Source organism: Streptomyces sp. NPDC050549, from assembly GCF_040655035.1.
Taxonomy (GTDB): domain Bacteria; phylum Actinomycetota; class Actinomycetes; order Streptomycetales; family Streptomycetaceae; genus Streptomyces.
On the sequence record NZ_JBFAJD010000015.1, the window covers coordinates 113845 to 170724 of the forward strand.

The window sequence follows — 56880 nt, forward strand, 5'->3', positions numbered from 1 at the left end:
GAGCTGATGACGTGCTCGCGCATCAACGCGTCGGCGCGGTCGGCGTCGTGGGCGGCCAACGCCTCGATCACGGCCTCGTGTTCACGGGTGTTCAACTGCCGGTGGCGTTCGTCGCCGGCGAGGGCGAGCGAGGACACGTTGCGCGGGAAGCTCTCGTTGATCCGGTCGATCATCCGGGTCAGCCAGGGGTTGTCGGCCGCTTCGCAGATGACGGTGTGGAAGCAGTCGTTCGCCGCTGTGGTAGCGGTGCTCCCGGCCCCCGTCCCCTCACCGGTGGCCCGCGCCACCGCCTCACACAGAACGGCGTTGTGCTCGCGCAGTGCGGCGAGCCCGCGTTCCGTGATGCGGGAGGCCGCGCGCCGGGCCGCCATGCCCTCCAGTTCGGCGCGCACCTCGTACGCCTGGCGCACCTCCCAGGGCGCGGGCACCCGGACCACCGCGCCACGGTTCGGCTGCATCTCGATCAGCCCGCCGTTCTGGAGCTGACGCAGCGCCTCGCGCACCGGTGTGCGGCTGACCCCGAACTCGGTGGCCAGCGCCGCCTGGCGCAGCGGTTTTCCGATCGCCAGCTCGCCGTTCATGATCCGCGCGCGGATGCGGGCCGCGATGTCGTCGACGAGGGGTTCGTCGTCAGTCTGGGGGGTCATGGGAGTCGGTCAAACCCTTCTCGGGGGCGGTCGGGGGGTGCGCGGTGGTGGAGCAGTTTCCCACGCGGCCCGGGGCGTCCACAGCCACGCACTTTTGGATCCACTTCCATGATATCCGCATCCAATAGGAGGGCCGCATGAATCTTGACTTCGCCAAGGCGATCGACGTGTCCGTTCCCATCCACCCCGGCATGCTGCACTGGGGCCGCCGCCCCGAGGTGGAGATCGTGGAGTCCCGCACCGCCGGCGATCCCTCCAACGTCAGTCGCTGGCGCATCGGCGCCCACACCGGCACCCACATCGACGCTCCGGCCCACTTCGTCGACGGCGGCAAGACCGTCGACCGGCTCGATCTGTCCGCCCTCAACGGCACCGCCCGCGTCCTCGACCTGACCCACGTCGAGGAGCAGATCACCGCCGCCGATCTCGACGCGGCCGGCCTCGGCACCGAGGAACGCGTGCTGCTGCGCACCAGCAACTCGGAGGGCGTACTGCGCAGCCCGTGGAAGGCCCGGCAGTGGGTCGGCCTGGCCCCGGACGGCGCCGAGCGGCTCATAGAGGCCGGCGTACGCACCGCGGGAATCGACTACCTGAGCATCGAGGCGGTCGCCTACACCACCCACTGGGAGACCCATCAACTCCTCTGCGCGGCCGAGGTGTTGATCCTGGAGGTGGTGGATCTCCTGCACACAACGGCAGGGGTCTACGACATGATCTCCCTCCCCCTGCCCCTGCAGGGCGCCGAGGCAGCTCCCTCCCGCACTGTGCTGTTCCCCAGGGACGAGGCATGACAGCCGCCTCCCCGCTGATCCTCGCCGCACCGCACCCGGCGGCGCTGACGGCTGCACGGCGGGCGGCCGAGCGGGGCGGCAACGCCGTGGACGCGGCCCTGGCGGCAGCCGCCGCTCTCACCGTCGTCTACCCCCACCAGTGTTCCCTGGGCGGCGACCTGATCGCCCTCGTCCACGCCCCCGGCGGCTCGGTGCGCGCGGTGATCTCGGCGGGAGCCGTCGCACAGGCCGTAGACGTGGACGCGTTGCGCGCTGCCGACGAGCGGATGCCCGCGCAGGGCCCGGAGACAGTGACCGTGCCCGGTGTGGTCGCGGGCTGGGCCGCGCTCGCCCAGGCCCACGGCACGCCCGGCGCCCTGACCTCCGCACTGCGGGACGCCGCCGAACTGGCCGAGGACGGGGCCACCGTCTCGGCGGGTCTGGCGCGCGCCATCCGTGAGCGGGCCCCGCAGATCGCCGCGGACCCCGGGCTCACCGCGCTGCTGACCGGCCCCGAGGGTGCACCCCTCGCCGAGAGCGACCCGCTCCCCCAGCCCCGGCTGGCCGCGGTACTGCGCACGCTCGCCGACGACCCGTCGTCCTTCTACCGGGGCGCGGTCGCCGAGGCATTGGTGAACGGCCTGCGCCGGGCCGGGAGTTCACTCACCGCGAGCGACTTCGCGGCGCATCAGGCGGCGAGCGTCGAGCCGTTGACGCTGGACGTGGCCGGTACGCGGTGGTGGACCGCACCGCCTCCGAGTCAGGGGGCGAGCCTGCTGGCCGTACTGGAGACCGCCGTCTCGGTTGCGAAGCTGCCCGAACCGGAGCGCACCGGCGTGCTGGGCACCCGCTGCCAAGACGCCTCGGTGGCAAGGGACTTGTTGCTCGGCGACCCGCTCGGTCCCACGCCCGTCGACCTGGACGGACTGCTGCGCCCGGCTCCGCTCGCCGGTGCGCGGCCGCCCGAACCGCCCTTCCGGCCCGCCGGGGACACCGTCGCGATCACCGCCGTGGACGAGTCCGGGCTGGCCGTCTCGCTGATCCAGAGCGTGTACCAGACCTTCGGTTCCGGTATCTGCGACCCGGAGACGGGCATCGTGCTGCACAACCGCGGCTCGGCGTTCAGTCTGCTGCCCGGTCATCCGGCCCTCGTCGGCCCCGGCCTGCGTCCCCCGCACACCCTCTGTCCCGTGCTCGGCCGGTCCGCCGACCTGCTGCTCGCGGCGGGCTGTCAGGGCGGCCGGGCGCAGCCGCAGATCCTCGCCCAGACCGTGCCCGGTCTGATGGACCCGGCCGCCGATCCGGCCGCCGTACTGGACCGTCCGCGCTGGGTGATCGGCGCCCGCGACATCGGTCACGAGTCACCGACCCTGTTGGCCGAGCCGGGGTCCGTCCCGGCGGCCACGAGCGCGTTCCCGTCGGCGGTTCCGGTCGTCGTGGCGCCGGGCCGTACTGATCTGGCCGGTCACACCCAGGCCGTACGGCTGTCCGCCGGCGGTCGGCTGGACGGCGCCTCCGATCCGCGCGCCGACGGCGGCACCACCTTGGAAGGAAGTTCCCTGTGAGCACTCTCGCCCCCGAGCCCGTACCGGCCGACGCACCGCATCCGCTCGACCCTCTGACCGTTACCGAACTCGCCACCGTCGTAGAGGTGTTGAGGGCCGACACCCGGGTCCCCGACGACGCGCGGTTCTGGGGTGTGGCGCTGGACGAGGACCACGCCCGTCGTGCCGCGCCCGGGGAGACCCGGCGGGCCCGCGCGGTGGTGTTCTCGCCCTCCGTCCGCCATGCCTTCGAGGTCGATCTCGAACTCGGCGACAAGCCGCAGGCCACTGCCTGGCGGGAGTTGGACGTCCGCAGTCCGGGCTGTTCCTCGGAGGAGGCGCGGCAGGCCGCCGCCGCCTGCCGCGCCGACCCGCGCTTCCGGGAGGCGCTCGCGCTGCGCGGCATCCACGACGTGTCGCTGGTCATGGTGGACCCGGAGTCGATCGGCGGCTTCGAACCGCCCGAGTACGCGGGCCGCCGGCTGACCTGGGGCAGCGTCTGGCACCGCGTCTCCGAGGACGACAACGGCTATGCCCGTCCGGTGCAGGGGGTCGTGCCGATCATCGACATGGAGACCATGGAGATCCTGCACATCGAGGACCACGGAGTGGTGCCGCTGTCGGAGGAGTCGGGCGTGTTCGCGGCCGGGACGGTGGCCGAGCGCCCGGGGCTGAGGCCGCTTGAGGTCGTCCAGCCGGACGGACCGAGTTTCACGGTCACCGGTCAGCGGATCGACTGGCAGGGGTGGTCGGTGCGGGTCGGCTTCAGTCATCGCGAGGGGCTGGTGCTGCACGACCTGTCCTTCGCGGCGGCCGGGAAGGGTCCCCGGCAGGTGATCCGGCGTGCGGCCGTCAACGAGATGTACGTCCCCTACTTCGACACCGCGTCCACGCAGTACCGCAAGAACTTCTTCGACTGGGGCGAGTACGGCGCCGGTCCGCTCACCAACTCCCTTGCCCTGGGCTGCGACTGCCTCGGTGTCATCCAGTACTTCGACGCGGCGGTGCTCGGCGGCGACGGCGTGCCCCGGCTCATTCCCAACGCCGTGTGCGTACACGAGGAGGACGACGGCATCCTGTGGAAGCACCACGACGGCCGCACGGGCCGTACGGAGGTGCGCCGTTCGCGCCGGCTGATCATCTCGGCGTTCGCCACGGTCGCCAACTACGACTACGGCTTCTACTGGTCGCTGTACCAGGACGGTTCGGTGATGCTGGAGATCAAGATGACCGGCATCCTCTCCGCCACCGGTGTCGAGGAGGACGAGGCGACGCCGTACGCGCGCCGGGTCGCGCCGAACGTCGCGGTCACCAATCACCAGCACTTCTTCAGCGTCCGCCTCGACATGGCGGTGGACGGCGGTCCCAACCGGCTGGTGGAGGTCACCGCCGAGCACGAGCCCGACCCGGTCCTCGACCCGTACGGCAACGCGGCCCGGACCGTGCTGCGGCCGATCCTCAGCGAGTCGGAGGGCGCCCGGCGCACCGACCCGACGCGCGCGCTGCACTGGCGGGTGGAGAGCACCGAGTCCCGCAACCGCATGGGCGAACCGACCGCCTACCGCGTGCACTTGGAGAACACGGCGGTGCTGCCTGTGCGCGAGGACAGTGTCTGCGCCCGCCGCGCGCCGTTCGTGGGGCGGCAGTTGTGGGCGACGGCCTACGACGCGGAGCGGCGGTTCGTCGGCGGCGAGTACCCCAACCAGGCCGAACCGGGTGCGGACGGTGTCCACAAGTGGCAGGAGGAGAACCGGTCGTTGGACGGCGCCGACCTGGTGCTGTGGGCCACGGTCGGCTCGCACCACTTCCCGCGCCCCGAGGAGTGGCCAGTGATGCCGGTGGCCAGGGCGCGGCTGCGCCTGGAGCCCGACGGCTTCTTCGACCGCAACCCGGCCCTGGACGTGCCCGCCCCCGTCTCCTGCCACGCCCCGGGCCCCACGGTCCCGGACCACTGCTGCGGCTGACCGCGCCCCCTCCCCCGAAAGGCGTCCCATGCGCGAGGAAGAGAACACCCGGCTCACCCGGACCGGGCCCGGTACCCCGGCCGGTGAGTGGATGCGCCGCTACTGGCAGCCGATCGCCCTCGGCGAGGAACTCGACGGCGTGCGACCGCTGGTGGCCCCCAAGGTGATGGGCCAGGACCTGGTCCTGTTCCGTGACGAGGAGGGCGAACTCGGTCTCGTCGACCGCGGCTGCCCGCACCGGGGCGCCGACCTGGCCCTCGGCCGCCTGGAGGACGGTGGGCTGCGCTGCTGCTTCCACGGCTGGCTGTTCGCCCGTGACGGCTCGTGCCTCGACACGCCCGCCGAGCCCGTCGACAGTCCGCTCAAGTCCCGTGTACGGCTGGGCAGTTACCCCGTCCGCGAGATCAACGGCATCATCTGGGGCTATCTCGGCCCCGGTGAACCGCCCCAACTCCCCGCCCTGGACTGCTTCCAGGCCCCCGCCGACCACGCCTTCGCCTGGAAAGGGCTGCTGGAGTGCAACTGGCTCCAGGCCCTGGAGGTCGGCATCGACCCCGCCCACGCCTCCTACCTCCACCGCTTCTTCCAGGACGAGGACCCCGCCGACGCCTACGGCAAACAGTTCCGCGCCGCCTCCCAGGGCACCGACCTCCCGATGACGAAAATCCTTCGCGAGTACGGCCGCCCCGACATCGACGCCGTCCGCACCCCGTACGGCATCCGCATCACCGCCCGGCGCACGCTCGACGGCACGGACACTCAGGGCCTGCCGATGGACGGCAGCCGTACCCATGTCCGTATCACCCACCAGGTGTTCCCGCACGCCTTCCACATCCCGCTGGACACGGAGACCGCGATCACCCAGTGGCATGTGCCGATCGACGACAACTCCAGTTACTGGTACGCCCTGTTCACCAGTGTCGGCGGCCCGGTCGACCGGGCGGAGATGCGCCGGCAGCGGGTCGGCGCGGTCACCCTGCCCGACTACCGGCCGCGTTTCGGCCGCGCGAACGGCTACGGCTACGACCCGGTGGAGCAGCGGACGACTACGTACACCGGGCTCGGCTTCGACATCAACGTGCACGACCAGTGGGCCGTCGAGGGGCAGGGGTCCGTCCAGGACCGTACCCGCGAGCATCTGGGCCGCTCCGACAAGGCCATCGTGATGTACCGCCGGATGCTCGGCGAGGCCGTCAGCGCCCTCGAGCGCGGGGAGGACCCGCCGCTGGTGCTGCCGTCCGAGGAGGCCGGGCGGTTGCACGGCCCGGTCGCCCTGGACGGGATCGGCCCGACCGAGGGCTGGCTGGAGCACTGGACGGCCGTCACCGACAAACAGCGCGCCGACAGCAGTTGGGCGCGGCCAGTGGGAACGGACGGCTGAGCCGCGTGGGATTCATCGAACGCCATGGCCTGTGGAACCCCGAACAGGCCGACGCGGCAAGGGAGATACTCGGCCGCGCCGAGAGCGGCGGGATGACGGTGATACGGCTGGTCTTCGCCGACCAGCACGGACTGCTGCGCGGCAAGACCGTCACCGTGGGCGAACTGCCCAATGTGCTGCGCGACGGCACCGGCATCGCCTCGTCCCTGCTCGCCAAGGACACCTCCGGGCGGACCGTCTTCCCTCTCTTCACCAAGGAGACGCCCCTCGGGCTGCCCGAACTGCGGGGCGCCGCCGACATGGTGATGGTGCCCGACCCGTCGACCTTCCGGATACTGCCGTGGTCGCCGGGCACGGGCTGGCTCCTGTGCGACCTGCGCTTCACCACCGGCGCACCGGTACCGCTCTGCACGCGCGGACTGCTGCGCTCGGTCCTCGACCAGGCCGAAGGACTGACCTACCGCACCGGCCTGGAGGTGGAGTTCCACCTCTTCCGCCTCGACGACCCCCGGCTGGGCCCGGGCGACCAGGGCCAGCCGGGCGCCGCGCCCGAGGTCGCCATGCTCAACCACGGCTACCAGTACCTCAGCGAGCTGCGCTACGACGAACTCGACCCCATCCTCGACATCCTGCGCGCGAACATCGAGGACCTGGGGCTGCCGTTGCGCAGCCTGGAGATCGAATTCGGGCCGAGCCAGGTGGAGTTGACTCTCCAGCCCGCCGACGGCCTGGGCACGGCCGACGCGATGGTCCTGCTGCGCAGCGCCGTCAAGCAGGTCGCCGCCCGCCACGGCCACCACGCCACCTTCATGTGCCGCCCCCATCTGCCGGGCGTGTTCTCCAGCGGCTGGCATCTGCACCAGAGCATGGTGCGGGACGGCGTGGGTGTCTTCGCTCCGGAGGGCGGCGAACCCACCGCGTCCGGGCCGCCGTTGTCGCCGTACGGGACCGCCTTTCTCGGTGGGCTGCTGCGGCACGCGCGGGCCACGAGTGCGTTCTCGACCCCGACTCTCAATGGTTTCAAGCGCTTTCGCTCACTGTCGCTCGCGCCGGACCGTGCGGTGTGGGGGCGGGACAACCGCGGGGCGATGGTGCGGGTGCTGGGTGACGGGCCCTCGTCCACCCGGCTGGAGAACCGGATCGGTGAGCCGGCCGCCAACCCCTACCTCTACCTCGCCTCCCAACTCGCCGCCGGACTGGAGGGCGTGACGGGCGGACTTGAACCGGGACCGGCCGCCGACGAGCCCTACGCGGCCCGCGCCGAACCGCTCCCCCGCTCGCTGGGCGAGGCCCTGGACGCGCTGGAGTCCGACCGCATGCTCGCCGACCGGCTCGGCAAGGACTTCGTGGCGTACTACGCGAGCATCAAGCGGGCCGAGATCGACCGCTTCAGCCAAGAGGTGACCGACTGGGAACAGCGGGAGTACTTCCGTGTCTTCTGACCTCGGCTCCCCTCGCACGACGACCGAACGGCTCCTGGTCCGGCAGGCCCGCTGGGTCGCCCACGACGTGGTGGAACTGCGACTGACCCGGGCGACCGGCGGCGCCCTGCCGGCCTGGGAGCCGGGAGCGCACGTGGAGTTGACTCTGCCGTCGGGGCTGCGACGGGCCTACTCGCTGTGCGGGGACGTAGCGGACAGCGAGGCATGGACGGTCGCCGTGCACCGCGTGCCCGAGGGCCGGGGCGGTTCCCAGGAGATCCATGAATCCGCCCTGGTGGGGCGGGAGTTGGAGGTGCGCGGGCCGGTCAACCGCTTCCCACTGGTGCCCGCAGAGGGATACCTACTGCTGGCCGGCGGCATCGGCGTCACCCCGCTGCTGCCGATGGCCCGCGAACTCACCGCGCGCGGTCTGCCCTGGCGACTGGTCCTCGGTGCCCGGGACCGGTCCCGGCTCGTGTACGCCGAGGAACTGGTGGCGTTGGGCGGGGAGCAGGTGCTGCTCGTACCGCAGGACGAGGCGGGTCTGCCGGATCTGGCCGCCGAACTCGCCGCCAGCCCGCCCGCGTACGCCGTCTACGCCTGCGGCCCCCGGCCGATGCTCGACGCGGTGACGGCGCTGTGCCGTACGGCCGAGTCCGCGCGGGCACTTCACGTGGAGCGCTTCACCGCGGCCCACGACACGGTCTCGGACCAACTCGGCACATCGGACGGCGAGTTCGAGGTGGTGTTGAGCCGTTCGGGACTGCGGCTGACCGTGCCCGCCGACCGTTCCGTGCTGGACGTCGTACGGGAGAAGCTCCCGGACATCCCCTACTCCTGCGAGGAGGGCTACTGCGGCAGCTGCGAGACTGCGGTCCTGGCCGGACTCCCGGACCACCGCGACACGGTGATCGAGCCGCCCGAACGCCCCACCGCCACCACGATGATGATCTGCGTGAGCCGCTGCGACTCCCCGGTGCTGGAGCTCGACCTCTGAGTGCCGCCTTTCGCAAGGCGGTTGAGGAGAGCGCGGGGTGGGTCGGTCTGCTCGTGGTGACCGGCCCGGGGCCGGTCAGGCGCACCGCTCTGTCGTGGCGGGTGTGGTGGTGGCGCATGGCGGCGATCGCGCTGGCCCCCCGTCCGTGGGGGCCTGCCCGCGTTCCGCGTCACGACGCGAGCCGGGCGCGGGGCGGCTGTGCCGGCCTCGGCCTCCCTGCCGGCCCTCGCCGTCGACTGGCACGGTGTCCCGGCGGGTACCGCCTGGCAGTTCCTGTGTGTCGTCGCCTTCTCGCTGACCGGTGGGGCGATTCCCGCGCCCCTGCTGCGGACGATCTGTGGGCTGACGCCGGCGGTTACGTGGGTCCCACCGTCGCCGCTTGGCCGGCCATCCACACCGTCGGCAACCGGAGGCGCGGAGTCCGCTACGGCAGGGGCGGTTCGCTGATGCGGTCGTGGAGATCGGTGCGGAGGGGATCGTCGTCGGGCAGGCCGAGTTCGTCGGTGAGGGCGCGGGCGCGGGCCCAGGCCTCGTGGGCCGCGCCGGGCTGGTCGGCGCTGTGGTGGATGTCGCCCAGGCAGAGCAGACAGGCGGCCTCGCTGCGGCGTTCCCCGGTGGCGCGGAACAGGGCCGCCGCCTCCCGGTAGCGGTCGACTGCCTGTTGGTGGCGGCCGAGCCGGTGCTGGATGTAGCCGAGGCTGTCGGAGATGTGGGCCTGTCCGTTCACATCACCGGCCGCCCGGGCGAGTTCGAGTGCCTGCTCGCAGTGCGCCAACGCGCTGTGGTGTTCGCCGAGATGGGCCTCCAGCCAGCCGATGTGGTTGAGCGCCGCGGCCTGTCCCGCCGGGTCGTCCGCCCTCCGGTAGTGCTCCAGGCTCCGGTGGGCGTGTTCCAGCGCCGGTCCGGAGTCGCCCTGGGCTCCCGACATCCGCGAGAGATGCTGATGGGTACGAGCCTGCCCCGCATCGCTGCCCAGCTCGGCGAAGAGTTCCAAAGCCTGTAAGTAGTGCTCCCTGGCCGGTTCCGGGCTCTTGAGCCGGTCCAGGGCCAGGCCGAGTCCGCGGTGGGCGCCCGCTCTGCCGACCAGGTCGCCGTCCCGTTCGGCCGCCGCGAGCGCGCTGCGCCCGGCGGACAGCAGCGCCTCCCAGTAACCGTGCCGGTCCAGGAATGTGGTCAGCACGGTGACCAGTCGCCACACATGGCCGTCGAAGCCCGGCGGTGGCTGCCGCACGATCTCCAGCAGTACCGGGTGTTCGGCGACGAGCCAGGCCAGCGCTCTGTCGTAGTCCTCGGGCTGCACCGGGTTCGCGCCCGCTCTGGGCGCGGAGGAGGCGACCGGGTTGGGCTGCGGGGTCACCAGGACGTCGGCCGCCCGTGCGGAGTGGAGGTAGTGGTCCATCATCCGGTGCAGTGCCGCCCTCCGTTCCCACTCGTCGTCGTACGTGGCGACGAGTTCCCAGGCGTAGACCCGCAGCAGGTCGTGGAACGTGTACCGGCCCGGAGCCTGCTCGATCAGCAGGTGTCCGGCGGTGAGTTCGGCGAGCAGTCCGCGGACGCGCTCCGGCGGGGCGCCGGCCAGGGCGGCAGCCGCGGGCTGTCCGAGGTCCGGGCCCGGGTGCAGGGCCAGCAGCCGGAACAGCCGGGCGGCGGACGGGCTGAGCGCGCTGTAGGACCACGAGAACACGGCCCGCACCTGGCTGGCCTCGTCGCCGCCGTCGAGCGCGTCCAGCCGGCCGCCGGCTTCGCGGAGTTCCTCGGCGAGCGTGCCGAGTGGCCGTCGTGGCTGGGCGGCGCCGCGGGCCGACACGACCGCCAGGGCCAGCGGCAGTCCCGCGCACCAGGTGACGACGTCCGTGACGGCCTCCGGTTCGGCGGCCACCCGGTCCGCCCCGAGCCGCTCCGCCAGGACGTCGCGTGCCGCGTCCGGGGTCAGCGGGTCGACCGCGAGCAGATGGGCGCCCTCGGTCGCGGCCAGGCCGGTGAGCCGGTTCCGGCTGGTCACCAGCGCCATGCAGCCGCCCGCCCCCGGCAGCAGCGGGCGGACTTGTTCCTCGTCGCGGGCGTTGTCGAGTACGACCAGAATCCGACGTCCCGTCAGGAGACTGCGGTACAGACCGACTTGGGCTTCCAGGCCCGGCGGCACCCGGTCCGGCCGTACGCCCAGCGCGTCCAGGAACCCGCGGACCGCCTCGGTCGGCGGCATCACCGCGCCCTGCGGATCGAAGCCGCGCAGGTTCGCGTACAACTGGCCGTCGGGGAAGGCGCCTTCGACCCGGCGGGCCCAGTGCACCGCGAGGGCTGTCTTGCCCACGCCCGCCATGCCCGAGACCGCCGAGATCACCACGGCGGCGAACTCGCCCCGCGCCGAGGCGAGGATCTCCTCCAGCCGGGTCAGTTCCTCGTCGCGGCCGGTGAATCCCCGTACGCTCATGGGGAGTTGGGCGGGACGTTCGGCCGGTCGGGCCGCTTCGGACGGTTTGGGCCGATTGGCGGGGCCGGAGCGGTGGCCGCGCAGGATCGTCTGGTGGAGCTGGCGCAGTGCCGGTCCGGTGTCGGTGCCGAGTTCCTCCGCGAGGCGCTTGCGGACGGCCGCGTAGCAGTCCAGGGCCTCCGCGCTGCGGCCGGTCTCGTGCAGGGCCCGCATCAGGGCCTCGGCGAGGGGTTCGGCGAGCGGGTACTCGCCGAGCAGGCCGGTCAGCGGGCCGATGACGGAGGCGGGATCGCTGTGGCCCAGTTCCGCGCGGGCCCAGCCGACGGCGGCGTCCTGGTGCTGGCGGCGCCAGGCCTCGCGCATCCGGGCCGCCCACTGCCCGCGCAGACCGGACAGCGGCTCCCCGCGCCACAGGTCCAGCGCCTCGCGCAGCAGCCGGGCCCGCTCGGTGTCGGCCGGCCCGGCGGTGCGTGCCTGCTCCACCAACTGCCGGAAACGGTACACGTCCACCTGGTCCGGGCGGGCCTCCAGGAGGTAGCCGCCGGAGCGGCGCACCACGGACACCGGTTCGCGCGCGGTCTCCATGGCCTGCTCGCACACCCGCCGGATCCGGGCGACATGGGCGTGCACGGCGCCGCGCGCCCCCTCGGGCGCGCGCGTGCCCCAGACCCGTTCCATGACCACGTCCGCCGCGACGGGCCGGCCGACGTCCACGGCCAACGCGGCCATCACGGTGCGGCGTTGAGGCGGCCCCACCTCCACCGCGCGCCCCGCCGCGGACAGTTCCACCGGCCCCAGCAACTGCACGTCCACCATGGTGTGCGCCACCCCCTGCACAAAGCCTCCTCCTTTCTTTCACAGACGTGTACGCGGCGCGACAAGGCTTCGACAAGGTTTCCAGCCACCCTCCGGTGCCAGTCTGCTGGGGAGCGAACGGGCCCGGACCGGGGCGCCGTTCGGGCATCACGGAAGGGCCGTCGCCTGGCGGCTGCGCGACAGGCAAACGGGGGCGAGAAGTGTGATCACAGGGGAAGTGATGGCGCCTGGGACACGGGTGCCGGTACGGCGGCCCGAGGCGTTACCGGCCGCCACGGGAAGCGTCGGCGGAAGGAGCGTGCTGGAGGGCGCGTTCGCGTTGCTCGAGGCGGTGGAGCAGGCCGTCGAGGCGGGGCCGACGAGGCTGGCGGCCGACTGCGGGCTGCCCAAGACGACCGCGTACCGGCTGCTGGAACAGCTGGCGGACCTGGGGGCGGTCGAACGGTGCGGGGGGAGCTACCGGGTGGGCCCGCGGATGTTCCGTCTGGGGCGGGCCTGGCAGCCGCATCCCCGGCTGCGGGTCGTCGCCCGGGAACCGATGCGCCGGCTGGCGAAGCTCACGGGGACGACGGCGGGGATCGCCGTGCTGTGGAAGGGCGAGACGCTGATGGTCGAGTGGTGTCCCGACGACGCCGAACGGCCCGGTCCGCTTCAGACCCGTATGACCTGGCCGTGGTTCACCGCGGCGGGCAAGGTCCTGGTGGCCACGGCCGTCCCGGCACCGCCGCTGGGGCCGCTTCCCGCGTCCTGGGCGCGGGACGCCGCCGCGATACGGGAGCGGGGTGTCGCGTTCGACCGGGAGGAAGTGGTGAGCGGGGTGTGCTGTGCGGCGGTTCCGCTGTTCGGCCCGGGCGCCACACCCCTGGCGGCACTCTGCGTCCTCACCGATCCGGCACATCATCTGGAGCGGCTCGCCGAGGCCGCCCGCCGTACCGCCCGGGTGATCGGCGCGGGCCTGCGGGGGCGGTGACACGGCGGGGTCGGCGGCGGGGTCCGGCGCTCGTGCGGGGACGAGCACCGGACGCGCCGACGGCCCCGTCCGCGAGTACGCCGGGCGCCCGGCGGGAGCGAGCACCCGGCGTACCGGTCCGCGTGGGCGGTCGCAGCACGGTCGCCCTCGCACCAGCGTCGCCGGTGCGTCCGTGGGGCACCGAAAACCCCGCGCCGCCCGGCGATCTCCGTCATAGGCTGACGGCCGCTGTCTGCCGAGGGAGGACACATGGGGATCCGAAGCCTGACCCGCGCCGAAGCCGAGCTCCGGGCCGCGCTGATCGCGGTCGAACGCTACGACGTGGACGTCGATCTGACCGAGCTGCCCGGCGGGCCGGAGGTCCGCTCCGTCTCCACCGTGGCGTTCAGCTGCCGTGAGCCGGGCGCGGCCACCTTCGTGGACTGCGCGGCCCGGGTGCTGAGCGCGACGCTGAACGGCGTCGAGGTCGGCCCCGGCGAGGACGGGCGGATCCAGCTCCCCCGTCTCGCCGCGCACAACGTGCTGCGCGTGGAGAGCGTGCAGGCCGACACGACCGCCGGCGAGGGCGTGCACAAGGCGACGGACCCCTCCGACGGCGAGGTGTACGTGTGGATGAGTTTCGAGCCGGACGAGGCCCGCTTCGTATGGGCCTGCTTCGACCAGCCCGACCTCAAGGCCGCGCACGCCTTCACCGTCACGGCCCCGGCCGCGTGGACCGTCACCAGCAATTCCGGTGACGCGAGCGTGGAGGAGCTGGGCGCGGCCCGCCGGTGGACCTTCCCGGACACCCCGCCCTTGTCGACGTACAACACCGTCATCAACGCGGGCCCCTTCCACGAGGTCCGCCGTGAGGCGGACGGCCACGACCTGGGCCTGTACGCCCGCCGTTCGCTCGCCGAGGTCCTTGAGCGGGACGCCGACGAGATGTTCACCCTCACCCGTCAGGGCCTCGCCTTCTACGCCGAGGCCTTCGCGATGCCCTTCCCGCAGCGCCGCTACGACCAGGTGTTCATGCCGGAGTTCGGCGGGGCGATGGAGAACTACGGCTGTGTGACGTGGTCGGACGGGTTCCTGCGGCGGGCCGCGCCGACCCCCGCCGAACACGCGCTGCTCGCAAGGGTGTTGCTGCACGAGATGGCGCACATGTGGTTCGGGAACATCGTCACCATGCGCTGGTGGGACGACCTCTGGCTGAACGAGGCGTTCGCGGAGTTCGCCTGCCACTGGGCGGCCGAGCGCGCCACCCGGCACACCGACGCGTGGGCGGGCCATCTGATGATCGGCAAGATCAGCGCGTACCTCTCCGACCAGGGCCCCGCCTCGCACCCGATCCACCAGCCCATCCACGATGTCGCCCAGGCCGCGTCGATCTTCGACAACATCACCTATCCCAAGGGCGCGTCCGTCCTTCAGCAGCTCAAGACGTACGTCGGCGAAGAGAACTTCCGGACCGGTATGGCCGCCTACTTCGCCCGCCACGCGTGGGGCAACACCACGCTCCAGGACCTGATCGACTCCCTGTCCGAGGCCAGTGGCCGCGACCTGGACACCTGGCGCACGGCCTGGCTGGCGACCGCGGGCACCGACCGTTTCACACTGGAGCGCGACGGCGACACCCTCACGCTGGTGGCCGACGGCAGCCCGCGTCCGCAGGTGCTGGCGGTGGGCGCGTACGGGGGGAACGGTGACGCGCTGGAACGCCGGGCGCTGGTGCGTGTCGAGGTAACTCAGACCCGGACGCCCGTGACCGGTCTTCCGCCCGCCGACGTGCTGTTGATCAACGACGACGACCTGACCTTCGCGACGTCCCGTCCGGACTCCGTCACCAGGGACGCGCTGTTCCGTACGGCGGCACGGTTGCCCACGGCGATCTCGCGGGGCGTGGCCGCGGCCACCGTGTGGGACATGCTGACGACCGGCGAGGCCACGGCGGCGGAGGCCGGGCGGAGCCTCACCGCGTTGCTGGCGGCCGAGACGTCGGACGCGGTGATCGAGCCCTATCTGAACCTCGCCGCGAACATCGCGGAACTGTGGGCGCCGGCCGCCGGGCGGACCGCGCTATCGGCGGCGGTGGCGGCGGCCTGTCTCCGGCTCGCCGACGATCCCGGCCGCCGCCAGGTCGCGCTGCGCGGGCTGGCCCGTACCGCGACGACCAGGGACGATCTCGACCGGCTCCGCGAGCGGGCCGGTGCCGACGTGGACCTGCACTGGCGTGCGCTGGTCCGCGACGCGGAACTGGGCGGCGACGTCACCTCCGAGTCGGAGGTCCTGCTCGCGCGCGACCCCGACCCCGACGCCTGGATCCGCGCCCTCACCGTCCGGGCCGCGCTGCCCGACCCGGCCACGAAGGCGGAGGTCTGGCAGCGGCTGGTCGTGGATCGTGGCGTGCCCGTCAACTCGGTGGGTCTGGTGGCGGCGGCCTTCTGGCGCCCGGACCAGGACGAGTTGCTGGCCCCCTACGCAGAACGCTATCTGGAGGCGATCCCGACGCTGCACCAAGGGGGAATGATCCACGCGATCGGCTACACGCACCGTCTCTTCCCGTTGCACGCCATCGACCCGGCGTACATCGAGCGGGCCCGGGAGGCGTCCCGGGAAGCGGTGCCGGTGGTCCGCACCACGCTCCTGGAGCGCTCGGACGAGGTGAGCCGCATGCTCCGCGCGCGGGCCGGCGGCTCCTGACCCCCGGCCGGTCGGCCGGGCAACCGAGTTGCAGCGCCCCGAAGGAAGGATCAGTCCGCGGGTGGCGCGGGCTCGGGTGCCGGCCGTTCCGGGTGCGGGTAGGACGGCTGGACTCGCAGCGGGCGGGCCGCCCAGGCGGGCAGGTGCCAGTTCCAGCCGCCGAAGAGGGAGACCAGGGACGGCACGAGCAGCATACGCACGATGGTCGCGTCCAGCAGGATGCCGATGCCGAGGCCGGTCGCCAGGGTCTTGAGGTCGGTGCCCGGTCCCGAGGCGAGTGCCGCGAAGGCGAGGAAGAGGATGAGTGCGGCGCTGGTGACGAGGCGGCCGGTGCGGCCGATGCCCTCGACCACCGCGTCGTCGGTGGAGAGGCCGGCGTCGTACTCCTCCCGGATGCGGGAGAGGATGAACACCTCGTAGTCCATGGACAGTCCGAACAGGAACGCGAAGATCATGATCGGGATCCAGAAGGTGACGGCCCCGGTGGCGGCGATGCCGAAGATCGCGTCGGAACCGTGGCCGTCCTGCCAGAAGAGGACCATCAGGCCGAGGGTCGCCGCCAGTGAGATCAGGTTGAGGAGCACCGCCTTCAGCGGCAGCAGCAGCGAGCGGAAGGCGCGCACCAGCAGGATGTACGTGAGCAGCGCGATGATCGTGAGCATCAGCGGGAAGTTGCCGTAGACGGCGTGCAGGAAATCGATCTGGGCCGCCCCGACTCCGGCGACGCCGACGGCGCCGGGCAGGTGCTCGGTGGCGGTCTTGACCCGTTTGACGACGTCGACGCTCTTCGAGTTGACCGTCTCGGTGTCCGGGACGACGACGACGATGCTCTGTCCGCCCCGGTTGCCCGCGGGCCCGGTCGGCACCAGGACCCTGGTCACGCCGTCGACCTTGGCGAGGGCGGCGGCGACGGGTTTCGCCTGGTCCGTGCTGACCAGTACCTCCATCGGGGTGAGCGCGCCGGTCGGGACGCCACCGCGTTCCAGGGTCTGCAGGGTGTCGAAGGCGGGGCCGCTCTTCGCGAGCGACTCCGAGGAGGCGAGGCCGATCTTGACGCCGAGGAAGACGCCGACGAGGGCCGCGAGCGCGGCCAGTGCGGCGCCGGCCGCGATCCAGCGGCGCCGTACGACGCCGGCGGTCCAGCGGCTCCAGAAGCGGCTCGCCCGGTTCTCGTGCCGGATCTTGGGCCAGTCGACCTTGGGTCCGATGCCGCCGAGGATCGCGGGGGTCAGGGTGAGTGTCGTCAGCACGCTCGCGAGCGGGATGAGCGCTCCGCCGTAGCCCATGCTGCGCAGGAACGGGACAGGCAGGACGACCAGGGAGAGCAGGCCGATGGCGACCGTGACCCCGCTGAACACGATCGCGTGCCCGGCGTGCTGCATCGCGACGACGACCGCGTCGTGGTTGTCCCGGCCGCGGTCGCGCTCCTCGCGCCAGCGGGTGACGAACAGCAGCGAGTAGTCGATCGCCACGCCCAGGCCGATGAGGGCGACCAGGAACTGCACAATGAACGACACGTCGGTGACGTAGGTGAGCGGCAGCAGCATCACGAAGGTCGCGAGGATCGACACCGCGGCCACCAGCAGCGGCAGCAGGGCCAGGAAGGACGCGAAGACGAAGGCGAGGACGGCGAGTGCGCCGACGGCTCCGAGGAGGGTCTCGCCGAGCACTCCGGGGCCGCCCCCGTTGTCGCCGCCGGAGGCGAGCGGGTCCTCGCCCGTCACGCCGACCTTCGCGCCCGCCGGCGCGGCCTTCTCGGCCGCCGTCCGGATCGGGTCGGTCAGCAGCGTCTGGCCGGGTGACGGATTGAACCGGTAGAAGACCAGCGCGTAGGCGGTACGGTCGTCCTTCGTCCGGAACGCCTTGTCGCCGGTGTTCGCCTCGTCGATCACCCGCAGCCCCGGTACGGCCGTGCCGACGGCGGTGAACACGTGCGAGACGTCCGTCTCGTGGCCGGTGACGGTCTGTCCGGCCGGCAGGGTGACCGCGACGAGATACGGATTGGTGTTGCCACCACTGCCGAAGGCATTCTCGATCTTGTGCGCGGTCACGGTGCCCGGCTGGCCGGGCAGGGAGAAGTCAATCGTGAGCCGGTCCGTGGTCCGGCCGGCCAGCGCGATGCCGGCGATCAGCACGAGACCCCAGAACGCCACGACCGCCTTGCGATGCCGTAGTACGAATTCGGCCCACCGTCGCATGCCGGACCTTCCCCGCGTCGTAGGTTGCGCGAGTCTAGCCCGCCGCCCCGTTCATCCGCTATCGGGATAATCCATCCGGTTTGATGCGATGTGGAAGCACGGAATCCGTGTTCGCGCACTTCGGGAAGAGAGCGCGGCGCAGGGCTGTTCCTGCCTTAGGTACCGGATCATGACCGGACTCCTGAGAACGGAGCAGTCAAGGTGAACGACACGACGAAGGCCGGCATACGGCAGGTGACAGACACCCCGCCTCCGCCGCCCGGCATCCTGGAGCGGGCCCGGCGGCACCGGCGGCACACCCTGGAGCTGCTCACCGTCTGTGCCGTCGGTCTGGTCCCGTGGACGGTTCTGCTGGCGGTGACGCTGCCGTCCGCCTACGAGGTGCACCAGTGGCGGGTGACCTGGGTCGGCTTCGACGTCCTGCTCGTCCTCGCGATGACGGCCACCGCGCTGCTCGGCTGGCGGCGGCACCGGGCGGTCATCGTGGCGGCGGTCTTCTCGGCCGTGCTGCTGATCTGCGACGCGTGGTTCGACGTGTCGCTGGCCTTCGGCACCGACGACGTCTGGTCGGCGGCGGCCCTCGCGGTCTTCGCCGAACTGCCGCTGGCCGGCTATCTGATCCACCGGGTGACGGCGATGATCTCGCTCGCGCGGTGGCCGTCCGTGGAGGCGGCCACCAGGCTCACCGAATAGCCGCCTTGCCTCTGCGGCAACGGTGAGGTTTTCGCAACTCCCCTTTGTTCCCGATGACTTCGTTCGGACATCCACAGGGCTGAAGTTGGTCGCCATGAAGAGCGGCGAGGTGGCAAGACCTCGGCGCGCGGCATGGAGGATGTCATGCCCGAGATAGGATTCGCCGTCCGCGCACACTACGCCGTCGCCGTCGTCGGCGGCGGTCAGGCCGGACTCTCCGTCAGCCACCAGCTCCGCGTACGCGGCCTCAACCACATCGTCGTCGAGGCCCACCGGGTCGGCCACGAGTGGCGCGAGCGCCGCTGGGACTCCTTCTGTCTGGTGACCCCCAACTGGCAGTGCCGACTGCCCGGTTACCCCTATCGGGGAGACGATCCGGACGGGTTCATGGTCCGCGACGACATCGTGCGTTACCTGGAGGGCTACGTCGCCCACTTCCGGCCGCCGTTGGTCGAGGGCGTGACGGTCACCAGGCTGCGCCGCTCCGCGAGCGGAGTCTTTGAACTCTCCACCACACAAGGGGACTTCACCGCCGACCAGGTGGTGATCGCGACCGGCCCCTACCACTCCCCCTCCCTCCCCCCGATGGCCCAGCGGCTGCCCGACCCGCTCACCCAGGTCCACTCCTCCCGCTACCGCAACCCCGCCCAACTTCCCCCGGGCGCCGTCCTGGTGGTCGGCACCGGCCAGTCCGGCTGCCAGATAGCCGAGGACCTGCACCTCGCCGGCCGCCAGGTTCACCTGTCCGTCGGCAGCGCACCGCGCGTGGCCCGCTTCTACCGCGGCCGTGACTGTGTGGCCTGGCTCGACGAGATGGGCCACTACGCCAGGAGCATCGACGACTTCGACGACGCGGGCACGGTCCGGATGCGGGTCAACCACTACGTCACCGGACGGGACGGGGGCCGCGACATCGACCTGCGGGCCTTCGCCCGCGACGGTATGCGGCTCTACGGCCGGCTGACCGAAGTCAGCGGTACGGCAGTGGAGTTCGCCAACGACCTCAAGGTGAACCTCGACCACGCGGATGCCGTGGCCGAGGGCATCAAGGACGCCATCGACGCCCACATCACCGCCCATGGCATCGCGGCACCGGACGAGCCCCGCTACATACCGGTGTGGGAGCCCGACGACCAGCCCCGCGAACTCGACCTGGAGGAGGCCGGCATCACGTCCGTCGTCTGGTCGACCGGGTTCCGCCGCGACCACCGCTGGATCGAGGCACCGGTCTTCGACGGCCGCGGCTACCCGATGCACTGGCGCGGCGCCACCAGCATCCCCGGCCTGTACTTCCTGGGCCTGCCCTGGCAGCACTCGTGGGGTTCGGGACGCTTCGAAGCGGTGGGCAGGGACGCGGAGTTCCTCGCGAACCACATCGACGCCTCGCGCCGCCTGGCCGACGTGTGCGGCACCCTCACCGGTGCCCCCACCGACCTCGCCTCCGCCCTCCCGATCGGCTGAGGAACCCGCGACCATGGTCTACGACGCACACCGCCACATCGGCGTCCTGCCCGCCCACCCCTTCTACGGCGGTCCGCCTGTCAACCCCGACACCACCGCCCGCGCCACGGTCAAGCAGCTCATCGCCGACCTGGACGCGGAGGGCACCGAACGCGCCCTGGTCATCCCCAACTACGGTGTGCCCGATCCCGCGATCGCCTTCTCCTTCAACGAGTTGGCCATCGAGGCCGCCCAGACCGACGACCGCGTCCGGGCCGGACTGTGGGTCTCCCCGCGCCCCGAGGACGAGCAACGAACCGCCCAGGCATTGGAGTTGGCGGGCGAGCGGGGCGTGAAGGCACTGAAACTGAGCTTCCTGCTCGGCAGGCGCCCGACCGACCCGGCCTGCCGCCCGCACCTCGACCGCATCTTCGCCGTGGCTGCCCGGCACGGGCTGGTGGTGCATGTCCACACCTCCCCCGGAGCCGCCTCCGACATCGACGAGGTCGGCCACCTGGTCGACTGGTACGCCGATCAGGTCCCCGTCCATCTCGTGCACTTCGGCGGCGGGATGAGCGGCCACATCAAGCTCGCCGGTTCCCGGTTCTTCGACTGGATCACCGCCGGCAAGCACGTCTACACCGACCTCTCCTGGGCCATCGGCTTCACTCCCCGCTGGCTGGCCAAGGAGATCGAGCGCCGCGGCATCGGCCACGACCGGGTGCTCTTCGCCAGCGACCAGCCGTGGGGCGACTTCACGGGCGAGTACGCCCGCCTCGCCGAAGCGACCGGCGGCGGCGAACTCGGCGACCTGGTCTTCAAGGACACGTTCGCCGCGCTCTACGACTGAACGACCTCCCCTCCTCTCAAGTCCGGCACGTACAAGGAGACAGCCATGTCCGAAACCGTCGAACTCAGCGAGATCGAGCAGAAGTCCCTCACCGAGATCCCCCACCCGTCCCTCCCCGAGGGCACCAGCATCTACGGCTCCACGAAGGTGTTCCCGGACTACAAGGCCGAGGACGGCGAGACGTACTTCACGCTCGTCCACGGCATCGCCCACGAGTCGTCGGTGTCGTTCGTCGCCGTCCTCCAGGCGACCCGCGCCCTGCGCAAGGGCTTCGAGACGGCCATCTACTTCTACGGCCCCGGCTCACTCAACTGCCTTGCCACCCGCGGCTTCCCGACCACCGGCAACTCGGCCTTCCCCGGCGAGCACAACATCAACAACCAGCTCAAGACGTTCATCTCCGAGGGCGGCAAGGTCTTCTGCTGCCGCTTCGGCCTCTCCCTGCACGGTGCCCGCGAGGAGGACCTCATCGAGGGCGTCATCCCGACCCATCCGCTCGACGTCCAGGACGCGCTGATCCACTACGCCCGCAAGGGCGCCATCATCAACTCCACCTACCAGCTGTAAGGGGCGGGCCGTGAGCGTTGGCACCAACACAGCGGTGGACGTGCGGATCATGACCCGTGCCGAACTCGCCCTCCACGGAGTCCGGTTGGACGCTCCCGTGCGGCGGCCGGACGGCGCGGGACCGAGCGACGACGGTCATGTCCTCGTCGACGGTGCCAACGCCGCGCTGCCCACCAACCCCAACAGCCCCTACTCCGTACGGGACGGCAGGGTCTGGCTCGGCGAGGACGACACCGGCCTGACGCTGTCCGCCGTGGACCGCCCGAGGTTCTACGATCTCACCACCGCCGACGGCGTCCCCTACGAACACATCGCCCGCCTGCACGGCGCCGACGTCCTCGCCACCACCGTCGTCCAGACCTGTATCCGCTACGCCGAGGCCGACCGCTGCCGCTTCTGCACCATCGAGGAGTCCCTGCGCGCCGGTGCGACCGTCGCCGCCAAGACTCCGGCCCAGCTCGCCGAAGTCGCCGAGGCTGCCGTCCGGTTGGACGGCGTACGGCAAATGGTCATGACCACCGGCACGACGACCGGTCCGGACCGGGGTGCGCGCACTCTCGTCCGCTCCGTGCGCGCCGTCCTCGAAGCGGTCCCCGATCTCCCCGTCCAGGTGCAGTGCGAACCGCCCGGCGACCTCACCTGGATCCGCGCCCTGCACGAGGCCGGGGCCACCGCGATCGGCATCCACGTGGAGTCCCTCGACGAGGACGTACGGCGGCGCTGGATGCCTGGCAAGTCGAGTGTCCCGATGTCCGAGTACGAGGCCGCCTGGGACGAGGCGGTGCGGGTCTTCGGACCGAACCGCGTCTCCACCTACCTGCTCGTCGGACTCGGCGAGGATCCCGACGAACTCGTCGCGGGCGCACTGGAGTTGATCGACCGAGGGGTGTACCCCTTCGTCGTCCCCTTCCGTCCGATGCGCGGCACGCTCGCCGCCCGCGACGGGATCGAGCCGCCCGGCGCGGAACTCCTGCGGCATGTCACCGAGGGCGTCGCGGCCCGGCTGCGGGCGGCCGGGATGAGCGGGGCCGACCAGAAGGCGGGCTGCGCGGCCTGCGGCGCGTGCAGTGTGCTGCGCACCGCGGGCGGGTGAACGCCATGTACCTCGACGGCTCGGCGGCACCGCTCGTCGCGGACGGGCCGGTGGACATCCTGGCGCTGCTCGGCGACCGCAGCACCCTCGACCGCCGCCCCGCGTTCCACATCCAACAGGCCACCGACGACACCGAGTTGGCCGCCTACGGACAGCTGCGCACCGACACCTTCGTCCACGAGCAGGGACTCTTCACCGGCGACGACCTCGACGACCGTGACGCCGACCCCCGTACCGTCGTGCTGGTCGCCAAGGCCCCGGACGGCACAGTGATCGGCGGGGTGCGGCTGGGCCCGGTCGACGACGGGCCCGACCTGGGCTGGTGGCAGGGCGGCCGACTGGTCGTCGCCCCGAAGGCACGCGGTCCGCGCGGGATAGGCGCGGCGCTGGTCCGGGCGGCCTGCGCACGGGCGGAGGCGGAGGGTGTGCTGCGGTTCGACGCGACCGTGCAGGCCCGCAACGAGGTGCTGTTCCGACGGCTCGGCTGGCGGTCCGTGCGCACCACGGAGGTCGCCCGCACCCCGCATGTCCTGATGCGGTGGCCCATCGGGCGAATCGCGGCCCAAGTCACCGTCACGAAGGCCGCGTTGGGCTCCCTTCTCGCCGAGCTGCCCGCGCCGTCCGGCTTCGTCGGCGACGACGGCGCGCCCGTCCCCGGCACCGATGTGATCGCCGCGTGCGACGCGATCGTGCCGTCGATGGTCGAGCGGGACCCCGAGTGGGCGGGCTGGTGCGCGGTCCTCGTGAACGTCAACGACCTTGCCGCGATGGGTGCTTCACCGGTCGGACTGCTCGACGCGGTGGGCGCCCGTGATGCGGCGCACGCCGCCTCGGTCCTCGGCGGCCTGACCCGGGCCGCGCGCGCCTACGGCGTCCCGGTGCTCGGCGGCCACACCCAACTCGGCGTCCCTGCCGCCCTGTCGGTGACCGCGCTCGGCCGCACGGCATGTCCGGTACCGGGTGGCGGCGGGCGTCCCGGACATGCCGTGCGGCTCACGGCCGACCTCGGCGGCGGCTGGCGCGCGGGCTACCGGGGCCGTCAGTGGGACTCGACCACCCGCCGTCGTACGGACGAACTGCGCACGACGACAAGTGCGGTGGCCGCCGCTCGGCCGGCCGCCGCGAAGGACGTGTCGATGGCCGGGATCGCCGGCACGCTGGGGATGCTCGCCGAGGCGAGCGGCTGTGGGGCGGTGCTCGACGTGGCCGCCGTGCCCCGTCCGGCGGGCGCGTCGATGGGCGACTGGCTGACCTGCTTCCCGGGTTTCGCGATGCTGACCGCCGACGAGCCCGGCGCGGCGCCGCTGCCCGCCGGGCCGGCAACCGGCGCTGTGTGCGGGGAGTTGACCGCCGGGCATGGGGTCGGGCTGCGCTGGCCCGACGGAGAGATCACCGAGGCGGTCACCTCCACGGTGACCGGAATGGGGACGGCATGAGCACGCTGCGGATGGCGGCCGTGGCCGCCGAGTTCGGCCGCGACCTGGAGGAGGACTTCGCGATCGCCGAACGGCTGATCAAGGAGGCCCGGGAGCAGGACGTGGGCCTCCTCGCCCTGCCGGAGGCGTGCCTGGGCGGATACCTGCTGAGCCTGGACGACGACAACGCACTGGACGAGGGCCCGCCTGCACTCGCCCTGGACGGCCCCGAGATCCGCCGACTGGCCGCCCTTGCAGGGGAGTTGACGGTCGTGGCGGGGTATTGCGAAGCCTCCGGCGGTGCCCGCTACAACAGCGTCGTCTGCGTCACCGGTGACGGCGTCCTCGGCAACCACCGCAAGGTCCACCAACCCCTCGGTGAGGATGCGAGTTACGCGTCCGGCGACCGCTTCCACGCCTTCGACACCCCGGTCGGCCGGATCGGCATGATGATCTGCTACGACAAGGCGTTCCCGGAGTCGGCACGGGCGCTGGCCCTGGACGGCGCCGAGATCGGGGTGTGCGTGTCGGCCTGGCCGGGGGCGCGGACGAACGCGAGCGCGGACCTGGAGAAGGACCGCTGGAAGCGGCGTTTCGACCTCTTCGACCGGGCCCGCGCCCTGGAGAACCAGATCGTGTGGCTGTCCGCCAACCAGGCGGGTACGTTCGGGTCGCTACGCTTCGTCGGCAGTGCCAAGGTCGTCGACCCGGGCGGCGAGGTCCTCGCCGACACGGGTGTGACCTCCGGCATCGCCGTCGCCGAACTGGACGTCGCGCAGGCCCTGGAGACCGCCCGCCGGTCGATGGGGCACCTGCGCGATCGGCGGCCCGAGACCTATGGCCCAGCCCCGGGAGCAGTCACCGTATGAGCACCGTCCGGATCGCGGCCGCGGCCGCCCACTTCGGCCGCGACCTGGAGTTCGGCCTCGCGCGCGTCGCCAAACTCATCGACGACGCCCGCGGCTCGGGCGCCGGCCTGCTGGTGCTGCCCGACGCCGCCCTCGGCGGCTATCTCGCCGACCTGCGTCACCCCGACCCCGAGGCCCTGCCCCCGGCACTCAAGCCGGACGACCCGCTGATCCTCCAGGTCGCCCGGATGGCTGCGGAGATGGTGGTGTGCGTCGGCTACCGCGAGGACGGCGGGACCGAGCGCTACAACGCGGCCGTGTGCGTCAGCGGCGACGGCGTCCTCGGCCGGCACCGCAAGGTGCATCTCCCGGCGGGCGAGGTCGCCGCGTACACGGCGGGCGACCGCTTCGACGCCTTCGACACCCCGGTCGGCCGGATCGGCATGCTCATCGACTACGACAAGACCTTCCCGGAGTCGGCGCGTTCGCTGGCCCTGGACGGCGCCGAGATCCTCGCCTGTCTGTCCGCCTGGCCCACCAGCATCACCAACCGAGCCCCACGTATGGCCCAGGACCGCCAGGCCCGGCTCTTCGACCTGTACGACCAGTCCCGCGCCGCGGAGAACCAGGTCGTCCTGGCCTCCTCCAACCAGACCGGTGCCATGGGCGGCATGCGCTTCCTCGGCCAGGCCAAGGTCGTCGGTCCCGGCGGTGACATCCTCGCCCGCACCTGGTCCAAGGCCGGTCTCGCCGTCGCCGAGATCGACGTCGCCGCCGAGACGGACCGCGCCCGCCGTGTCCTGCGGCACCTGGACGAACGCCGGCCCGACGCCTACCGGGAGTCGCGTACGTGAAGATCGCCCTGCTCAGCTACTCGACCAAGCCGCGCGGCGGGGTCGTCCACACGCTCGCCCTCGCGGAGGCCCTCGCGGCACTGGGCGAGGACGTCACGGTGTGGACCCTGGGCCGGGGCGGCGACGCGGGCTTCTTCCGCCCGGTGGACCCGGCGGTACGGCTCCAGGTCGTCCCGTTCCCGGACGGCCCGCCCGGGGAATCCGTCGGCGCCCGCGTCCTGCGTTCCATCGCCACCCTCCGCACCGCCTTCGACCCCACCCCCTACGACGTCGTCCACGCCCAGGACTGCATCAGCGCCAACGCGGCCGGCCGCTGCGTCCGAACTGTCCACCACCTCGACCACTTCACCACCCCCGAACTGGCCGCCTGCCACGAGCGGGCCATCGTCGAGCCGTACGCGCACCTGTGCGTGTCGGAGGCGGTCGCGCGGGAGCTGGCCGGGGGCTGGGGCATCGAGGCACAGGTCATTCCCAACGGGGTGGCATACGACCGCTTCGCCGTCACCGACCCGACCGCACGGGCGAGTTGGCGCTCCCGCCTCGGACCGTACGTCCTCACCGTGGGCGGCATCGAACCCCGCAAGGGCTCGCTGGACCTCGTGGAAGCCTACGCCCTGCTGCGCGCCGCGCGTCCCGACGTCCGGCTGGTGATCGCGGGTGGCGAGACCCTCTTCGACTACCGTGACTACCGAGCGGGCTGGGAGGCGCGGGCCGCCGAACTCGCCGTGGAACCGGTCGTGTTGGGGCAGGTCGCGGAGGACGAACTGCCGTCGCTGGTCGCCGCGGCGAACATGTTCGCCTTCCCGTCGCTCAAGGAGGGCTTCGGGCTCGCCGCGATGGAGGCGCTGGCGGCGGGGGTGCCGTTGGTCGTACGGGATCTGCCCGTGCTGCGTGAGGTGTTCGGGGCCGCCGCGCGTTTCGCCGCCACGCCCGAGGAGTTGGCCACGGAACTCGGCCACGGCCTCGCCGTCGAGGACCCGGTGCGGCGGGCCGCCGGACGGGAGCTGGCCGCCCGCCACACCTGGGACACCGCGGCCCGTAGTCACCTCGACTTCTACCGGTTTCTCAACTCACCTTGCTGAGCAAGGGCGTTGACACCGTGTGCGATCCGCGTCACGGTGAGGTCCCGTACCGCCCGGAGGTCGCCCATGGCTCCGCTCCCGTCCGATGCCGGTCTCGTCGCACGCGTACGGGAGTTGCAACCCCTGCTCCGCGAACGCGCGTTGCGCACCGAGCAGGAGCGGCGGGTGTCGGCGGAGGTGGTGTCCGCGCTGACGGACGCCGGGGTGTACCGGATGAACGTCCCACGCCGGTACGGGGGTTACCAGAGCCGGCTGAGTACGCAGGTCGAGGTGCTGGGCGAGATCGCCGCCGGGTGCGGTTCGACCGGTTTCATGGCTCTGATCCAGGCGGGGTGTTCCTATATCGCCGCGCTGTTCCCGGACGAGGCGCAGGACGAGATCTTCACCGTCCCCGATGTCCGGGTCGGTGGCACGCTCGTCCCGGACGCCGTCGCGGTGGCGACGGACGGCGGCTATGTCGTCAACGGCACCTCGGGCTTCGCCACCGGCTGCCAGAACGCCGACTGGCATCTGCTGACGGCCCGGGTCGAGTCCGGCGGTGGTCCGCCCGAGGTGCTGTGGACCGCCGTTCCGATGTCGGAGCTGGAGATCCTCGACGACTGGTACGTGTCGGGTCTGGCGGGCAGCGGCAGCAACAGCGTCGTCGCCCGGGAGGTGTTCGTGCCCTCGCACCGCATTCTGCCCGTGGGGCAGTTGCTGGGCGGTGGCTTCCCCTCCAAGGCCAACGCCGACGACCCCTTCTACCGGATGCCGGTCCTGATGCTGTTCTGCGCCTGGACGGCCCCGAACGCGCTGGGCCTGGCCCGGGCGGCCCTCGCCGAGTTCACCGAGCGCATCCACCGGCGAGGCATCACCTACACCTTCCACGAGCGGCAGTACGAGGCAGGCGTCACCCATCTCCAGGTCGCCGAGGCCGCGTTGAAGATATCCTGCGCCGAACTGCTGACCGCCGAGTTCGTCGCCCGGATCGAGTCGGCGGCCGACAACGACGAACCGTACACACAGGCGGAACGCGCCAAGATCCGTGCGCAGAGCGGCTATACGGCCCGGCTGTGCAAGGAGGCCGTGGACCTGATCGCGTCCGCGTCGGGCGCGTCCTCGCTGCACCGGGACGTCCCCGTCCAGCGCGCGGTACGCGATCTGCACGCGCTGAGCCTGCACTCCTTCGTCAACCCCAGCACCAACCTGGAGCTGTACGGCCGGGTCCTCTCCGGTCTCGACGCGGGCACGCCCTTCCTCTGAAGGCTCAGCCCAGGGACGCCAACCAGGCTGCGGTCTCCCGGGGTTGGACGAACCGGAGCGTGGTGAGCGGAGCGAAGCGCGCGTCGTTCGTACGGCGCTCGATCTCGTGGCGCCTGCCCGCGTGCTGGGACCACGCCCACCAGGCGGGGTGCTCACGGCTCAACCACCCCGCCCAGGTCTCCCTGTTGCCGCCGAAGATGCGCTCACGGGTGACCGTGCGGCGGAGGGAGCGGCGCAGGACGCGCGGCATGATCACGCGTCGACCGTAGTCCAGCCAGAGCACCGTGTCGGCCTTCTCCCAGAGCAGATCGCGGACTTCGGGATAGCCGATCGAGTCGACGATCCAGCGGGGTTCGGCGGTGAGCCGCAGCACGTCGTCGGTCAGGTTCTCGTTGACGGCCCAGTCGGGTCCGGTGAAGTACAGGGCGTCCATCTCGTGGTAAGGCACCTTCAGCCGCTCGCCCACGCCCCGGGCCAGCGTGGACTTGCCCGCACCCGTCGGCCCGACCACCAGGATCCGCTCCATCCCCGCACCTTAACTACGATGTGCGATGCCCGCCGATCATTAACAGGAGCCCCCTCATGAGCAGTCCGCAACACGCCCACGTCTCCTTGGACGGCCTGGTGACGGGCGACGCCTTCGGGGACAGCTGGTTCACGCGGTCCGACGAGCCCGCAGAGGAGCTTTGGGCCGCGCGCGAACTGCGGCCCGCGCCGTGGCTGTGGACGGACGACTCGGCGATGGCGTTCGTCCTGTTCGCGCATCTGGTGGCCCCAGGGGGAGGTTCAACCGGACGCGCTGGCAGGGGAGTTCGCCGCCGAGTACGAGCGGGAACCGGGGCGCAAGTACGGCCCGTCGATGCACGGTGTGCTGCGCCGGGTCGGTGAGGGCGAGGACTGGCGGGCGGTCACCACGGGGCAGTTCGCCGGGCAGGGGTCCTACGGCAACGGCGCCGCGATGCGGGTCGCCCCGCTGGGCGCCTGGTTCCGCGACGATGTCGCAGCCGCCGCCGGGCAGGCCCGGCTGTCCGCGCTGACGACCCACGCCCACCCGGAGGCCGTCGCGGGGGCCGTGGCCGTCGCCGCCGCGCTGGCCGCCGCCGGCGCGGATCAACAGGCCCTGCCGCGCACCGAGTTTTTGCGGGAGGTCGCGTCGCACGTCCCGGACGGCGACGTCCGCTCCCGTCTGCTGGTGGCCGCGGGCTTCTCCGAGCGGACGTCGGTGCGGCATGCCGCGTCCGTGCTGGGCTCCGGGACGCTGATCTCGGCAGCGGACACCGTGCCGTTCGCCCTCTGGTCTGCGGCGGGGAACCCGGACGACCTGCCTGAGGCGTTGTGGCAGACCGTCGCCGGGTGGGGCGACCGCGACACGACCTGCGCGATCGTGGGCGGCGTCGTCGCGGCCCGCACCGGCACCGGCGGCATCCCGTCGGCCTGGCGGGATGCCCTGGAGGCGATCCCCGCCTGGAGCGGTTGGGACGCGCTCGCGGCGGTCCGCCGAACCTCCGTGTAGGGCGGCCGTCAGCCCAGAACCGTCCCCGAGCTCTTGTCGTTGACCGGCCGCAGTCTGGAGAAACTGCTCAGCTCGATGGTGTGGCCCGAGTACGGAGCCTTGAACACCACGGGGTCCCGGTCGTGGTCCGCACCGTTCTCGGTCCGCTCGACGATGGCGCGCAGGCATCCGCCGACCAGCGGAGCGTACGGCGGGGCATGGCAAGCGCTTTCCCCTGCAGAGAACGTAGATCCCGTCCGTCCGGTCGGTCAACGGTGCTGCACCACATGTTTGTTCGGACCTGGGGCGCGCAACACCGGTCGGTGCAGGCGCCCCAGGTCCGAGTCGGCCCCAACTGCCGTACCTGAAGGGGTTAGAGACGCACAGCCAGCGCCCGCCGGGCCACCGAGACCATGCGCTCCCCCACCAACTCCATGCACAGCCGCATGTTCTTGTCCGCGACGTCGTTGTCCGGGATACGGCAGGCGAACTGCAGACCTTCATGGACCCGCGTCACCCACGCGCACACCTGATCGCCGTACGACACCCGGATCAGCCCGTACGCCTTCAGCTCCTGCCAGCGCTCCGAACCCGGCAGGGCACGCGAGTCGACGTAGGAGACGATCGAGTACAGGTCGGGGGACGTGGGCCGGAAGTCGGCGCCCAGCAGGCGCAGTACGCGGGCGATGGGCATACGGGCCAGCGAGCGGTTCTCGCGGAGGGTGGCGCGGACCATCCGCAGGGCGTCGTCGAAGTCCCTCGCATACTCGATCGGGATCTCGATCGGCGCGCCGCCCACGTACCAGCCGACGGAGTCGGCCCAGCGGGACTTGGCCCGGGTGTGGAAGGGCACGACGGTGCGGTACACGTCGAGTCCGCTGATCTCGCGGGCGGCCAGGGCGACGGCCGCCAGGACACCGACGAGGCTTCCGCCGTACGGACGGCAGTAGGCCTCGAAGGCCGCCGCCTCCGCGTCGTCGGTCAGCATCTCCTGGAGGAACTTCTGTGTGGGCAGCGGCCCTTGGGGGTCGAGGCCGAGGTCGACGGGGAAGTTCGGCAGTTTGCCGTCGCAGCGGGCGATGAACTCGCGCCAGCGGGAGACGACGGTGTGCGTGTCGTCGATCAGGTCGGCGTCCGTGCGTTCGCCCGCGCAGAAGTCGATGTAGCTGGCGACGGGCGCCACTTCGACCGTCCTCCCGGCGAGACCGGCCGCGTACAGCTCGTGCACCTCTCCCGCGATCCGATGGAGCGAGTAGGCGTCGACGTTGCTGTGGTCGAACGCCAGGTACACACTCGTGCAGTCCTGGCGTACGACCGCGGCGAAGAGGAAGTTCGGCCAGGTGAGCGCGTCCGCCGTGACATCGAAACGGTCCTGCAGATACCGGGTCAGGGTCCCCGCGTCCGCGAACTCGCCGATGTCCTCGCGGTGCAGGGCCACCGCGTCGGCGTCCAGCGTGAAGCGGCGCATCTCGTCACCGGCCCACCGGAAACCGCTGCGCAGCGTCTCGTGCCGGAGCATCCAGTCCCGCAACGCGCCCTGGAGCACGTCGAGTTCGATCGTCCCCGGCATGTCGAAGGCGGTACCGAGCCAGGTCGGCACGAACAGGCCGTCCTCGCGCACCGAACGCGCCGTACGGATATGGGACTCCTGCACGTACGCCGGTGGCCGCACGTCGTCGGGAAGTGCCCGCGCCGCTCCTACGGCCGTCGGGTGCAGCGTCCACTCGACGAGTCGTCCGGGACGGATCTCGCACCGCTGAAGGTCACTCATGCGCACAGGGCTCTCCGTTCACCTGCCCACGGGAGGCCGCCGGGCACCACTGTCGATCCACGCCTCCATGCCGCTCGGGCACCGCTCACTGCATGCGGAGATCAACGAGCGGGCCATTCGGAAAGCAACGCTCTGGAACCCGCCGTTCCGAAAGGGAGTGGATCAAAGGGGATCAGAGAGGGGTGCCGGCACGTGGGGCGATGACCGCCAGGGTGGTGTAGGGCATCGTGAAGCTGCCCCCCAGGGCGTCGATGGCTCGGCCGACCACGCCCAGTATCTCGGCCAGTTGGCCGGGGCCGAGGCGGGTGAGGGCGCCGGTCGTGGGGAGGAGATCCAGCCACTGGTCGCGCGTGTAGAGCCGCTCCCAGTCGAATCGCGACTGCCCCGGGTCGTGGAACCGTCCGGTCTCACGGATCCTGTCGGCGACCTTCGCGTACGCCGCCTGGTACATATCCAGCGGGCGGCGGGCCGTCCCACCGCCGAACGGCGAGTCGGGCACCACTCGTCGGTAGGCAGTCGCGAAGGGTTCGGCCACCTCGGGGGGCGGCTCGTAGACGTGCCCGAAGATCGCCAGGAGACCGTTCGGACGCAGCACCTGCGCCGCTTTCACGGCACCGGCGAGCGGATCCACCCAGTGCCAGGACTGGGCGGCGGTCACCGCGTCGAACGTCCGGCCGCCCGGTTCCCAGTCCTCGAAGGTCGCCACCTCGACCGGCAGGCCGCCGTCCCGCGCGAAGTCGGCCATCCGCGCGTCCGGTTCGACGCCCAGCACAGTGCAGCCGGCGGCCTGGAACTGCCGGGCGGCGATGCCGGTGCCGGTACCCACGTCGAGCACATCGGGTGCGTCGGTCCCCGGGCTTTCGGCGACGATGCGTGCCACCAGGTCGTCCGGGTAGCCGGGGCGGGCCTGGTCGTAGCGCTGCGCGTCCGTACCGAAGGACTCGGCCATCTGTCGGGCCTGGTGCAGGGGGGCGGGCGCCGGCTGCTCTCGCGGTAAAGTGGGCATGCGTTCACCTTAGTGGGCAAGCGCCCACAAGCCAATGGGTGACAGAGGACCGACGCACGAGAGGATCCACAAGTGCCGACCGGGGTGCACCTTCGTGATGCGCGGCAACAGTTGTTCGACGCCGCCGAGCGCGTGCTGCTGCGGGACGGCCCGAACAGGCTGACCAGCCGGGCCGTCACCGATGAGGCGGGCTGCGCCAAAGGCGTCCTGCACCGGCACTTCACCGACTTCGACGCGTTCCTCGCCGAGCTCGTCCTCGACCGGGCCGCGCAGTTGGAAACGCAGGCGCAGGTACTGCGCGACTCCGCCGGAACCGGCACGGTCGCCGACAACCTCACCGGCGCGCTGACCACCCTGTTCGGGCCGGTACCGGTGGCGATCATCCCGCTCATCACCTTCCGGGACGAGTTGCGGGCGCGGTTGCGGCAGGCCCGGCCCGGAGGCGGCATCGCCATCCTCGCCCAGGTGACAACGGCGGTCTCCGCCTATCTGACCGACGAGCGGGCCAAGGGTCGCATCGCGGCCGATGCCGACATCGACTCGCTCACTCTCTCCCTGGTCGGAGGCGGACACCTCCTGTTCGCCGACCGCGCTTCGGACCCGCCGACCACATCAACGGTCGGCAAGCTGGTGACCACGGTGCTCGCCGATGCCGTACAGCGGCGGCCACGCTGAACTCGATGTGCAGCGCCATGTGTTGGTGAGACCCGGCCCACGGGTGTGTCAGCGGAAGCCGACCTCGGAGAAGGCGCAGCCGCCCCGCTCGGCGTGAGGCAGCGTCCGTCGCGATGCGAGCACCGGTGCTTTGCGGAAGTACGGCCGGTAATCCTGCCGCACCCTTCTGACCTGGGCTTACGGAGGCCGAAACGGCCCCGCAGCGCCACACCACACCCACCAGGCAGACTCACCCCGACGACCAATTCGCCCGAGCGAGCGACTGGGTCTTCACCGGCTGCCTACCGCCGCGGCCGATCTCGCCCTGCTCGGCGACCTCTCCAGGCGAATCCGTCGCAGTTGAGTCCAGCCATCGGCGATCCCCGAACAGGGTCAGGCTCGGCGGCGAACGCAAGACGGCAGAGCCGGAATGGAAAGACAGCGGTCTCGTCTTCACCACCCCGACGGGCGGACCTCTCGACCCGGCCAACCTCACCCGCCGCTTCCGCAGCTTTCCGGACCGGGCCAAGCTCCGTCGCATCCGCTTCCACGACCTCCGCCACTCGACCGCCACCCTCCTCCTGGAACAGGACGTCGACCTCGTCGTGACCAAAGAACTCTTCGGCCACGCGCACATCGGCGTCACGGCCAGCGTCTACACCCACGTTCGACTCCGCCTCCAGCGCCAAGGTATCGACACCCTCGGCGACGCCCTTAGTGGTCTGGTTCGGAAGTCCTTCGGGGTTGATCAAGGAGTCGAGGTGACTGAGGATTCTTCCGGGTGATCGGCTGTGTGCCCGTCGAGCCTGGCCAGGAGATCGTCCGGGCCGGAAGTGGTGACTTCCACTGGAACGGCTGTGCCGTGGCGTTGTAGCGGTCCTCGAAGGCTCGGAGCCGGTCCCCGACCTGGGCCAGGTCGGTGAAGTCGTCGGGCGAGACGACCTTGCGCTGCACGACGGAGAAGTAGATCTCCACCTGGTTCAGCCATGAGGCGTGCACCGGGGTGCGGACCATGACCGCATTCGGGAACGCCGCGGCCAGCCGGTCGGCGGCCTTCGTGCCGCGGTGGGAGGAGCCGTTGTCCACGAGTCAGAACACGCGCTTCGCGCTGGCGTAGGGCTCGGTGCTCATGACCTGGGCGACCAGGTTCATGAACGGCGCGATGCCCGTGCGCGGTTCCGTGCGGCCGAACACCTTTACGGCGTGGACGTCATAGGCGGCGAGATAGGCGAGGGCACCACCGCGTCCGTAGGAGTGGTTCACACGCATCGCGCGGGCTTGCCCGGGGGCGAGGGTGGGGTGGCAGCGAGAGTGGATGGAGGTCTTCTCGTCGGCGCTGATGACGTACTCGTCCTGGCCCAGAGCTTGGCCTTGCCAGGTGCGGGCGTACAGGTCCAGGACGCGCTGGGCTTTGGCGCGGAAGTCGGGGTCGGTGATGAAGATCCAGGAGCGGTGCTGCCAGGGTTTGAGTGCGTCCTCGGCGAGCCAGCGGCGCACGGTGGAGGCGGAGATGGCGCCAGTGATGCCACGTGTGGTGAGTTCGACGGCCAACTCCGGACACGACCAGCGCGCCAGCGGCACCGCACTCTCTGCGGGCAGGCGGCAGGCCAGCGCTTTGACCTCGGCCACCTGGATCGAGGTGAACGACTGTGGCCGCCCCGACCGCTCGCGGTCGTTCAGACCGCCCAAGCCCCGCTCCGCGAACCGGCCGCGCCAGCAGCGAACTGTGTCCAGGTGCAGGCCGCTCTCGCGGGCGATCCGGGCGTTGGAGCGTCCATGTGCGGCGTGAAGCACCACTTGTGCGCGTATCCGCAGCCGGTGCTCGGTCTTGTGGCCGTAGGCCATCTTCTTCAGCCGCTCGCGCTCGGCGGCGCGCAGAGATATGGGGTGGGCGGCGGCAACGGGCAAGACCGGGCAGGCCGATCGGGAGAGGTGGATCACGACGGACCGTCCTGACGCACCCGGTCCCCGGCCCGCAGGGCGTGATGACCACGCCTTCCCGTCATCAGCCAGGCCGCGGGCCAACCTCTGGCTGACGGCACGCATCTGCGGTTAGATACCGAGACCGCCTACAACGTGCGTCTCCTGACGGGTGAACTCTCCCGTCAGGAGCGGCATGACCTTGCCGATGGCAGCCTTTGCCTCGGGCAACTGCAACGACGCATCGTGATGCCCCTTGCTCTCCCACACCTCGCTCACCCACCCGGTGTCTTCGTCGGTGGCCGATTCGGTCACGATATAGAGATCACATCCCGCTTTGCGCAGACCGTCCGCGCCGGCGACCAGTACTGCGACCACCTCCGGCCGGTGACCGGGTTTGACTTTCATCGAACCGATGTAGCCGTAGCGCATGACACTCCTCTTGATCACGAACGAGATCCGCAAACGAGCCCAGCGGGGGCGACGGCAGCTCGACTGGGGTTCGGCGGTCGACGGCGTGGATCGACAATGTGCCGCGCCTCAGTGTCCCGGAGTCAACCCCCGAAGGACTTCCGGAGCCGACCACTATGACGTCATTTCAGTTGGTGAGTCGGCGGTGGCATATGAGGGTCACGGCGATGGCGGTGAGCGAAACGGTGTCGGATGCCGCGGGAGGACAGCCATCGCCGCAGGTGCCGGTAGTCGTAGCCCTTGTCCCCGTGCAGTTTGCCGGGCTTGCGACGCCGGGGGCCCCGGATGCGGTTACAAGCCGCACCTCCGGTGGGAGAGAGGCCCGTGTATGGGCCAAGCTCCACCGCCTGGTCCTGGACGAACTCGGCTCCCGAGGCGAGCTGGACTGGTCGAGGTGCGCGATCGACTCCGTCAGTGTCCGGGCGCTCAAAGGGGGCAGTTGACGGGACCGAATCCCATCGACCGCGGCAAGAAGGGTTCGAAAATCCACCTCATCGTGGACCGCACTGGTCTGCCTCTGTCGATCGGCATCTCTGCGGCGAACCTCCATGACAGCCAGGCCCTGATCCCGCTGGTCCGCGGTATTCCGCCCATCCGGTCACGCCGGCACTCCATCGCCTCTTCTTCTCCACGTGTCCACGATCAAGAGGAAGCTCGACAGGCGCCATTCCAGCCATCTACGGAATTGACGGACACATAGGGAGAGAAGGCCGCCGTCAGGGCCTCTCCTCAAGAACAGCTTTACGAGAAACAGGACCGGAGAGAGTATCGTCCGGTCGATGCGGCCGAATCCCGTCACCGGAATATCCGAGAAGCGTGCCCGGCCCATTCCGGTGCCGTTGCGGAGCCCGCCGAGTTCCTCGGCTCCATGGAAATGCGCGCGCCGACTACCGCAGTTGCCCGGTGCGCCCTTCGTGACGTCGGCGGCTCGCCCGCAGTAGTGACGCGCCCGCCGGGGAGAGTGTGTGCAGTACGTGCGTGGCATGTCGGTTACTGACGAGCAGCCCGGCGTCACGCAACACCGCCGCGTGTCTGCTGGCCGAGGGGGCGGAAATCCCCACGGCACGGGCGATCTCGGAGGTGGTGGCACCCGCACCCGCGGCCGTGACCGACAGGACGGTCGCCCGAGTACGGCCGAGCAGAGCGGTCAGCGGAGCGGTCGGGGATGGGGCAACCGGCTCGTGCAGGAGGGGGTAGACGAGGACCGGTGGCAGTCCGGGGTCGGCCAGGGTGATGGGGGCTTGCCAGCAGAAGTGGGACGGAATGAGACACAAACCCCTGCCGCCCAGATGGAAGTCCCGGTCCTCGACCGGATACTGGACCGACAGGACCGGCGGTTGCCACGACATGGCGGGCCCGAGCCCGGCCAGCATCCCATGGACCCCGCCGTCCAGCAGGTCGCGGGTGCGGGCCGACCGGTCAGCCTGTAATCGGGCCTGCATCAGGTTGGCGACCGGGGCGACGGCGGTGGCGTGGTATGCACGGAGCGCCGCCACGAACTCCGCACGCTCGCGCGTTCCGGCCAGCCGCCACGCCCACCGGGGAGTGCCCACCACCCGGTCCAGCAGCGCGAGTTCGTGGAGCACCCGCCGCGATGGTGTAGACATGACAACATCAAGTCCGGCATCGAGCCCCTCGCTCTCTGTCGGGCGGGGGGTGAGGAAGTCCGGGAAGTAGGCGGCACGCGGAAAGAGTGGCAGCAGGACCTCGCGGACCAGGTGGTCGAGTTGCCGTTCCCCGAGCCGTAGGCGGGTGGTGCGGTACCAGTCCGCGTAGGCCCAGCGGCCGGCCCGCGTCTGGAACCGGTGCAGGCTCATGGCGACTTCCCAGAGAGCGTCGGGTCGCGCAGCGACGGTGGTCTTCGCCAGGTCCGCGTCGGTGAAGTGAATACGGAGCATTCCGTTCCCCCTCTGCACCTGGGGATTTTCATCCCAGTGAAACATGATGGCCACCTCATGCCCCGGTTGGCAATATCGCTCACCAGCGTTGCAATGGCCCCACGCCTCCCGTGAATTGAATTCCGCCATGGCTCAAAAGGCGCAGGCGAGCAAGGGGGACAAGATCCTCTCCCCGGCGACACCACGCAAAGGCAACCGGCAGGCAACGCATCGGAAAAACACGCACGAAAACTCCTCGTACGTACAGCCCGAGAAAGAGGAATCCGCATGAGATCCTTCCGTTTGGCAGCGGCACTCACCGCCACCGCCCTGGCCGCTCTGGTAGGCCTCGCCCTTCCCGGCAACGCCTTTGCCGCCGACGGGCACACCACCACGGTCGCCACCGCCCCCCAAGCGGTACAGGGGGCCGCCGCATCCGCCGTGGTCTCCCCGCAGGCCATCGGGGACTGTCCGAGCACCTACTTCTGCTTCTGGGTCAACTCCGGCTACAACGACGGGCCGGGCAAGTTCTCCGGCAGCAACACCAACTGGGGCGCCTACTCCCACTCCACGTGCGGCAACGGGACCTGGAGCGACTGCGCCTCCTCGGGCTACAACCACGGCACCAGCGGTCTGGGCGTCGAGGTGTGGAGCGGCACGGGGTACACCGGGTTGTCAGCCTGCCTGCCCAAGGACTGGTCCAACAGCAACTTCGCGAACCTCGTCTGGCCCGGCACTTCGACCAGCTTCAACGACTCGATCAGCAGCAACTACTGGACCTCGGCCTGTTGACCTGGACTCCTTCCGCGACCGGATGACGGGCAGTCACCAATGACATACCTCTCGCGCCGCGGCACCGGGCGCGCACCGACACGCTCGCTGCCCCTGCTGATCCTCGTGGTGACCCTGGTCTGCGCGGCCGCGACCGCATGCACCGGACCGGGTACGACCGCACATGCGGAGGCGGTGCCGTCGGCGCGGGAGTTCGGCCACGCCACCGCGGTTCTCACCAGCGACGCCACCGCCCTGCGTCAACGCCGGCAGCTCTTCGACGCTCTGCAGATCCTCACCCAGCGCTGCATGCACGACCGGGGACTGCGCTACCTGGTCACCAGCGCGGGCCCGCAGCCGCCGACCGGGGCGACGACGGCCGACTCGATCGGTTCCCACTCGGCCCCCGGCTACGGCGTCTCCACAACGCTGGGCCGCATGAACAGCGGCGACATGGCCGAGGACCGGTACGTCCGCTCCCTGTCCACCGCCGAACAGGCCCGCTACACAGCGGCACTCGACGGCCGCACCGACCAGGCGACGCCGCTGACCCTGCCCAGCGGGGCGAGCGGCACCTACGGCACGGGCGGCTGCATGGCCCAGGCCCGGGCGCGACTGTACGGCACCGTACAGGCCGCCTTCGAGGACACGCTCGTGCCGCAGGACGTGGACCATCTCCTCGAGGCGTACCTGGCCTCCGACCACTCCTATCAGAGGGCCCTGGGACGCTGGCAGCGCTGCATGGCCGACGCCGGTCGGCCGGCGAGGACGCCCACCGCACTGATCCAGTCCCTGCAGGCCGAGGCGGTCAAGGGAGCGAGCGCGTCGGCGCTGGCACGCGAGCAGCGAGCCGCCGCGATCGCCGATCAACACTGCGACGCGGAAAGCGAGTTGCGCCGCACGGGCGCGGCACAGCGCGACGCCTTCCTGCGACACCAGCCCGCACGGACGAGGGCCCGACTGGAGGAGGTCTGGCAACACCGGCAGCAGGCCCTGGCCCGGGCCAAGGCCCTACTCGGCAAGAACGCTCCCCAGAAATGACCACGGAGTGGTTCCGAACTGTCTGCAGACATCAGGCAGAACCAAGAGTGCAGGACATGCATCGCCTCGGGTGCTGCCCCCAGGTGCTGTTCTGGGTCGCGAGAAACCTCTGGTCCCCAACCGCTCCCACGGCAATGCCACCGACGGGAGGTGTCGGCCTCTCGGAGAAGATCGCCGATCCGACGGGACGGCTCAGGAGGTTGGACGAGGCAACGACTGTTCGCCGGTTTCCCTTTGCAGCCCGCGGTCCAGGCCCCCTCGGCCAGTTGGGCAGTCCGCCCGTGGCCGTGACGAGAACGGCGCTGGAACCGGTGGTGGAACGCCGCGCACTTCCGACGAAACCTTCCCCAGGGTCTGCGGTATCACGTCGTCGCGCAGCACCTGTACCGCGCGGCGCGAGGTGCTGTCCGACCCGTTGCCCGCCAGCGGCACGCTGATCTCGACGACGTTCTGCTTCGGGTGTGCGGTGACCTGGACGGGCCGGTTGACCAGGTTGGTGTCCAGTGCGGCGGCGGTGAAGTCGGCCAGGGCCCGGCGCACCTGCGGCGCCTGGACGTCATCGGCCTCGACCACGACGTTGGCGGGGCTGGCACCGCCAACGGCGGGTCACTTCTTCTTCGGGACTGTCTGGCGGAGTTGTGCCATACGGCTGTGGCGGCGACCTGCGTAACGGGCTATCGCCTGGTCCACGTCCTCCGGTGCGACCTTGAACCGGTACTCCTCCAAGATCAGGAGGCGCAGTCCGCCATGCCCCCGCTTGACACTGAGCCACAGCGTACGGGGAGGAGCGCGCCCCTGCCCAGACCGGCGACGTCGCCCACCTCGGCGATGCCGGTGGCGGCGTAGCCCTTCTTCACGAACAGCGCGGCGGCCTTGTCGATGATCTCCTGACGCCTGGTCTCGAAGTCCGGCCCGTGCCCTGGTGATCTTGGCATGGCTCCACATATTAGGCCCCGGAGATCAGCGCGGGAGGTGGGGATCTTGAAGTCGCCGCAGGAGGAGTCTGCGGGGCGTCGGCTGCGGCGGCGCCCGGGTGGACAGGCATGCGGGCGATCCACCCGGATCGCGGGAGCCGATGAGGGGCGTCCGCCTGACCGGCGGCCGGGCGGGCGTGAGGCCCTGGTGGAGGAGAGGGACGCCCGTTCGGCCGTGAAGGTCCTCAGGCGTGCCCGCCGACAGGCGGATGAGCCGCCTGCCGGGGGGGACCACGGGGTGCTGACCCGCCGCTCGTGGAAGAGGATCACGTCGGCGGGCCGGCCCGGACCTCGCCGTGCGCCACGATGTGTGTCGCGAGGCGCTGACGGTTCTGCACAGCTCCTAGAAGCCGACGACCCAGCGCTGGGCGAGGGTGCCGTTGCACTGGTAGATCTGCACGGCCAACCCGTCGGTGCCTGCTCCCCCCGGCACATCGATGCAGAAGCCCGTGTCGCGGAATCCGACCCTGGACTCCAGCTTGACGACGTCCGGCAGCGTGGCCGCTGTGTTGATCTCACTGTTGCTCGAGTGGCACTCGTCCTGGAGGACGCGTCCACCGTTGAAGGCTCCGTCCCAGGCCCAGATGCAGTAGCCGCTCAGCTGGTTCTCCAGGCGGTAGTGGTTGGTCGCGAGCTGCAAGTACTGCCAGCCCTGCGCGACACTGCCGTCGCAGGGCTTCTGAACGATCTTCGCAAACAGTGCCGTCGACGCGCCCTCCGGTTGGAGGCACAGGTTGTCGCCGACGTTCTTGACGGGGTGGAAGAGGCCGACCAACGGCTTGGCGGATGTGGCCGACGACGGTTGCGCGTCGGCTCCTGTCGTCGTGGCGGCCAGACAGGCGCCGGCCATCAACAGTGTCGAGACGAGACCGACCGTTCTTCTTCGCAAAGTCAGACGCATGACGTCGAGATGCTCCTTCGAGGTTGGACTCCGACCCAGGAGCTGTGGACCTTCCACTCCTGGGCTCCGGCGTGGTTGCCGGAGCACACGCCAGAGTCTGAACTCCCGTAACACACCTGTCGTTCGCTGTTCCATTCAGCGGAACCGGGTCACGTCCCGGTCGAATCCCCTCGGGGTACAGCCGATCAGTCGGCCCGCATGTCGCTGGCAGTGTTTCTTTTCGCGAAGGCGGACATGCTCAGTGCTGCTGGGTGGAGCGCGTCACGGCTGTCGGGGGCCTGCGATCAGAGGTGGTTGACACTCGGCTTCGTCGCGGTGCGACTGCCGCCCGCGCGAAGCAGGCGCCGTCCGCCGCGTACGCGCTCCTGCCGCTTGCGCAAAACGAGCGGGCCGCGCTCGGGCGACGTCTGGTACCTCGTGCGGAAGCAGATGCTGAAGCGCGGCGCGCATCGCGGCCCTCAGCGGCATCCCGCGTGCCCGGCCGATTCCCAGGCGTATCGCGACGCCCAGGCCGACAGTTCGGGAGCCACGGGCGTCGACTGCCAACTGGTGGACACAGCACATGTGAAGCTCACGGACGGCATCCTCGCCCAGCACGTCGCCGTCACCAACTCCCATACCCCGTAGGAGTTCGCGCGGAGTGGATCTTACGAGAGTCTGACGCGGCCCCCCGAGGCCTTCACCCGCCCCCGCACAGCGGCAACTCTGGTCCCACACACCGGTGTACACCGTCGCGGTGAAGGGAAAGCGGCCACCGCGACGGGACATCCCGGGCACGTGACGAGCGTGCCCGGGACGCCGTGCAGGGGGCTCACTACAGCGGAGCCGCACCGATCCAGCGCCGATAGGCGTCCGCGTCCACGTTGCCGCCGCACACGACGGTGACCACATGGCGGCCGGCGAAGCGGTCACGGTCTTCGAGGATCGCCGCGATGCCGAGTGCGGCGGAAGGTTCGACGACGAGACCGGCGTGGTCGAACAGCAGCCGCATACCGGTGATGATCGACTCCTCCCGGACCAGGACGGCGTCGTCGGCGACCAGGAGGAGGTCGTCCAGGACGGCCGGCATGGGAAACCGGCCGGCGACACCATCGGCGATGGTGTCCGCCGAGTCGGTGGTGACGACCCGTCGCGCGCGCCACGAGAGAGTCAGCGCCGGTGCGCCCAGCGGCTGGACGCAGATCATCTCGACCCCGGGCGCCAGGTCCTTCAGCACATGCCCCACTCCGGTGGCCAGCGCCCCGCCGCCGAGGGCGATCAACACGACGTCGAACGGCCTCGCCGTGTCCACGAGTTCCAGGCCGATGGTCGCCGCGCCCTCGCAGGTCTCGATGTCCAGGCTGTCCTCGACCAGCCGGATGCCTTCGGACCGGGCGACGGCCGCCGCCCGTTCGCGGGCCGACTCGTGGTCGCCGTCAACCAGTTCCAGCCTCGCACCCAACGCGCGGATGCGGTCGAGTTTGGCCGCGGTCGCGAAACGGGACGCCACCACGGTGACGTCGAGCCCCCGGCCGCGACCGGACCACGCGAGGGCCTGGCCGAGGTTGCCCGCGCTGGCGCACACGACGGCCCGCTCGCCCTTGTCTGCCAGCAGGCTCGCGACGAGCTCGGTGCCACGCGCCTTGAAGCTGCGGACCGGGTTCGCCGTTTCGAGCTTGATGCCGACCGCGCACCCGAGGGCAGGCTCCAGCGCCTCGCAGCGGTACAGCGGGGTGTCGAGGAACATCGGGTCGATCACCCGGCGGGCCGCCCTGATCCGCGCGGTGTCGAGGCGTGTCTGCTGCACGACACGGCAGCGTAGCGCCACCTGTGCGGTTCCCCCGTCCCTGCGCGGCCGGTGGTCACGTATCGGTCGCCGCCCGTGCTCGCAAACGTTCGCACATCGGATTCAAGGGCGTAGGTCTTGATCAGGTCGGCCCCGAGTTCAGCCGCCACGGTGACCGCGACGGAGACCAGTTCCGGATCACGAGGGTCGGTGACCCGCGGTCCCCTCGGACACATCATCGCCATCAGCGGGATGTTCCAGCGGTCGCAGGCTTCTGCCACCACCGCCATGTCGGCAATCCCCCGGGCCTCTTCGCGGGAACGACATGCACGTGCACACTCACCGCGTCCGCGCCGAGACGCAGGGCCTCTTCGACGGTGGCGACCAGGCATTTCACGTCCGGATCCAACGGCGGACGCTTCCCCTGTGCAGGACCACGGCATCGGCACCGTTCGTAGCCAACTGCCCGACCAGCCGGTTGAGTCCGATCCCGCCACCGGAAATCGGTCCATCCGTCGGAGGACGGTCCAGGGGAACCATCAGCGTGCGTCGCGGATTACGCCGATACAGCCGAAGCAGCCTCAATTTGCGAGCACTTGAAGCGCCTTCGAACATCTGCATCTCGTCCATTCCCATATCAGTGCTCGGCCAACTGTCCGGTCCCCGGAAGCGAGCTCTTCGAGCGCACCCTCTGTCGCCGACTACGGCCGCCACCCGGGGGAGGTTCACTACGCGATCCCACCGATCGAGACCTGGTCGGCCCGGCACACCGACGACAGATGATTGCTCCTGCGAACGTTTTGGATCGCGCCCGGAGCGAGGCCGCGAGCACCCGGACGGCTTCTGGTGCGGGCATGCGAAAGCCGGTCACGGTGACGGCTGCCGTGACCGGCTCGAAGGTCTGCGAGTGGGGGGGCGGTCACATGTTGATCATGTGTCCGGCCAGGCCGTGCACCGCTTCCTTCACCGCCTCGCCCAGGGTCGGGTGGGCGTGGACATTGCGGGCGACCTCGTGGACGGTGAGGTCCCACTGCTGGGCCAGGGTCAGTTCAGGGAGGAGTTCGGTGACGTCGGGGCCGATGAGATGGCCACCGAGGAGTTCGCCGTACTTCGTGTCGCTGATCAGCTTCACGAAGCCGGTGGTGTCGCCGAGGCCGTGCGACTTGCCGTTCGCGGTGAACGGGAACTTCGCCACCTTGATGTCGTGGCCCAACTCCCGTGCCTGCGCCTCGGTGTAGCCGAAGCTGGCGATCTGCGGCTGACAGTAGGTGGCGCGCGGGATCATCGCGTAGTCCAGCTCCATCGTCTCCGCGTCGGCGAGGGTCTCGGCGGCGATCACGCCCATCGCCTCGGCCGCGTGGGCGAGCATCAGCTTCGCGGTGACGTCGCCGATGGCGTACAGGTGCGGGACGGAGGTGCGGCACCGGCCGTCGACGTCGATCGCGCCGCGCTCGGTGAGCCGTACGCCCGTCTTCTCCAGGCCGAAGCCGGTGACGTTCGGCGCGAAGCCGATGGCCTGCAACACCTTGTCGGCCTCCAGCACTTGCTGGGTGCCGTCCTTGCCGGTGACCGTGACGCGGACCTGCGGGCCGGACTCGTCGATCGACTCGACGCGGGTAGAGGTGAGGACGTCGATGCCCAACTTGCGGTACTGCTTGGCAAGTTCGGCGGAGACCTCGGCGTCCTCCAGGGGTGCGACGCGGTCCAGGAACTCGACGATCGTGACCTTCACGCCGTAGTTGTGCAGGACGTAGGCGAACTCGATGCCGATGGCGCCGGCGCCCGCGATGACGATCGACTGCGGGAGGTCGTCGGCGAGGATCTGCTCCTCGTACGTCACGACGCGCGCGCTGCGCTTGGTGCCGGGCAGCAGCCTCGGGGTGGCGCCGGTGGCGATGACGCAGTGCTCGAAGGTGATGGTGCGGGTGTCGCCGTCGTATCCGGCCACTTGGAGGGTGTGCGGGTCGAGGAAGGTGCCGCGGCCGTCGATCTCCGTGATCTTGTTCTTCTTCATCAGGTAGTGGACACCCTTGACCCGGCCGTCCGCGACCCGACGGCTGCGGCGGAAGGCCTCCCCATAGTCGAAGGAGACCTCCCCCTCGACCTTGATGCCGAAGGTCTTCGCCTCGCGGGTGAAGATGTGCGCCAGTTCGGCGTTGCGCAGCAGCGCCTTGGTCGGGATGCAGCCCACGTTGAGGCAGACGCCTCCCCAGTACCTCTCCTCCACCACCGCGACGCGCTTGCCGAGTTGCGCGGCACGGATGGCGGCGACATAGCCGCCGGGGCCCGCGCCGAGTACGACGACGTCGAACCGGTCGTCCTGCGTGTTCTGCTGGCTCATGGGAAGATCCTTTACCACGGGAAGAGGACATGGTTGAGCATGCGCCCTCCGGAGATCCGCTAACGATGTCCAGGATGCCGTGGTCGGCCCTGGTCCGCCGATCCCGCCCGCCCTACAGTGGCGCAATGAGCGATCATTCCCAAGCGCCCGTCACGCCCGTCGGGGCCTTTGAACCCCCGTACTACGTGGCCGTCTTCACCACGGTCCGGACCCAGGACCAGAGCGGTTACAGCGAGACGAACGCGCGTATGGAGGACCTGGTGCGAGACATCCCCGGGTACCTCGGGATGGACCACGCGCAGACCCCGGGCGGGCTCGGCATCACCGTCGGATACTTCCGGGACGCCGACGCCCTCACGGAGTGGCGGAACAACACCGAGCACCGCGCGGCGCAGAAGCGCGGACGAGCCGAGTGGTACCGGAGCTACACGCTGCACGTGGCGAAAGTGGAGCGGAGCCACGGGTTCACCCGGCCACAGGACCCGCAGAGCCCGGCAACAGGCTGAGCCGGCGGTCGACGTGCCCACGGGTACGATGCCGACGGGTCCGCGATCGGCGTCTTCGCGCGGTCCCGGTCGGCCATCGGCCGACTACGAAGTTTTTGCGAACTCGCGGGGACTCCATGAATCGGCCCCCACCTGCACGAAGTCCCCTTTGTCCGCTACTGATCGACGGCGGTAATCCCGAGTTCACCGTGGTTCTCTTCCTCAGCGTTCTACGCGCGTGGTGTCATGCGCATGCTCACCACCCCCCACGTGGGCATCAACTCGACTAGGAGTCACGCATGTTGAGGACGCTCCTCAGCCGCGCCGGCGTCACCCTGGTGGCCGGCGCCGCCGTCTTCGTCACCGCCGTCCCCGCCGACGCGGCGACGTACACCGCGTTCGCCTTCTCGCAGACCACAAGCGAGCCGACGATCTACGACTTCATCAACTCGGCCACCTCCTCGCTCGACATGACCATGTACGAGCTGGAGGACACCACCGCCGTCAACGACCTGATAGCGCTGGAGGAAAAGGGCGTCACCGTGCGGGTGGTCCTCGACAACGCGCACCAGTCCGCCAACAGCTCGGCCTACACGGCGCTGACGAACGCGGGCGTCGGCGTGGTGTGGTCGCCGTCCAGCTTCGTCTACACCCACCAGAAGACGATCACCGTGGACGCCACCAAGTCCCTTGTGCTGACGGGCAATCTGACCTCGCAGTACTACACGACCGGCCGCGACTACGGCGTCTTCACCGACGACACCCGGGACGTCGCCGCGATCGAGAAGGTGTTCAACGCCGACTACGCCGGTACCTCGATCACCCCGACCGACGGCGACCACCTGCTCTGGTCCCCCACGGACTCCCGCAGCCGCCTGCTCACCGTGATCAACGCGGCCACCAAGACGCTCGACGTCGAGGAACTGGAGTTCAGCGACAGCACCGTGGTCAACGCGATCGTGGCCAGGGCGAAGGCGGGCGTGACCGTGCGGGTGGTGCTGGAGACCCCGTCGAGCTACGCCAGTGAGGTGTCCGCGATCAAGGCGGCCGGCGGCACGGTCGTCGGGTACTCCGACCCGAACGGCTTCTACATCCACGCCAAGGCGATGGTCGCCGACTACGGTCTCTCCACCCAGGAGGTGGAGGCGGGCTCGATGAACATCAGCAGCAACTCCCTCTCCAACAACCGGGAGTTGGGCATCATCCTCACCGGTACGGGAGTGGCCCAGTCCGTCGCCACCACCATCGAGACCACCTTCAGCAGCGACTACGCGGGCGGAACGGCCGCCTAGTCCGCACGGGTCGACTCCGAGGAAGGGGGCCTCGGGGTCTGCCGGACGGCGCGCAGCGCCAGGGAGAGTTCGGTGATGCCGCGGGGGTCCGCCAGTGAGCGGCCGGCGCGTTCGGCGATCCGGCCCAGGCGGGTGCGCACGGTGTTGGGGTGGACGTACAGCGCCTTGGCGGCCTCCTCGGCCGAACCGCCGGAGTCGAACCGGGCCTCCAACGTGTCCGGCACCAGGGCACGTTCGTCCTCCGGCAGAAACCTCGACAGGGCCGAGGACCTTGGCGGCGACGCGGGCCATGACGCCGCAGGTGCGCAGCCGTCCCAACCTGACGCTGCCGGGCGACATCACGATCGACAGGGTGATCATCCGGGGCGGCCGGGCGCCAGGTGTCGTGGACGCGCTGGGGACGGTCTTCCGGGCCGGTGAAGTGGTGCTCTCCGCGGGGAGTTACGGCAGCCCGGCCATCCTGATGCGCTCCGGTGTCGGCCCCGCCGAGGATCTGCGGGCGCTCGGTATCGACGTGGAAGCCGACCTCCCGGTCGGTCGCAGGCTGCAGAATCACCCCTTCTTCCACTCGTTCGCGCTCACCCCCGACCTCCAGACCCTGACGTCCGCCTTCGCGGCCCAGCCGTGGCTCGCCTCGTCCGAGGCACAGGCCGGCGAGCTGGGCCGCGACATCGTCGCCACCCATCTGCCGGACGGCTCGTTCAGCCCCACCGGCGGGGCGATAGTCCTCGCCGCGGCGGTCACCCGGCCGGAGTCGCACGGCTCGGCACGGCTGGCGAGCCGTGATCCGTACTACGCTCCGGTGATCAACAACAACTGTCCCGCGACGGCCAGGGACCGCGGTCGGATACTGGAGGCCGTGCGGCTCGTGCGACGCCTGGCGGGCACCGCGCCCCTCACGGGTGCGCTGGCCGCCGAACTCGTTCCGGGTGACGCGGTGCGCACCGACGACGAGCTGGAGGCGGCGATCGCGGCAGGGATCGCCACCTACGGCCACCCGACCTCGACCGCGCCCACGGGCGGGCCCTCGGACGAGTGGGCCGTCAGTCGAACTTCTCGACCACCGTCTCGAACTGCCTCACCATGGCCGCCAGCGACCGGCCGTCGATATGGTCCATGACCCGCTTGCGGGCGCTCGCCAGATGGACCGGATACGCCGCCTGAAGGCGCTTCATCCCTTCCGGGGTGAGCGTCGCGACATTCCCCCGCGCGTCTCCCTCGTAGCGCCGCTTCACGACCTGTCCGCGGCCCTGCAGCGCGTCCACCACCCGGGTGATACGGCTCGGCGAGAGCGCGGTCGCCGCGGCGAGGTCCGCCATGCGGAGCTCCTGGTTCTCGGCCTCGGACAGGCTCATCAGTACGACGTACTCGGTGAGGGTCAGCCCCGTGGACCGCAGCAGGTCGTCATCCAGCGAACGCGGCAGCGCGACGATGACACGCATCAGGGCACGCCAGAAACGCTCTTCCTGCACGGTCAGGGCATCGTCGGCGGCCATCCGCGAAGATTAGCGTGCTCAAGCAAGGAATCTCAACCTGTGGCATCCGGATGGTCGCGAGCGGCGCCAACCTGCTCGCCTTCACGACCGGACGCGGCTCGTTGTTCGGTTCCCGTCCCGTGCCGTCGCTGAAGATCAGCACCATCAGCGACCTGTACGAGCGGATGCGCGGCGACATCGACTTCGACGCAGGACCTGCCATGAGCCAACCGGTCAAGTCGCTTACGGAACCGCCCTGTTCGAGGCACTGGTGGACATGGCCTCCGGTGCGGAGAGCAAGGCCGAGGCACTCGGGTTCGGGACCGGGAAGACCGTGCCCTGGCGCACGGGAGCGGTCCTGTGACGGTCAGCCGCGCTCCCGGTACAGGTCGCGCAGCATGGCGATCTCGGCTCCGTGGTGCAGTACTTCCTGGTTGACCCACCACACGATGTCGGTGAACGGCTCCTCCGCGTCGCTGCCGTGCGGATAGGTGCAGTAGCCGACGGTGTCGAGTGCGGTGTCGTCGACGCTCAGCAGTGCCTTGCGCCAGGCATCGGCACCGGCGTCGAAGGCGGCCACCGCGCCGGCCGCGTCGCCGCTGACCCGGTAGTCGTCGCGGGTGAGCGTGCGGCTGCCGGCCGTGTGGTCGGCGCGGAGGGTCAGCAGTTCGGTGAGGTGGCTCAGGCGCCACGCGAGGGTGGTGAAGGGCGGCGGCCAAGGGTGCGGGTGGGCGGCCGAGTCACGGCCCCAATCTCCTTGTCCCTCAAGGACAGTTGCCTTCGGTCCCGGGCCGTCCGCGCGCCGCCGCACCGACCAGCAGCCGGGCACCGGCTCCCAGAAGTACTCCTCGTCGGTCATCGGCCCGACGGGGGTGTGCGTCCCGTCTCCGCTGTCCATGACGGGCCCTGCCATACGACCGGTGAGGCGTTCGCGCGCGAAGTCGAACTGGTCGAGCAGCGGAGCCAGACGGGGTGGGATCACTGGGCGCGCTCCTGTGGCGAGTCGGTCTGTCCTCGACCCGGCAACCTAACAGCGGCTCCGTCGAACCGCCCTTCAATTACTGGCTGCGGGCGCGCAGTCGGCGCAGCATGCGCGGGTCCTCGAAGCCGACCGAGCGGGCGGCGGCGTCGATCGTGGTGCCGTGGCTGATGAGGTGCTCGGCACGTTCGAGGCGGAGGGTCTGCTGATAGCGCAGCGGGGTGAGTCCGGTGGCCCGGGTGAAGAGGCGGGTGAGGGTGCGTTCGCTGACGCCGACGGCCGAGGCGAGGGCGGGCAGGGGCAGCGCTTCGTCGAAGCGGGTGTCGATGAGGTCCTGGGCGCGGTGCACGGTGTCGTCCAGGTGGGAGCGGTGCCTGAGCATCGCGCTGGACTGCGGTTCATGGCCGTTGCGGCGAGCGTAGACGACCATGTCCCGGGCGATCTGGGCGGCCACGGCGGGGCCGTGCCGGGTGGCGACGATGTGCAGGGCGAGGTCGATGCCGCTGGCGATGCCGGCCGAGGTGATGACCCGGTCGTCGGTGGTGAACAGGACGTCCCGAACGACGGTCGCCCTGGGGTGGCGCAGGGCGAGTTCGTCCTGCACGTCGTGGTGGGTGGTGCAGTGGCGGCCGTCGAGGAGTCCGGCCCGGCCCAGCGCGTCGGCTCCGGCGCAGACGCTGGCCACCGTTCCGCCGCGGGCGTGGTGCTCCCGTAGGGCCTGCAAGGGCGTGGAACCGATGGCGGGTCCCTGGGCGAGCCGGAGCGAACGCCAGCCGGGCACCACGATCAGGTCCTCGGGGCCGAGCTCGGGCCAGTCGACCCCGGCCGTCAGCGGCAGCCCCTGGGCGCTGGTGACCTGGGGCTGCTCGGCGACGTAGGAGAGCGCGTAGGGGTGCCCGAAGTCGGCCGCCGTGGAAAAGACCTGCGCGGGGCCGGCCAGGTCCAGCAGGTGGACTCCGGGTACCAGGAAGAAGACGACGTGGCTCACGATCCGGTCATCATGCCTGAGGTGCGGCGGCGGCTTCCAGTTCGGCGACCGTCGCGATGGTGGCGAAGCGGCCGGCGAGGGCGTACTCGGTGCGGCGGATGATCTCGTCGGCGGGGAGGGTGCGGGGGTCGGCCAGGAGTTCGGCGACGGTCTGGTCGGCGGGGGCGTCGCGGTGCGCGATGGGGTTGGTGGCGGTCGCGTCGGTGACGAAGGTGACCTGGTATCCGAAGTCGCTCGCGACCCGGGTGGTGGTCTCGACGCACTGTTCGGTGCGAATGCCGCAGACGGTGAGCTCGCGGACGCCGTGCTCGGTGAGGATCTGCTGCAGGTTGGTGGTGGTGAAGGCGTTGTGCGAGGTCTTGTGGAGGAGGGGCTCGCCCTCCGCGCGCTCCAGTCCGTCGATGAGGCGGACGTGGCCGAGGGCCGGGTCGAAGACGTCGCCGCTGCCGGGCTCGCTGTGCAGTACCCACACGACCAGGTCGCCGGCCCGGCGGGCGAGCCGCACCAGGCGGTCGGCCTGCTCCGCGATCTTCGGGTCGGAGATGGTCTCCCACAGCGGGCGGGCGCGGAAGGATTCCTGGACGTCGATGACGATCAGTGCTCGGTTCATGTTCCAAGACTGCGCCGTGCGGGTGGGGCGGCGACAGGCCGCATCGGGTCCGGGACCGGACCGATCCGGTCACCGGTGAGGCACCCTGTCGCCGCCGTCCGCCTACCTCAGCTCGACGAGCAGATCGCCGCCCTCCACCTGCTGGATGCGGTTGATGGCGAGGCGCGCGACCCGGCCGGACCTGGGGGCGGTGATCGCCGCCTCCATCTTCATGGCCTCGATGGTGGCGACGGTGACACCGGCCTCCACCTCGTCGCCCTCCTCGACCGCGAGGGTGACGACGCCCGCGAACGGGGCCGCTACATGGCCGGAGTTGGCGCGATCGGCTTTCTCCGTGACGGGAATGTCGGAGGCCGCAGCCGCGTCACGCACCTGGATCGGACGGAGCTGCCCGTTCAGTGCGGACATCACGGTGCGCATCCCGCGTTCGTCGGCCTCGCCGACGGCCTCCAGCTCGATGAGGAGGCGGACGCCCGGTTCCAGGTCGACGGTGTACTCCTTGCCGGGCCGGATGCCGTAGAAGAAGTCCTTGCTGTCCAGGACGCTGGTGTCGCCGTAGGTCTGGCGGTGCGTCTCGAACTCGCGGGTCGGGCCGGGGAACAGCAGGCGGTTGAGGGTGGCGCGGCGGTCCTTGTCGAGGGCCGTGCGGTCCTCCGGGGTCAGGTCCTGCACGGGCTTGGGGGCGGCGCGGCCCTGGAGTGCCTTGGTGCGGAACGGCTCGGGCCAGCCGCCGGGCGGGGTGCCCAACTCGCCGCGCAGGAAGCCGATCACGGAGTCGGGGATGTCGTAGCGGTCGGGGGACGCCTCGAAGTCGGCAGGGCTGACTCCGGCGCCGACCAGGTGCAGGGCGAGGTCGCCGACGACCTTCGACGACGGGGTGACCTTGACCAGGTGGCCGAGGATGCGGTCGGCGGCGGCGTACATCGCCTCGATGTCCTCGAAGCGGTCGCCGAGGCCGAGCGCGATGGCCTGGGTGCGCAGGTTGGAGAGCTGGCCGCCAGGGATCTCGTGGTGGTAGACGCGGCCCGTGGGTGAGGCGAGGCCCGCTTCGAAGGGTGCGTAGATCTTGCGGACGCTCTCCCAGTACGGCTCCAGGTCGCCGATGGCCTGGAGGTCGAGGCCGGTGGGGCGGTCGGAGTAGTCGGTCGCGGCGACGATCGCGGACAGGGAAGGCTGCGAGGTCGTGCCCGCCATGGAGGCCACCGCGCCGTCGACGGCGTCCGCGCCGGCCTGGATCGCGGCGAGGTAGGTGGCGAGCTGGCCGCCCGCCGTGTCGTGGGTGTGCAGGTGCACCGGCAGGCCGAACTCGCGGCGCAGCGCCGACACGAGGGTCGCGGCGGCGGGTGCGCGCAGCAGGCCCGCCATGTCCTTCACGGCGAGGACGTGGGCGCCCGCCTCCACGATCTGTTCCGCGAGGCGGAGGTAGTAATCGAGCGTGTAGAGACGCTCGTTGGGGTCGGACAGGTCGGAGGTGTAGCAGAGGGCGACCTCGGCGATCGACGTTCCGGTCGCGCGTACGGCATCGATCGCCGGCCGCATCTGTCCTACGTCGTTCAGCGCGTCGAAGATGCGGAAGATGTCGATACCGGTGGCGGCGGCCTCCTGGACGAAGGCGTCGGTGACCTGGGTCGGGTAGGGCGTGTAGCCGACGGTGTTGCGGCCTCGCAGCAGCATCTGGAGGCAGATGTTGGGAACGGCCTCGCGCAGGGCGGCGAGTCGGTCCCAGGGGTCCTCGGCGAGGAAGCGCAGCGCCACGTCGTAGGTGGCGCCGCCCCAGCACTCCAGGGAGAGCAGTTGCGGCACCGTGTGGGCGACCACCGGGGCGACCGCGAGGAGGTCCTTGGTGCGGACGCGGGTGGCGAGGAGCGACTGGTGGGCGTCGCGGAAGGTGGTGTCGGTGACGCCGATCGTCGGTGACTCGCGCAGGTGGCGGGCGAAGCCCTCGGGGCCGAGTTCGGCGAGCAACTGCCGTGATCCGGCCGGGGGTTCGGTGGCCGGGACGGGCGGCAGCTTGGTGGTGGGGTCGATCAGGTCGGGGCGTTCGCCGTGCGGCTTGTTGACCGTGACGTCGGCGAGGTAGGTGAGCAACTTGGTGCCGCGGTCGGCGGAGTGACGGGCGGTCAGCAGATGCGGGCGCTGCTCGATGAAGGACGTGGTGATGCGCCCGGCCTGGAAGTCGGGGTCGTCCAACACCGCTTGCAGGAAGGGGATGTTGGTGGCCACACCGCGGATGCGGAACTCGGCGACGGCACGCCGTGCGCGGTTGACTGCGGTGGTGAAGTCCCGTCCCCGGCAGGTGAGTTTGACCAGCATGGAGTCGAAGTGCGCGCTGATCTCCGTACCGGCGTGGGTGGTTCCGCCGTCGAGACGGATGCCGGAGCCGCCGGGCGAGCGGTAGGCGCTGATCCGGCCGGTGTCGGGGCGGAAGCCGTTGGCGGGGTCCTCGGTGGTGATACGGCACTGGAGGGCGGCGCCGTGCAGGGTGACCGTCTCCTGCGAGAGGCCGAGGTCGGCGAGGGTCTCTCCGGAGGCGATCCGCAACTGCGCCTGGACGAGGTCGACATCGGTGACCTCCTCGGTCACCGTGTGCTCGACCTGGATGCGCGGGTTCATCTCGATGAAGACGTGGTTGCCGTGCGGGTCGAGGAGGAACTCGACGGTGCCCGCGTTGCGGTAGCCGATCTCGCGGGCGAAGCGGACGGCGTCGGCGCAGATGCGGTCGCGCAGGGCGGGGTCGAGGTTGGGCGCGGGGGCCAGCTCGACGACCTTCTGGTGGCGGCGTTGCAGCGAGCAGTCGCGCTCGAAGAGGTGGATGACGTTGCCCTCGCCGTCGGCGAGAATCTGCACCTCGATGTGCCGGGGGTCGACGACGGCCTTCTCCAGGAACACCGTGGCGTCGCCGAACGCGGACATGGCCTCGCGGGCCGCCGCCTCGATGGACTCGCGCAGGACGGCCGGGTCCTCGACACGGCGCATACCGCGCCCGCCGCCACCGGCGACGGCCTTCACGAAGACCGGGAAGCCGATCTCCCCGGCGGCGCGCACCAGTTCGTCGACGTCGGTGGAGGGCGCCGAGGAGCCGAGCACCGGCACACCGGCCGCGCGGGCGGCGGCGACCGCGGTCGCCTTGTTGCCGGTCAGCTCCAGGATGTGGGCACTGGGGCCGACGAAGGTGATGCCCGCCTCCTCGCAGGCGCGGGCGAGTTCAGGGTTCTCGGAGAGGAACCCGTAGCCCGGGTACACCGCGTCCGCTCCCGCGCGCTGTGCCGCGCGGACGATCTCGTCGACCGAGAGATAGGCGCGGACCGGATGCCCGGGCTGACCGATCTCGTAGGCCTCGTCGGCCTTGAGCCGGTGCAGCGAATTGCGGTCCTCGTGGGGGAAGACGGCGACCGTGCGCGCGCCCAGCTCATAGCCGGCGCGGAACGCCCTGATCGCGATCTCTCCACGGTTGGCGACCAGCACCTTGCGGAACATTCCGGATCCCTTCAGCCTGCCGGTGACGTGCACCATGGTGTCGGCGTCACCCCTTTAACGCCATGTGAGCCGGGACACTAGTCGCAAAGGTGTCGCGCGAGGCCCTCGACCGGGCCAACGGTAAAGAAATCGTATGGTCTAGTCCAAAGGGCAATTTGGTCCAGTCCAATCCATTGACGTGGCCGCGACATCGCCAGAAGCTGGGCGCCTCCCCCACTCCCACCGGAGGCACAACGTGACACGTCTTCGCGCATGTCTCGGCGCGGCAGCCGCCGTGACGCTCGCCGCCGCGGGCACGACCGCTCTCATCGCGACCAACGCCGAGGGCGCGACCAACGCGGCCACCGCGCTGAGCAACCGCTGGTACGCCGCGGCCCCCTACCTGATGCCGACGGACAACAACCCGCCCGACGCCGGCACCATCATGGACGCCACCGGCCTCAAGGCCTTCCAGCTCGCCTTCGTCCTCGCCCCCAACGGCGGCGGCTGCACCCCCACCTGGGGAGGCACCTCACCGGTCTCCTCGGACACCGCCGTCCAGTCGGTCATCAACACGATCCGCGCCAAGGGCGGCGACGTCTCCGTCTCCATCGGCGGCTACGGCGGCACCAAGCTCGGCCAGGTCTGCTCCGACCCGGCCTCGACGGCCGCGGCCTACCAGCAGGTCATCACCAAGTACGGTCTGCACGCGATCGACTTCGACCTGGAGGAGCCGGAGTACGAGAACACCGCGGCCATCCACAACGAGATCGGCGCGGCCAAGATCCTCCAGCAGAACAACTCGGGCCTGTACGTCTCGGTCACCACGGCCGGTACGGCGGACGGCACCGGCTGGTTCGGCAAGCAGATGCTGCTGGAGGCCAAGTCGCAGGGGTTCACCCCGAACAACTTCTCCATCATGCCGTTCGACGGAGGCTTCAACGGCGCAGCCTCCCAGACCAGCGCGCTCACCAACTTCAACTCCATCCTGCAGTCCACGTTCGGCTGGGACCAGGCGACCGCGTACGCCCACGAGGGCTTCTCGGGCATGAACGGGCGCAGCGACACCGGTGAGTACTTCACCCAGGCCGACTTCCAGACGGTCCTGAACTACGCCACCAGCCACAACATGGACCGCTTCACGTTCTGGTCGCTCAACCGCGACCGTCAGTGCAGCCCGGTCGACAACGGCGGTACGACGTCCGGGACCTGCTCCAGCGTGGCGCAGAACGCGTGGGACTTCGCCAAGTACTCGGTGCAGTTCGCGGGTGTGACCCCGCCGACCTCGACTCCGACTCCCACGCCGACTCCCGGCACCTGCAAGACGGCGTGGAGTTCCACGGCCGTCTACACACAGGGCAACGAGGTGTCGTACGGCAACCACAACTGGGTCGCCAAGTGGTGGACCCAGAACGAGGTGCCCGGTGCCTCCCAGTGGGGCCCCTGGCAGGACGAGGGCGCCTGCTGATCCGGCGGGATCAGCAGGAAATGGGCAGCGACGTCGAGCAGGCCTTGGGAAGGGCGTACCCGGCGTCGCTGTCCGCCGTCCGGAGTCCGTTGCTAGCGAAGGATGTTGACCGCCCGCGCGACCACCAGGACGACGATCGACACGGAGACCGAGGACTGACCCATCATCAGCATCTTGGCCCAGCGCGAGAGCGGCATCACGTCGGTCGGGCTGAAGGCGGTGGAGTTGGTGAAGGACAGGTACACGTAGTCCAGGAACGCCGGTTCCCAGTCCGGTGGCGCGGTCTCCGGGCTCTGCATCTGGACGAAGAGGAAGTCGGCGTACTGGTGGTTGCCCATGACCCGCGCCATCGGTCCGCCGCGATCCCACTCCCAGTACCACAGCGCGAACACGATGACGTTCGTCAGCCAGATGCCCCCGCCGGTCAGCAGCAGCGGTCCGGCGTCCAGGCCCTCGGTGCCCCTGACCAGGCCGACCACCAGCCGGACCGCCGCCCAGCTGTTGGCCAGGCTGATCATTCCCGTCAGCACCAGGCTCGGCCAGCGCAGCCACCGCGTGCCGGGCTCGATCCGCCGGGGATTGGCGACGAACAGACCGATCATCAGGACGAGTTCCAGTACCGGCAGCAGCCAGTACGGCTGGAAGGCGAGCCGGTGCGGCAGCATCAGCTGCACGGCGACCGCCACCAGGATCACGGCCGACACGGCAAGCCGCGTCTCCCCGTGCGTCACCCGCTGCCACGCGGGCACCACATCGCGCCTGCTGTCCTCCAGCAGCCGCTCGATCCTGGCCAGGCGGCTCTGGGGGTCGTCGCTGTCGTCCGTCATGACACCGATTGTCCCCGGCCGGGGGTCGGTCCCGTGACACGCCCCACCCTGGGTGGGCCGATTGCGGTCAACTCCGCAGTGGTTCCGCCAACCGCCCCAACAACCCCGCGACCAGCGCGGTCTGCCCGGGCACCGTGTCGGGATGGATGAACTCCCCCTGCGCATGCGCCCCGTCGCCGACCGCGCCCATCCCGCACAGCACCGGCAGGCCGAGCGCGGCGACGAAGTTGGCGTCGCTGGCGCCGCCGACGGCGGTGTCGCGCAGGGGTGCGCGGCCCTGCTCGCGGGCGACCTCGCGGGCGAGGCCGAGCAGCGGGACGGAGGCCGTGTTGAGGGTCATCGGCGGGCGGTTCCAGGCGTGGTCGATCTCGATGCGGACGCGCGGGTCGCTGACCTCGATGGCGTCCAACT

General features: G+C 70.6%; 50 protein-coding genes and 5 pseudogenes (2 of these 55 cut by a window edge). 30 read left to right on the forward strand and 25 right to left on the reverse strand.

The genetic code is table 11. The annotated features are described in order from the left end of the window. Nucleotides 1–647 carry the 5' portion of a GntR family transcriptional regulator gene (locus AB0I51_RS22860; protein WP_362977857.1) on the reverse strand. 58 nt of this gene lie to the left of the window's left edge, so 647 of the gene's 705 nt are visible here — the first part of the coding sequence; its start codon is at nt 645–647; its stop codon lies beyond the left edge, outside the window. A 137-nt stretch (nt 648–784) separates the two neighbouring features. On the opposite strand from AB0I51_RS22860, the gene AB0I51_RS22865 reads away from it, so the two are divergent. From AB0I51_RS22865 to AB0I51_RS22890, 6 genes are read left to right on the forward strand one after another with little or no spacing between them, the layout of a single operon-like run. Further along, on the forward strand, nt 785–1438 hold the full coding sequence (locus AB0I51_RS22865; RefSeq protein ID WP_362977859.1) for a cyclase family protein: 654 nt from the start codon (nt 785–787) through the stop codon (nt 1436–1438). After that, nucleotides 1435–2982, forward strand: a complete 1548-nt coding sequence (locus tag AB0I51_RS22870) for a gamma-glutamyltransferase (RefSeq protein ID WP_362977861.1) — start codon at nt 1435–1437, stop codon at nt 2980–2982. Before AB0I51_RS22865 ends, AB0I51_RS22870 begins: the two co-directional genes overlap by 4 nt. Beyond that, nucleotides 2979–4925 carry a primary-amine oxidase gene (locus AB0I51_RS22875; protein WP_362977863.1) on the forward strand — a complete coding sequence of 649 codons (1947 nt, stop codon included), beginning with the start codon at nt 2979–2981 and terminating at the stop codon, nt 4923–4925. The genes AB0I51_RS22870 and AB0I51_RS22875 overlap by 4 nt, the downstream gene beginning before the upstream one ends. A 28-nt stretch (nt 4926–4953) precedes the next feature. Beyond that, nucleotides 4954–6306, forward strand: a complete 1353-nt coding sequence (locus tag AB0I51_RS22880) for an aromatic ring-hydroxylating dioxygenase subunit alpha (protein ID WP_362977865.1) — start codon at nt 4954–4956, stop codon at nt 6304–6306. A gap of 5 nt (nt 6307–6311) precedes the next feature. After that, a complete protein-coding gene (locus AB0I51_RS22885; protein ID WP_362977867.1) occupies nt 6312–7748 on the forward strand; it encodes a glutamine synthetase family protein in 1437 nt (478 codons plus the stop codon). Continuing rightward, the gene (locus AB0I51_RS22890) at nt 7738–8724 is read left to right on the forward strand and encodes a PDR/VanB family oxidoreductase (RefSeq protein WP_362977869.1); all 987 of its coding nucleotides are present in this window, start codon (nt 7738–7740) and stop codon (nt 8722–8724) included. Before AB0I51_RS22885 ends, AB0I51_RS22890 begins: the two co-directional genes overlap by 11 nt. A 424-nt stretch (nt 8725–9148) precedes the next feature. Here AB0I51_RS22890 and AB0I51_RS22895 read toward each other — a convergent pair whose 3' ends face one another. Then, complete coding sequence (locus tag AB0I51_RS22895; protein WP_362977871.1) at nt 9149–11992, reverse strand: BTAD domain-containing putative transcriptional regulator; 2844 nt, start codon at nt 11990–11992, stop codon at nt 9149–9151. 199 nt (nt 11993–12191) lie between these two features. On the opposite strand from AB0I51_RS22895, the gene AB0I51_RS22900 reads away from it, so the two are divergent. Together AB0I51_RS22900 and pepN are read left to right on the forward strand one after the other, a co-directional pair. Next, nucleotides 12192–12941: a helix-turn-helix domain-containing protein gene (locus tag AB0I51_RS22900; protein WP_362977873.1), complete on the forward strand. Its 750-nt coding sequence runs from the start codon at nt 12192–12194 to the stop codon at nt 12939–12941. A gap of 249 nt (nt 12942–13190) precedes the next feature. Then, nucleotides 13191–15623, forward strand: a complete 2433-nt coding sequence (pepN, locus tag AB0I51_RS22905) for an aminopeptidase N (RefSeq protein ID WP_362977875.1) — start codon at nt 13191–13193, stop codon at nt 15621–15623. Between the two features lie 50 nt (nt 15624–15673). On the opposite strand, the gene AB0I51_RS22910 is transcribed toward pepN, so the two are convergent. Beyond that, nucleotides 15674–17821, reverse strand: a complete 2148-nt coding sequence (locus AB0I51_RS22910) for an MMPL family transporter (RefSeq protein ID WP_362977877.1) — start codon at nt 17819–17821, stop codon at nt 15674–15676. Nucleotides 17822–18022: 201 nt separating this feature from the next. Here AB0I51_RS22910 and AB0I51_RS22915 point away from each other — a divergent pair, with 201 nt between their 5' ends. The 10 genes from AB0I51_RS22915 (at nt 18023) to AB0I51_RS22960 (ending at nt 27905) form a co-directional block, all read left to right on the forward strand. Then, complete coding sequence (locus AB0I51_RS22915; protein ID WP_362977879.1) at nt 18023–18514, forward strand: hypothetical protein; 492 nt, start codon at nt 18023–18025, stop codon at nt 18512–18514. A gap of 144 nt (nt 18515–18658) precedes the next feature. Then, nucleotides 18659–19975: an MSMEG_0569 family flavin-dependent oxidoreductase gene (locus AB0I51_RS22920; RefSeq protein ID WP_362977881.1), complete on the forward strand. Its 1317-nt coding sequence runs from the start codon at nt 18659–18661 to the stop codon at nt 19973–19975. Nucleotides 19976–19988: 13 nt separating this feature from the next. Continuing rightward, complete coding sequence (locus AB0I51_RS22925) at nt 19989–20804, forward strand: amidohydrolase family protein (RefSeq protein ID WP_362977883.1); 816 nt, start codon at nt 19989–19991, stop codon at nt 20802–20804. 45 nt (nt 20805–20849) lie between these two features. Then, nucleotides 20850–21371: an MSMEG_0572/Sll0783 family nitrogen starvation response protein gene (locus tag AB0I51_RS22930; protein ID WP_262060254.1), complete on the forward strand. Its 522-nt coding sequence runs from the start codon at nt 20850–20852 to the stop codon at nt 21369–21371. A 10-nt stretch (nt 21372–21381) separates the two neighbouring features. After that, nucleotides 21382–22464: an MSMEG_0568 family radical SAM protein gene (locus tag AB0I51_RS22935; RefSeq protein WP_362977885.1), complete on the forward strand. Its 1083-nt coding sequence runs from the start codon at nt 21382–21384 to the stop codon at nt 22462–22464. 5 nt (nt 22465–22469) lie between these two features. Next, complete coding sequence (locus tag AB0I51_RS22940) at nt 22470–23900, forward strand: MSMEG_0567/sll0787 family protein (protein WP_362978018.1); 1431 nt, start codon at nt 22470–22472, stop codon at nt 23898–23900. Continuing rightward, nucleotides 23897–24748, forward strand: coding sequence for a carbon-nitrogen hydrolase family protein (locus tag AB0I51_RS22945; RefSeq protein WP_362977887.1), 852 nt, complete (start codon nt 23897–23899; stop codon nt 24746–24748). Before AB0I51_RS22940 ends, AB0I51_RS22945 begins: the two co-directional genes overlap by 4 nt. Further along, entirely contained in the window at nt 24745–25581 is an 837-nt protein-coding gene (locus AB0I51_RS22950; protein WP_362977889.1) for a carbon-nitrogen hydrolase family protein, read from the forward strand. Before AB0I51_RS22945 ends, AB0I51_RS22950 begins: the two co-directional genes overlap by 4 nt. After that, a complete protein-coding gene (locus tag AB0I51_RS22955; RefSeq protein ID WP_362977891.1) occupies nt 25578–26663 on the forward strand; it encodes an MSMEG_0565 family glycosyltransferase in 1086 nt (361 codons plus the stop codon). Before AB0I51_RS22950 ends, AB0I51_RS22955 begins: the two co-directional genes overlap by 4 nt. Before the next feature lie 66 nt (nt 26664–26729). After that, entirely contained in the window at nt 26730–27905 is a 1176-nt protein-coding gene (locus AB0I51_RS22960; protein WP_362977893.1) for an acyl-CoA dehydrogenase family protein, read from the forward strand. A gap of 4 nt (nt 27906–27909) precedes the next feature. Here AB0I51_RS22960 and AB0I51_RS22965 read toward each other — a convergent pair whose 3' ends face one another. Then, the gene (locus AB0I51_RS22965) at nt 27910–28431 is read right to left on the reverse strand and encodes an AAA family ATPase (protein ID WP_362977895.1); all 522 of its coding nucleotides are present in this window, start codon (nt 28429–28431) and stop codon (nt 27910–27912) included. 56 nt (nt 28432–28487) lie between these two features. On the opposite strand from AB0I51_RS22965, the pseudogene AB0I51_RS22970 reads away from it, so the two are divergent. Further along, nucleotides 28488–29418, forward strand: a pseudogene (locus AB0I51_RS22970) (ADP-ribosylglycohydrolase family protein). A gap of 352 nt (nt 29419–29770) precedes the next feature. Here AB0I51_RS22970 and AB0I51_RS22975 read toward each other — a convergent pair. Together AB0I51_RS22975 and AB0I51_RS22980 are read right to left on the reverse strand one after the other, a co-directional pair. Then, nucleotides 29771–31168 carry a condensation domain-containing protein gene (locus tag AB0I51_RS22975; RefSeq protein ID WP_362977896.1) on the reverse strand — a complete coding sequence of 466 codons (1398 nt, stop codon included), beginning with the start codon at nt 31166–31168 and terminating at the stop codon, nt 29771–29773. Between the two features lie 172 nt (nt 31169–31340). Beyond that, on the reverse strand, nt 31341–32174 hold the full coding sequence (locus AB0I51_RS22980; protein ID WP_362977898.1) for a class I SAM-dependent methyltransferase: 834 nt from the start codon (nt 32172–32174) through the stop codon (nt 31341–31343). A 72-nt stretch (nt 32175–32246) separates the two neighbouring features. Here AB0I51_RS22980 and AB0I51_RS22985 point away from each other — a divergent pair, with 72 nt between their 5' ends. Next, nucleotides 32247–32849 carry a TetR/AcrR family transcriptional regulator gene (locus tag AB0I51_RS22985; protein WP_362977900.1) on the forward strand — a complete coding sequence of 201 codons (603 nt, stop codon included), beginning with the start codon at nt 32247–32249 and terminating at the stop codon, nt 32847–32849. A gap of 386 nt (nt 32850–33235) precedes the next feature. Beyond that, nucleotides 33236–33613 (forward strand): annotated as a pseudogene (locus AB0I51_RS22990) (tyrosine-type recombinase/integrase); the annotation flags it as partial. Here AB0I51_RS22990 and AB0I51_RS22995 read toward each other — a convergent pair. The 4 genes and pseudogenes from AB0I51_RS22995 to AB0I51_RS23010 all read right to left on the reverse strand — a co-directional run. Then, the gene (locus AB0I51_RS22995; RefSeq protein WP_362977902.1) at nt 33543–33914 is read right to left on the reverse strand and encodes a hypothetical protein; all 372 of its coding nucleotides are present in this window, start codon (nt 33912–33914) and stop codon (nt 33543–33545) included. The pseudogene AB0I51_RS22990 and the gene AB0I51_RS22995 sit on opposite strands and share 71 nt — an antisense overlap. Nucleotides 33915–33917: 3 nt before the next feature. Next, nucleotides 33918–34736, reverse strand: coding sequence for an IS630 family transposase (locus AB0I51_RS23000; protein ID WP_362977904.1), 819 nt, complete (start codon nt 34734–34736; stop codon nt 33918–33920). A gap of 144 nt (nt 34737–34880) precedes the next feature. Then, on the reverse strand, nt 34881–35180 hold the full coding sequence (locus AB0I51_RS23005; RefSeq protein ID WP_362977906.1) for a putative quinol monooxygenase: 300 nt from the start codon (nt 35178–35180) through the stop codon (nt 34881–34883). A 166-nt stretch (nt 35181–35346) separates the two neighbouring features. Further along, a pseudogene (locus AB0I51_RS23010) lies at nt 35347–35503 on the reverse strand (IS5/IS1182 family transposase); the annotation flags it as partial. A gap of 33 nt (nt 35504–35536) precedes the next feature. Between AB0I51_RS23010 and AB0I51_RS23015 the strand changes: the two are divergent. Further along, nucleotides 35537–35817, forward strand: a pseudogene (locus tag AB0I51_RS23015) (transposase); the annotation flags it as partial. A gap of 289 nt (nt 35818–36106) precedes the next feature. Here the strand turns inward: AB0I51_RS23015 and AB0I51_RS23020 are convergent. Further along, complete coding sequence (locus tag AB0I51_RS23020; RefSeq protein ID WP_362977908.1) at nt 36107–37117, reverse strand: winged helix-turn-helix domain-containing protein; 1011 nt, start codon at nt 37115–37117, stop codon at nt 36107–36109. Between the two features lie 267 nt (nt 37118–37384). On the opposite strand from AB0I51_RS23020, the gene AB0I51_RS23025 reads away from it, so the two are divergent. Both AB0I51_RS23025 and AB0I51_RS23030 read left to right on the forward strand, forming a co-directional pair. Beyond that, nucleotides 37385–37888, forward strand: coding sequence for a peptidase inhibitor family I36 protein (locus AB0I51_RS23025; protein WP_033287351.1), 504 nt, complete (start codon nt 37385–37387; stop codon nt 37886–37888). A gap of 39 nt (nt 37889–37927) precedes the next feature. Further along, a complete protein-coding gene (locus AB0I51_RS23030) occupies nt 37928–38908 on the forward strand; it encodes a hypothetical protein (protein WP_362977910.1) in 981 nt (326 codons plus the stop codon). Nucleotides 38909–39100: 192 nt separating this feature from the next. On the opposite strand, the gene AB0I51_RS23035 is transcribed toward AB0I51_RS23030, so the two are convergent. From AB0I51_RS23035 to AB0I51_RS23045, 3 genes are all read right to left on the reverse strand, one after another. Further along, the gene (locus AB0I51_RS23035) at nt 39101–39481 is read right to left on the reverse strand and encodes a hypothetical protein (RefSeq protein ID WP_362977912.1); all 381 of its coding nucleotides are present in this window, start codon (nt 39479–39481) and stop codon (nt 39101–39103) included. A gap of 155 nt (nt 39482–39636) precedes the next feature. Then, entirely contained in the window at nt 39637–39843 is a 207-nt protein-coding gene (locus AB0I51_RS23040; protein ID WP_362977914.1) for a TetR/AcrR family transcriptional regulator, read from the reverse strand. 382 nt (nt 39844–40225) lie between these two features. Further along, nucleotides 40226–40783, reverse strand: a complete 558-nt coding sequence (locus AB0I51_RS23045; protein WP_362977916.1) for an RICIN domain-containing protein — start codon at nt 40781–40783, stop codon at nt 40226–40228. Between the two features lie 372 nt (nt 40784–41155). Between AB0I51_RS23045 and AB0I51_RS23050 the strand changes: the two genes are divergently transcribed. Next, nucleotides 41156–41410, forward strand: coding sequence for a hypothetical protein (locus AB0I51_RS23050; protein WP_362977918.1), 255 nt, complete (start codon nt 41156–41158; stop codon nt 41408–41410). A gap of 187 nt (nt 41411–41597) precedes the next feature. Here AB0I51_RS23050 and AB0I51_RS23055 read toward each other — a convergent pair whose 3' ends face one another. The 3 genes from AB0I51_RS23055 to lpdA all read right to left on the reverse strand — a co-directional run bounded on the left by AB0I51_RS23055 (nt 41598) and on the right by lpdA (nt 44889). Next, a complete protein-coding gene (locus tag AB0I51_RS23055) occupies nt 41598–42569 on the reverse strand; it encodes a pyridoxal-phosphate dependent enzyme (protein WP_362977920.1) in 972 nt (323 codons plus the stop codon). Next, the gene (locus AB0I51_RS23060) at nt 42518–43060 is read right to left on the reverse strand and encodes a hypothetical protein (RefSeq protein ID WP_362977922.1); all 543 of its coding nucleotides are present in this window, start codon (nt 43058–43060) and stop codon (nt 42518–42520) included. Before AB0I51_RS23060 ends, AB0I51_RS23055 begins: the two co-directional genes overlap by 52 nt. 407 nt (nt 43061–43467) lie before the next feature. Next, complete coding sequence (lpdA, locus tag AB0I51_RS23065) at nt 43468–44889, reverse strand: dihydrolipoyl dehydrogenase (RefSeq protein WP_362977924.1); 1422 nt, start codon at nt 44887–44889, stop codon at nt 43468–43470. A 125-nt stretch (nt 44890–45014) separates the two neighbouring features. Here lpdA and AB0I51_RS23070 point away from each other — a divergent pair, with 125 nt between their 5' ends. Both AB0I51_RS23070 and AB0I51_RS23075 read left to right on the forward strand, forming a co-directional pair. After that, nucleotides 45015–45395: an antibiotic biosynthesis monooxygenase gene (locus AB0I51_RS23070; protein WP_362977926.1), complete on the forward strand. Its 381-nt coding sequence runs from the start codon at nt 45015–45017 to the stop codon at nt 45393–45395. A gap of 278 nt (nt 45396–45673) precedes the next feature. After that, the gene (locus AB0I51_RS23075; RefSeq protein WP_362977928.1) at nt 45674–46666 is read left to right on the forward strand and encodes a phospholipase D-like domain-containing protein; all 993 of its coding nucleotides are present in this window, start codon (nt 45674–45676) and stop codon (nt 46664–46666) included. Here the strand turns inward: AB0I51_RS23075 and AB0I51_RS23080 are convergent. Continuing rightward, on the reverse strand, nt 46663–46890 hold the full coding sequence (locus AB0I51_RS23080; RefSeq protein ID WP_362977930.1) for a helix-turn-helix domain-containing protein: 228 nt from the start codon (nt 46888–46890) through the stop codon (nt 46663–46665). The genes AB0I51_RS23075 and AB0I51_RS23080 overlap by 4 nt on opposite strands. A 77-nt stretch (nt 46891–46967) precedes the next feature. Here AB0I51_RS23080 and AB0I51_RS23085 point away from each other — a divergent pair, with 77 nt between their 5' ends. Continuing rightward, the gene (locus tag AB0I51_RS23085) at nt 46968–47786 is read left to right on the forward strand and encodes a GMC oxidoreductase (protein WP_362977932.1); all 819 of its coding nucleotides are present in this window, start codon (nt 46968–46970) and stop codon (nt 47784–47786) included. Here the strand turns inward: AB0I51_RS23085 and AB0I51_RS23090 are convergent. Continuing rightward, nucleotides 47710–48162: a MarR family transcriptional regulator gene (locus AB0I51_RS23090; protein ID WP_362977934.1), complete on the reverse strand. Its 453-nt coding sequence runs from the start codon at nt 48160–48162 to the stop codon at nt 47710–47712. The two genes, AB0I51_RS23085 and AB0I51_RS23090, sit on opposite strands and share 77 nt — an antisense overlap. Nucleotides 48163–48212: 50 nt before the next feature. Between AB0I51_RS23090 and AB0I51_RS23095 the strand changes: the two are divergent. Further along, nucleotides 48213–48311 (forward strand): annotated as a pseudogene (locus AB0I51_RS23095) (hypothetical protein); the annotation flags it as partial. Between the two features lie 197 nt (nt 48312–48508). On the opposite strand, the gene AB0I51_RS23100 reads toward AB0I51_RS23095, so the two are convergent. The 4 genes from AB0I51_RS23100 to AB0I51_RS23115 all read right to left on the reverse strand — a co-directional run bounded on the left by AB0I51_RS23100 (nt 48509) and on the right by AB0I51_RS23115 (nt 54195). Further along, nucleotides 48509–49123, reverse strand: a complete 615-nt coding sequence (locus AB0I51_RS23100; protein WP_362977936.1) for a DinB family protein — start codon at nt 49121–49123, stop codon at nt 48509–48511. 76 nt (nt 49124–49199) lie between these two features. Beyond that, nucleotides 49200–50108 (reverse strand): DJ-1/PfpI family protein, encoded by a 909-nt coding sequence (locus AB0I51_RS23105; RefSeq protein ID WP_362977938.1) that lies wholly within the window; start codon nt 50106–50108, stop codon nt 49200–49202. A 10-nt stretch (nt 50109–50118) separates the two neighbouring features. Next, a complete protein-coding gene (locus AB0I51_RS23110; protein ID WP_362977940.1) occupies nt 50119–50718 on the reverse strand; it encodes an isochorismatase family protein in 600 nt (199 codons plus the stop codon). A gap of 102 nt (nt 50719–50820) precedes the next feature. Then, entirely contained in the window at nt 50821–54195 is a 3375-nt protein-coding gene (locus tag AB0I51_RS23115; protein ID WP_362978020.1) for a pyruvate carboxylase, read from the reverse strand. Nucleotides 54196–54430: 235 nt separating this feature from the next. Between AB0I51_RS23115 and AB0I51_RS23120 the strand changes: the two genes are divergently transcribed. Then, on the forward strand, nt 54431–55642 hold the full coding sequence (locus tag AB0I51_RS23120; protein WP_362977942.1) for a chitinase: 1212 nt from the start codon (nt 54431–54433) through the stop codon (nt 55640–55642). A gap of 92 nt (nt 55643–55734) precedes the next feature. Here AB0I51_RS23120 and AB0I51_RS23125 read toward each other — a convergent pair whose 3' ends face one another. After that, on the reverse strand, nt 55735–56469 hold the full coding sequence (locus AB0I51_RS23125) for a hypothetical protein (protein WP_362977944.1): 735 nt from the start codon (nt 56467–56469) through the stop codon (nt 55735–55737). Nucleotides 56470–56536: 67 nt separating this feature from the next. Beyond that, a protein-coding gene (locus AB0I51_RS23130) for a M20 family metallopeptidase (protein ID WP_362977946.1) crosses the window boundary here: on the reverse strand, nt 56537–56880 show its 3' portion. 844 nt of this gene lie beyond the right edge of the window; 344 of the gene's 1188 nt are visible here — the last part of the coding sequence; the start codon falls outside the window, past its right edge; it ends in the stop codon at nt 56537–56539.

What these genes read in the sequence shown, in the direction of transcription:
- AB0I51_RS23075 (WP_362977928.1), top strand. Translation starts at nt 45,674, where the DNA reads ATGTTGAGGACGCTCCTCAGCCGCGCCGGCGTCACCCTGGTGGCCGGC.
- AB0I51_RS22950 (WP_362977889.1), top strand. Translation starts at nt 24,745, where the DNA reads ATGAGCACCGTCCGGATCGCGGCCGCGGCCGCCCACTTCGGCCGCGAC.
- AB0I51_RS22960 (WP_362977893.1), top strand. Translation starts at nt 26,730, where the DNA reads ATGGCTCCGCTCCCGTCCGATGCCGGTCTCGTCGCACGCGTACGGGAG.
- AB0I51_RS22980 (WP_362977898.1), bottom strand. Translation starts at nt 32,174, where the DNA reads ATGCCCACTTTACCGCGAGAGCAGCCGGCGCCCGCCCCCCTGCACCAG.
- AB0I51_RS22920 (WP_362977881.1), top strand. Translation starts at nt 18,659, where the DNA reads ATGCCCGAGATAGGATTCGCCGTCCGCGCACACTACGCCGTCGCCGTC.
- AB0I51_RS23045 (WP_362977916.1), bottom strand. Translation starts at nt 40,783, where the DNA reads ATGCGTCTGACTTTGCGAAGAAGAACGGTCGGTCTCGTCTCGACACTG.
- AB0I51_RS23060 (WP_362977922.1), bottom strand. Translation starts at nt 43,060, where the DNA reads ATGGACCGATTTCCGGTGGCGGGATCGGACTCAACCGGCTGGTCGGGC.
- AB0I51_RS22865 (WP_362977859.1), top strand. Translation starts at nt 785, where the DNA reads ATGAATCTTGACTTCGCCAAGGCGATCGACGTGTCCGTTCCCATCCAC.
- AB0I51_RS23110 (WP_362977940.1), bottom strand. Translation starts at nt 50,718, where the DNA reads ATGAACCGAGCACTGATCGTCATCGACGTCCAGGAATCCTTCCGCGCC.
- AB0I51_RS23040 (WP_362977914.1), bottom strand. Translation starts at nt 39,843, where the DNA reads ATGCCAAGATCACCAGGGCACGGGCCGGACTTCGAGACCAGGCGTCAG.
- AB0I51_RS23125 (WP_362977944.1), bottom strand. Translation starts at nt 56,469, where the DNA reads ATGACGGACGACAGCGACGACCCCCAGAGCCGCCTGGCCAGGATCGAG.
- AB0I51_RS22910 (WP_362977877.1), bottom strand. Translation starts at nt 17,821, where the DNA reads ATGCGACGGTGGGCCGAATTCGTACTACGGCATCGCAAGGCGGTCGTG.
- lpdA (WP_362977924.1), bottom strand. Translation starts at nt 44,889, where the DNA reads ATGAGCCAGCAGAACACGCAGGACGACCGGTTCGACGTCGTCGTACTC.
- AB0I51_RS23005 (WP_362977906.1), bottom strand. Translation starts at nt 35,180, where the DNA reads ATGCGCTACGGCTACATCGGTTCGATGAAAGTCAAACCCGGTCACCGG.
- AB0I51_RS22900 (WP_362977873.1), top strand. Translation starts at nt 12,192, where the DNA reads ATGGCGCCTGGGACACGGGTGCCGGTACGGCGGCCCGAGGCGTTACCG.
- AB0I51_RS22880 (WP_362977865.1), top strand. Translation starts at nt 4,954, where the DNA reads ATGCGCGAGGAAGAGAACACCCGGCTCACCCGGACCGGGCCCGGTACC.
- AB0I51_RS22965 (WP_362977895.1), bottom strand. Translation starts at nt 28,431, where the DNA reads ATGGAGCGGATCCTGGTGGTCGGGCCGACGGGTGCGGGCAAGTCCACG.
- AB0I51_RS22930 (WP_262060254.1), top strand. Translation starts at nt 20,850, where the DNA reads ATGTCCGAAACCGTCGAACTCAGCGAGATCGAGCAGAAGTCCCTCACC.
- AB0I51_RS22975 (WP_362977896.1), bottom strand. Translation starts at nt 31,168, where the DNA reads ATGAGTGACCTTCAGCGGTGCGAGATCCGTCCCGGACGACTCGTCGAG.
- AB0I51_RS23070 (WP_362977926.1), top strand. Translation starts at nt 45,015, where the DNA reads ATGAGCGATCATTCCCAAGCGCCCGTCACGCCCGTCGGGGCCTTTGAA.
- AB0I51_RS22945 (WP_362977887.1), top strand. Translation starts at nt 23,897, where the DNA reads ATGAGCACGCTGCGGATGGCGGCCGTGGCCGCCGAGTTCGGCCGCGAC.
- AB0I51_RS23025 (WP_033287351.1), top strand. Translation starts at nt 37,385, where the DNA reads ATGAGATCCTTCCGTTTGGCAGCGGCACTCACCGCCACCGCCCTGGCC.
- AB0I51_RS22940 (WP_362978018.1), top strand. Translation starts at nt 22,470, where the DNA reads ATGTACCTCGACGGCTCGGCGGCACCGCTCGTCGCGGACGGGCCGGTG.
- AB0I51_RS23030 (WP_362977910.1), top strand. Translation starts at nt 37,928, where the DNA reads ATGACATACCTCTCGCGCCGCGGCACCGGGCGCGCACCGACACGCTCG.
- AB0I51_RS22925 (WP_362977883.1), top strand. Translation starts at nt 19,989, where the DNA reads ATGGTCTACGACGCACACCGCCACATCGGCGTCCTGCCCGCCCACCCC.
- AB0I51_RS23115 (WP_362978020.1), bottom strand. Translation starts at nt 54,195, where the DNA reads ATGTTCCGCAAGGTGCTGGTCGCCAACCGTGGAGAGATCGCGATCAGG.
- AB0I51_RS23090 (WP_362977934.1), bottom strand. Translation starts at nt 48,162, where the DNA reads ATGGCCGCCGACGATGCCCTGACCGTGCAGGAAGAGCGTTTCTGGCGT.
- AB0I51_RS23020 (WP_362977908.1), bottom strand. Translation starts at nt 37,117, where the DNA reads ATGCTCCGTATTCACTTCACCGACGCGGACCTGGCGAAGACCACCGTC.
- AB0I51_RS22870 (WP_362977861.1), top strand. Translation starts at nt 1,435, where the DNA reads ATGACAGCCGCCTCCCCGCTGATCCTCGCCGCACCGCACCCGGCGGCG.
- pepN (WP_362977875.1), top strand. Translation starts at nt 13,191, where the DNA reads ATGGGGATCCGAAGCCTGACCCGCGCCGAAGCCGAGCTCCGGGCCGCG.